Annotated in this window: 44 protein-coding genes and 1 tRNA gene (1 of these 45 only partly in view); 17 read left to right on the top strand and 28 right to left on the bottom strand. The window is 62.1% G+C overall.

The features are described from left to right. From Pan216_RS27075 to Pan216_RS27060, 4 genes are all read right to left on the bottom strand, one after another. Positions 1-719, bottom strand: partial view of an outer membrane protein assembly factor BamB family protein gene (locus Pan216_RS27075; protein WP_145263194.1) — the 5' portion only. The gene continues 4,273 nt to the left of window position 1, outside the view; 719 of the gene's 4,992 nt are visible here — the first part of the coding sequence; the start codon lies at positions 717-719; its stop codon lies off the left edge, out of view. A gap of 897 nt (positions 720-1,616) precedes the next feature. Beyond that, positions 1,617-3,311, bottom strand: coding sequence for a Kelch repeat-containing protein (locus Pan216_RS27070; RefSeq protein ID WP_419193057.1), 1,695 nt, complete (start codon positions 3,309-3,311; stop codon positions 1,617-1,619). A 120-nt stretch (positions 3,312-3,431) separates the two neighbouring features. Further along, positions 3,432-3,641, bottom strand: coding sequence for a hypothetical protein (locus Pan216_RS27065; RefSeq protein WP_145263190.1), 210 nt, complete (start codon positions 3,639-3,641; stop codon positions 3,432-3,434). A gap of 108 nt (positions 3,642-3,749) precedes the next feature. Then, positions 3,750-4,823, bottom strand: a complete 1,074-nt coding sequence (locus Pan216_RS27060; protein ID WP_145264481.1) for a DUF1559 family PulG-like putative transporter — start codon at positions 4,821-4,823, stop codon at positions 3,750-3,752. Between the two features lie 403 nt (positions 4,824-5,226). On the opposite strand from Pan216_RS27060, the gene hemP reads away from it, so the two are divergent. Both hemP and Pan216_RS27050 read left to right on the top strand, forming a co-directional pair. Next, positions 5,227-5,406, top strand: a complete 180-nt coding sequence (gene hemP / locus Pan216_RS28645) for a hemin uptake protein HemP (protein WP_419193056.1) — start codon at positions 5,227-5,229, stop codon at positions 5,404-5,406. 148 nt (positions 5,407-5,554) lie between these two features. Further along, positions 5,555-6,181 (top strand): HAD hydrolase-like protein, encoded by a 627-nt coding sequence (locus Pan216_RS27050; RefSeq protein ID WP_145263188.1) that lies wholly within the window; start codon positions 5,555-5,557, stop codon positions 6,179-6,181. Between the two features lie 71 nt (positions 6,182-6,252). Here Pan216_RS27050 and Pan216_RS27045 read toward each other — a convergent pair whose 3' ends face one another. The 3 genes from Pan216_RS27045 to Pan216_RS27035 form a co-directional block, all read right to left on the bottom strand. Continuing rightward, complete coding sequence (locus Pan216_RS27045) at positions 6,253-7,296, bottom strand: substrate-binding domain-containing protein (RefSeq protein ID WP_145263186.1); 1,044 nt, start codon at positions 7,294-7,296, stop codon at positions 6,253-6,255. Positions 7,297-7,436: 140 nt separating this feature from the next. Further along, complete coding sequence (locus Pan216_RS27040; RefSeq protein ID WP_419193055.1) at positions 7,437-9,230, bottom strand: cation:proton antiporter; 1,794 nt, start codon at positions 9,228-9,230, stop codon at positions 7,437-7,439. Positions 9,231-9,894: 664 nt separating this feature from the next. Beyond that, complete coding sequence (locus Pan216_RS27035; RefSeq protein WP_145263181.1) at positions 9,895-10,845, bottom strand: 5'-nucleotidase, lipoprotein e(P4) family; 951 nt, start codon at positions 10,843-10,845, stop codon at positions 9,895-9,897. Positions 10,846-11,415: 570 nt separating this feature from the next. Here Pan216_RS27035 and Pan216_RS27030 point away from each other — a divergent pair. The 3 genes from Pan216_RS27030 to Pan216_RS27020 all read left to right on the top strand — a co-directional run bounded on the left by Pan216_RS27030 (position 11,416) and on the right by Pan216_RS27020 (position 15,475). Beyond that, positions 11,416-12,408 (top strand): ATP-grasp domain-containing protein, encoded by a 993-nt coding sequence (locus Pan216_RS27030; RefSeq protein ID WP_419193054.1) that lies wholly within the window; start codon positions 11,416-11,418, stop codon positions 12,406-12,408. A gap of 157 nt (positions 12,409-12,565) precedes the next feature. Then, positions 12,566-14,143 (top strand): aldehyde dehydrogenase (NADP(+)), encoded by a 1,578-nt coding sequence (locus Pan216_RS27025; RefSeq protein ID WP_145263177.1) that lies wholly within the window; start codon positions 12,566-12,568, stop codon positions 14,141-14,143. A gap of 168 nt (positions 14,144-14,311) precedes the next feature. Then, complete coding sequence (locus Pan216_RS27020) at positions 14,312-15,475, top strand: hypothetical protein (protein ID WP_145263175.1); 1,164 nt, start codon at positions 14,312-14,314, stop codon at positions 15,473-15,475. A gap of 235 nt (positions 15,476-15,710) precedes the next feature. Here the strand turns inward: Pan216_RS27020 and accD are convergent, their stop codons facing one another. From accD to Pan216_RS26955, 13 genes are all read right to left on the bottom strand, one after another. After that, a complete protein-coding gene (gene accD, locus Pan216_RS27015; protein ID WP_419193053.1) occupies positions 15,711-16,538 on the bottom strand; it encodes an acetyl-CoA carboxylase, carboxyltransferase subunit beta in 828 nt (275 codons plus the stop codon). Positions 16,539-16,572: 34 nt separating this feature from the next. Next, positions 16,573-17,127, bottom strand: a complete 555-nt coding sequence (locus Pan216_RS27010) for a histidine phosphatase family protein (protein ID WP_145263171.1) — start codon at positions 17,125-17,127, stop codon at positions 16,573-16,575. Beyond that, on the bottom strand, positions 17,127-17,846 hold the full coding sequence (gene rpe / locus Pan216_RS27005) for a ribulose-phosphate 3-epimerase (RefSeq protein WP_145263169.1): 720 nt from the start codon (positions 17,844-17,846) through the stop codon (positions 17,127-17,129). Before rpe ends, Pan216_RS27010 begins: the two co-directional genes overlap by 1 nt. Positions 17,847-18,116: 270 nt before the next feature. Then, entirely contained in the window at positions 18,117-19,307 is a 1,191-nt protein-coding gene (locus Pan216_RS27000; RefSeq protein ID WP_145263167.1) for a phosphoglycerate kinase, read from the bottom strand. A 247-nt stretch (positions 19,308-19,554) separates the two neighbouring features. Further along, complete coding sequence (gene gap, locus Pan216_RS26995) at positions 19,555-20,562, bottom strand: type I glyceraldehyde-3-phosphate dehydrogenase (RefSeq protein WP_145263165.1); 1,008 nt, start codon at positions 20,560-20,562, stop codon at positions 19,555-19,557. Positions 20,563-20,977: 415 nt separating this feature from the next. Then, entirely contained in the window at positions 20,978-22,042 is a 1,065-nt protein-coding gene (locus Pan216_RS26990) for a protein-glutamate methylesterase/protein-glutamine glutaminase (RefSeq protein ID WP_419193052.1), read from the bottom strand. 96 nt (positions 22,043-22,138) lie between these two features. Next, positions 22,139-22,504: a response regulator gene (locus Pan216_RS26985; protein WP_145263163.1), complete on the bottom strand. Its 366-nt coding sequence runs from the start codon at positions 22,502-22,504 to the stop codon at positions 22,139-22,141. Positions 22,505-22,598: 94 nt separating this feature from the next. Next, positions 22,599-23,090: a chemotaxis protein CheD gene (locus Pan216_RS26980; protein ID WP_145264470.1), complete on the bottom strand. Its 492-nt coding sequence runs from the start codon at positions 23,088-23,090 to the stop codon at positions 22,599-22,601. A 20-nt stretch (positions 23,091-23,110) separates the two neighbouring features. Then, entirely contained in the window at positions 23,111-23,740 is a 630-nt protein-coding gene (locus tag Pan216_RS26975) for a chemotaxis protein CheC (RefSeq protein ID WP_145263161.1), read from the bottom strand. Between the two features lie 70 nt (positions 23,741-23,810). Continuing rightward, entirely contained in the window at positions 23,811-27,143 is a 3,333-nt protein-coding gene (locus Pan216_RS26970; protein WP_145263159.1) for a chemotaxis protein CheA, read from the bottom strand. 74 nt (positions 27,144-27,217) lie between these two features. Then, a complete protein-coding gene (locus Pan216_RS26965) occupies positions 27,218-28,051 on the bottom strand; it encodes a CheR family methyltransferase (RefSeq protein ID WP_145263157.1) in 834 nt (277 codons plus the stop codon). Positions 28,052-28,211: 160 nt separating this feature from the next. Beyond that, a complete protein-coding gene (locus Pan216_RS26960; protein ID WP_419193051.1) occupies positions 28,212-30,308 on the bottom strand; it encodes a methyl-accepting chemotaxis protein in 2,097 nt (698 codons plus the stop codon). 142 nt (positions 30,309-30,450) lie between these two features. Beyond that, the gene (locus Pan216_RS26955) at positions 30,451-30,948 is read right to left on the bottom strand and encodes a chemotaxis protein CheW (RefSeq protein ID WP_419193050.1); all 498 of its coding nucleotides are present in this window, start codon (positions 30,946-30,948) and stop codon (positions 30,451-30,453) included. A 417-nt stretch (positions 30,949-31,365) separates the two neighbouring features. Here Pan216_RS26955 and Pan216_RS26950 point away from each other — a divergent pair, with 417 nt between their 5' ends. The 3 genes from Pan216_RS26950 to Pan216_RS26940 all read left to right on the top strand — a co-directional run bounded on the left by Pan216_RS26950 (position 31,366) and on the right by Pan216_RS26940 (position 33,122). Continuing rightward, the gene (locus Pan216_RS26950; RefSeq protein ID WP_145263155.1) at positions 31,366-31,725 is read left to right on the top strand and encodes a response regulator; all 360 of its coding nucleotides are present in this window, start codon (positions 31,366-31,368) and stop codon (positions 31,723-31,725) included. A 4-nt stretch (positions 31,726-31,729) separates the two neighbouring features. Beyond that, on the top strand, positions 31,730-32,320 hold the full coding sequence (gene def, locus Pan216_RS26945; RefSeq protein WP_145263153.1) for a peptide deformylase: 591 nt from the start codon (positions 31,730-31,732) through the stop codon (positions 32,318-32,320). Between the two features lie 535 nt (positions 32,321-32,855). Continuing rightward, entirely contained in the window at positions 32,856-33,122 is a 267-nt protein-coding gene (locus tag Pan216_RS26940; RefSeq protein WP_145263151.1) for a hypothetical protein, read from the top strand. Here the strand turns inward: Pan216_RS26940 and Pan216_RS26935 are convergent. The 3 genes from Pan216_RS26935 to Pan216_RS26925 all read right to left on the bottom strand — a co-directional run bounded on the left by Pan216_RS26935 (position 33,109) and on the right by Pan216_RS26925 (position 36,560). Next, positions 33,109-33,843 (bottom strand): phosphorylase family protein, encoded by a 735-nt coding sequence (locus Pan216_RS26935; RefSeq protein WP_419193049.1) that lies wholly within the window; start codon positions 33,841-33,843, stop codon positions 33,109-33,111. The genes Pan216_RS26940 and Pan216_RS26935 overlap by 14 nt on opposite strands. Then, positions 33,840-34,340, bottom strand: a complete 501-nt coding sequence (locus Pan216_RS26930; RefSeq protein ID WP_145263147.1) for a SixA phosphatase family protein — start codon at positions 34,338-34,340, stop codon at positions 33,840-33,842. Before Pan216_RS26930 ends, Pan216_RS26935 begins: the two co-directional genes overlap by 4 nt. A 183-nt stretch (positions 34,341-34,523) precedes the next feature. Then, the gene (locus tag Pan216_RS26925) at positions 34,524-36,560 is read right to left on the bottom strand and encodes a thioredoxin-like domain-containing protein (RefSeq protein WP_145263145.1); all 2,037 of its coding nucleotides are present in this window, start codon (positions 36,558-36,560) and stop codon (positions 34,524-34,526) included. Between the two features lie 342 nt (positions 36,561-36,902). Between Pan216_RS26925 and yidC the strand changes: the two genes are divergently transcribed. Beyond that, positions 36,903-38,819 carry a membrane protein insertase YidC gene (gene yidC / locus Pan216_RS26920; RefSeq protein ID WP_145263143.1) on the top strand — a complete coding sequence of 639 codons (1,917 nt, stop codon included), beginning with the start codon at positions 36,903-36,905 and terminating at the stop codon, positions 38,817-38,819. Between the two features lie 37 nt (positions 38,820-38,856). Further along, positions 38,857-40,188, top strand: a complete 1,332-nt coding sequence (locus Pan216_RS26915) for a tRNA modification GTPase (protein WP_145263141.1) — start codon at positions 38,857-38,859, stop codon at positions 40,186-40,188. 121 nt (positions 40,189-40,309) lie between these two features. Here Pan216_RS26915 and ftsH read toward each other — a convergent pair whose 3' ends face one another. After that, on the bottom strand, positions 40,310-42,454 hold the full coding sequence (gene ftsH, locus Pan216_RS26910; RefSeq protein ID WP_419193048.1) for an ATP-dependent zinc metalloprotease FtsH: 2,145 nt from the start codon (positions 42,452-42,454) through the stop codon (positions 40,310-40,312). Between the two features lie 628 nt (positions 42,455-43,082). On the opposite strand from ftsH, the gene Pan216_RS26905 reads away from it, so the two are divergent. The 5 genes from Pan216_RS26905 to Pan216_RS26885 all read left to right on the top strand — a co-directional run bounded on the left by Pan216_RS26905 (position 43,083) and on the right by Pan216_RS26885 (position 50,346). Next, positions 43,083-43,640 carry an inorganic diphosphatase gene (locus Pan216_RS26905; protein WP_145263139.1) on the top strand — a complete coding sequence of 186 codons (558 nt, stop codon included), beginning with the start codon at positions 43,083-43,085 and terminating at the stop codon, positions 43,638-43,640. 186 nt (positions 43,641-43,826) lie between these two features. Beyond that, positions 43,827-44,714 carry a carboxylating nicotinate-nucleotide diphosphorylase gene (gene nadC, locus Pan216_RS26900; protein ID WP_145263137.1) on the top strand — a complete coding sequence of 296 codons (888 nt, stop codon included), beginning with the start codon at positions 43,827-43,829 and terminating at the stop codon, positions 44,712-44,714. 402 nt (positions 44,715-45,116) lie between these two features. Continuing rightward, a complete protein-coding gene (locus Pan216_RS26895) occupies positions 45,117-47,357 on the top strand; it encodes a PQQ-like beta-propeller repeat protein (RefSeq protein WP_419193047.1) in 2,241 nt (746 codons plus the stop codon). A 42-nt stretch (positions 47,358-47,399) separates the two neighbouring features. After that, positions 47,400-49,115, top strand: a complete 1,716-nt coding sequence (locus Pan216_RS26890; RefSeq protein WP_145263135.1) for an outer membrane protein assembly factor BamB family protein — start codon at positions 47,400-47,402, stop codon at positions 49,113-49,115. A 34-nt stretch (positions 49,116-49,149) separates the two neighbouring features. Continuing rightward, on the top strand, positions 49,150-50,346 hold the full coding sequence (locus tag Pan216_RS26885) for a hypothetical protein (protein ID WP_145263133.1): 1,197 nt from the start codon (positions 49,150-49,152) through the stop codon (positions 50,344-50,346). 14 nt (positions 50,347-50,360) lie between these two features. Here the strand turns inward: Pan216_RS26885 and Pan216_RS26880 are convergent, their stop codons facing one another. Next, positions 50,361-50,660, bottom strand: a complete 300-nt coding sequence (locus tag Pan216_RS26880; protein ID WP_145263131.1) for a DUF3601 domain-containing protein — start codon at positions 50,658-50,660, stop codon at positions 50,361-50,363. Positions 50,661-50,847: 187 nt separating this feature from the next. Between Pan216_RS26880 and Pan216_RS26875 the strand changes: the two genes are divergently transcribed. After that, the gene (locus Pan216_RS26875; RefSeq protein WP_419193046.1) at positions 50,848-52,917 is read left to right on the top strand and encodes an FAD-dependent oxidoreductase; all 2,070 of its coding nucleotides are present in this window, start codon (positions 50,848-50,850) and stop codon (positions 52,915-52,917) included. A gap of 71 nt (positions 52,918-52,988) precedes the next feature. Here the strand turns inward: Pan216_RS26875 and Pan216_RS26870 are convergent. Then, positions 52,989-53,062, bottom strand: a tRNA-Met gene (locus Pan216_RS26870). Between the two features lie 204 nt (positions 53,063-53,266). Between Pan216_RS26870 and Pan216_RS26865 the strand changes: the two genes are divergently transcribed. After that, a complete protein-coding gene (locus Pan216_RS26865; protein ID WP_145263128.1) occupies positions 53,267-54,496 on the top strand; it encodes a PQQ-binding-like beta-propeller repeat protein in 1,230 nt (409 codons plus the stop codon). An 85-nt stretch (positions 54,497-54,581) separates the two neighbouring features. On the opposite strand, the gene Pan216_RS26860 is transcribed toward Pan216_RS26865, so the two are convergent. After that, positions 54,582-55,319, bottom strand: a complete 738-nt coding sequence (locus Pan216_RS26860; protein ID WP_419193045.1) for an aminotransferase class IV — start codon at positions 55,317-55,319, stop codon at positions 54,582-54,584. A 53-nt stretch (positions 55,320-55,372) separates the two neighbouring features. Then, positions 55,373-56,782, bottom strand: a complete 1,410-nt coding sequence (gene pabB / locus Pan216_RS26855) for an aminodeoxychorismate synthase component I (RefSeq protein WP_419193044.1) — start codon at positions 56,780-56,782, stop codon at positions 55,373-55,375. Positions 56,783-57,671 lie beyond the last annotated feature (889 nt).

Genomic DNA, 57,671 nt, shown 5'->3' with positions numbered 1-57,671 from the left:
AACCAGCGACCATCGTCGAGTTCGACGTATGAGTTCTCGGGCTCATCCAAGACACTCTGGAGCAGCGAAAGAGCCGGTCCGCCGCGGTCCTCCTCAATGAGCCGGCGAGCCTCGGCCAGTCGGCGGCGCGTCGCTTGGTCGGTGGCGTGGCTGGTCATCTCCGGAACGGTTGGCTTGGCCGGTGCGGAGAACAACTTCTTGATCAAGCCACCGACGCCTCCCGCCGCTTGGTTCTTTGGCTGAGCGCCCCGCGCGGCTGGAGCCGCGAGAGCAAGCATCAACGTCATCCCCGCGAAACACGCGCCACACCAGATCACTGCCCGCCGCTGCCTCTCTCCTCGCTTCTGCTCCCCCTTGTCCAAGGGGGAGATAGAGGGGGTCTCTTTCTCCTTCACCGACGCGTCGCGACGACCCGAAGCGGGAAACTCCGACCCCGCTGCCGTCTCCCCTTGGACAAAGGGGGACGCAAAGGTCTCCCCTTGGACAAAGGGGGACGCAAAGGTCTCCCCTTGGACAAAGGGGGACGCAAAGGTCTCCCCTTGGACAAAGGGGGACGCAAAGGTCTCCCCTTGGACAAAGGGGGACGCAAAGGGCTCCCCTTGGACAAAGGGGGAGTTGGGAACGAGGCGCATGAGATGAGAAACGGCTCGGCCGAGAGCGTGATGCGCGGCTGCCATCAGTCGCCGGTGACTCGAAGGGCGCATCGCGTTGTGATCCATGGAGGTTTCCTCACGGCAAGCCCGCGAACAAATCGGGGAACGCCCCGCGTCGCGCCAAGCTCCGTTCCAAGAGTCGGCTCGGACGTCGGCTGGTCACCGGCACGTTCTGTCGACGCAGGCCGACTCGCACCGGCGATGGGCATGCGGCTCACTGTCGCTGAGTGAAGGCGCGTACCCTTCAACTTTCCCAACTCCACCGAACGAAGACAAGCCCGTTCCGGGACGCGCCGTCACCAAACGACCCAATTCACGGCCAACAAAAGACGCCCCGTCGACGCGCGAACATTCCGACGCATGCCACCGTCTTCCATTGTAGACCAATCGGGATGTGGGGATTCGGATGCATGTGCCGTCGTTTGTCCGAATTCCTCTTGCCACGGTGGTTCGTTTTCTGGCAGATTGATGCCAACGGGTCGCGCTCACGCGGTGCGACGGGCTAGAGGCCCGTGAAGAGGCCGGAGCTGGTTACCGGTCGAAGCGGGGAGTTCTAGTAGAAAGGAGGTGGTCCAGTGGATTATGACTGTAGCCAGCGGGGTGGTTCCGCCTGACGATTGCCGGCGGGCTGTCAACGGGCAGCCACCATCTCGTGAGGATCACCATCGATCCGAATGAGAATAGGCTCGGTCCTGGTTCGCCAGGGCCGAGCCTTCGCATTTTCTTGACGTGACTCTTCGTGAGACGAGTGTCTCGCACCTCTCCAAGAAGGTTCCGGCCTGGTGTTCCCCCGGAAACCGTCCCCTCAAAACAAACGCGTCTTGCGCCATCTGCCATGGGTGGGATGCCCACGCTCGCGTGGGTATGCAGAAAGAGCTGACGCTCGCGTAGCAACGCGCGAATCCTCGTCACCGGGACATGACCGCACCGCCGGGCCACGTCCCCAGGTTTCCAAGGACTCGACTACTTCGAGGCCGAAACGTCGCCGCCGGGCGTGACTGAGATCACCTCGACGTCGCGAATCTTGCCGATGTCGCGATTGATGCCGCCGAGAAGCATCAACTTGCCGGGACCGGCCGGAACGAGTTGATGCGCCATCCGCGCGGTCGGCTGCCGCTTGACGAGCTCCCACTTGTCGCCCGCCTTGCTCAGTCGGAAGAGTTCGCCCGAACGAACCGAGAGGAACAAGTCGTCGCCCGAGACGGCGGCCGAGGAACTAAAGGCGTTGATCCCCTCGCCGGGAATCGCCGGGCCGGTCGTCCACTCGCCCGACTTGAGGTCGAGAATATTCGCGTCACTGGACAAGCCACGCTCGTCCTGGAGACCGCCAATGACGTAGAGCTTGCCATCTTTCGCGACCGCGGTGAGGGCGCGACGCTTGAAGGGCTGCTTGGCGATCTTCTTCCAGCCCTCGGTCTTGCCGGACAGATCGTACGCCAGGATATCGTCGACCCACTCGTGGTCGCCGTCACCCTTCATCGTCCAGCCGCCGGCGACGTAGATCTTGTCGCCAAGCACCGCGGCGCCGTGGGAGGAACGGGGCTCGGGCAACTCGGGCAGGTCTTCCCATTTGCCAGTCTTCGGATCAAAGCACGCGAAGTCGCTCACCGACCAGAGGTTCGAATCCTCGTCGGCCTTGTTGCGGGCCGACATACCACCGATGCGATAGAGCTTGCCGCTGGCGGCGACGAGTTGCGGACTCTGGAGCTTGCGAGCCGAGGCCAACTCTTCCCACTTCGCCTTGGGGTCGACCTTGAGTCGAAGCAGCTTGTCGGACTGGGTGTCGGAGGAGTAGTCGTGAACCTCGCCGCGATGACCGCCGAAGACATAGACCGCGCCGTCGGCGTAGTCGGCGCCGAAGCTGGTCACGCCGAAGGGCATCGGATCGTAGGGAGAGTCGATCTTGGCCGCCTTGGCGGTCGCCTTGCCCCCGTGACGGTGACCACCGGCGCCGGAGCGGGCACGCCGCGAGAAGGTCATCGTCGCGTACTCGTGGATCGAGTCGTACGCCTTGCCGTCGAAGGTTCCCTTCTTGTCGATGTTGCGACCGACGCGAATGCCGTAGTTACCCGGCTCGGTGACCTTGAGCGCGACCTTGCCTTCGGCGTCGGTCTTGAGCTCCTCCTCGAGATCCTTCGGGCCGTAGAGATGAACCTCGGCGTCGGCGTAGGGCTTGCCGTCGAGCATCACCGTCACCGCGGGGCCGGAGCGGGAGAACGAGGGGACGATGTCGAGGGCCTGCGACTTGGGTGCCTTGACGTCCTTCCAGGCTCGGGGCGATCCCATCATCGCTTTGCTGTAGTAGCGAAGCAGGAAGGGGCCTCCCTGACCCCGATCAAGCACTCCGTAGTCGAGGATGCCGAAGACCGCGACCGGCTTCTCGGCGGTGACGTCGGCGGCGAAGTCCCCCTTCTCCTTGTCGATGGGCATCGCGAGGGGCGACTCCTTGCCATCGGCGGTGACGAGGGTGTACTTCGTCTTGGCGATGCGGTCGGCGAGTTCCGCGTCCCAGTCGCCGTGATGCCCGAAGCCGGCGCGGACGTCGTAGCCGTCCTTGGCGCGATTGGCCTCGATCCAAACAAAGTGCGCCCGAGCCGTGCTCGCGATCGCGAGCAACGAAAGTGTCAGGGCAACGAACGTATACTTCACCTGCTTCATGGTAGATCCCTTCATGATCGCCACTAGTCAACAACATGATATGCTTCGACGGCTTGCCAACCGGCGCCGTTTCCCCATCTCGTCTCGCGAGAGTCGGGACTTTCGTGCGTCGGCCGGAGATTACATCTCGTTTCGTCCCCGCAGGGCCTTCGCCTCGGCCTCGGCCCGCTTGCGTTCGATTTCCTCCTGGCGTTTCATGGCCGCCTTGAACTCCTCACTCGAGGTGTCGCTGACAACCCGCGACTGATTTTGGGAAACGCTCTCTCCACAACCGAAACAAAGACTCAACCCGATGAGTCCCGCGAAAGTCCTTCGAAAGGTAGTAGACACGATCAAAGCTCCAGAAACTTGTTGGGGCGACAAGGCGAGGAAAGACGGTCGGGCACCAGCGTTGGCGGTAGTCCTGGGAGGAACAGTGCTGGTGCCCGACCGGGGGAATCATTCGAGACCGACCTGGACGATCTCGTTGCCGGCGACAGTGGAGAGACCTTGGTAGGTCTCGGGGTCAATGGAGTCGGTGAAACTCCGAACCGCTCCGTCTCCCATCGCGATGTTCACGAAACCGGGGTGCGGGCCGCGGAAGTTGGCCATCTGTTGAGCACCGGTCGTGGCATCAGGAGATCCCTGCCACTCGTAGGCACAGTCGTTGGGAGGATAGAAGTTCCCTCCCTTGTCAACCGTCGTGGCGACGATGCTACCCCAAACAGAAGTCTGGTCCTGCATGTAGGAAGAGCCGGACAACCCAAAAGCCCAAGCCTGGTAGGCGTAGTTGTCGTAGTGCACGGCGTTCCCACTCTCGGCGGCGGTCCGGGGCAAACAGATTCGGCTGGCCCCATAGGCGCCGGCGGGTGCGATGTAGGGGTTGGCGGCATCGCCCCCCACTCCGTCTCCAACCATGAAAGTCTTGCTCAGCCCGTCCGCGACATCGCTGAACTTGGTGGGTTCGTAGAACTTGAACATCCCGATCTTCGACGCGTCGAGATAGTCGGGGTTCAGTGACGGACTAGCTCCGCCCGAAAGGCGATAGTCAACCACACAGGGCAAGACATAGTCCATCGTGCCCCAACTGCTCGCATAGTTGAATCCCGTCGGGGCCCGGTCGCGGCCGGCGGCAGGGTTCACGAAGACCGCGATCTGCTTTCCAAGGGCCGTCGAGTTCGGACCATAGGCCCAACCGGAACTACCCGTCGAGGATCCCACGGAGAAGTTGAACAAGTCGTAGTTCTGCACGCCGTCGAGATAGGGAAGGATCTGCGAGTAGGCGGTGTAGCTGCCGTAGCGATTTCCGTAACCACCGTGGAAGATGGCGGGAAGAACGTTGTGAGTCGCGTTGTAGTTGTGAAGGGCTTGAGCGATCTGGCGGAGATTGCTGGAGGACTGCATTCGCTGGGCGGCGGCGCGGGCTTGCTGCACGGCGGGCAACAAGAGGCCGACCAAGACCCCGATGATGGCAATGACGACGAGAAGTTCCACAAGGGTGAAGGCGTTGCGCCAACGGCGAGTACGAAGCATCGCGAGCTCCTAACAGTGGGCCGATCACATCGAGTGGGCCGATGCGTCGACGAGACGAAGGATTGCGTTAGGGTGCTTGCTGGCGCTCCGTGGGAGTCGCGTGGCTGGCTGCCGTGAATGACAATTGAGTTTGCTGGCTTGAGTCCTTGGAAGCCTTTCGGCGACTCTCGCTGGCAGGCATCCAAGCCTGGTTGTCGGCCGGGCGGGATGGTGCCCGAACCGAAGCCTGAGATTGAGACGTCATCTCAACTGAGTTCCAAGCTAGGCAGGCGGCCATCGAGCTTCAACCCGCTTTGGCGGTTTTTCTTCAATTTTCTTTTCCCGAATCTTTCGGTTGCCCAACTGGACCCTCCGGGCTATCTTCATCCCTGTAGACATTGAGTCTCAATTTCGGAAGAAGCCAGTGACACACTCCAACCAGTTCCCCGAGAGCCATCCCGACAAGCCCGAAAGCGCCCCCGCCGCCCCTCTCGTGCGCTCCGAGGACCTCATGGCACGCGGCCGGGAACTCCTCATTCTCCACGGCAACGACGTCTACCGACTCCGCGTCACCAAACAGAACAAGCTCATCCTCACCAAGTGATTCGCCAAAGAATCCAACTCTTCATCTCCAAACCATCGCCGCCGGCGCGCGAATCCCTTATCTTCTTCCTTTGCGATCCGTAGTGCGCCCGACTCGCCAAGGCGGACGACTTGTCCGCCCATGCCTGTCGCGCCGACTGGAATGTGTGATGAACTACAAGTACGTGCTCTGGGACTTCGACGGCACCCTGGCCGACTCGTTGAACATGATGCTCACCATCTTCAACGACGCCGCCCATCGCCACGGGTTCGCCACCATCGAGGATCCCGAGAAGTTCCGCGACAAGACGATCCACCAGTTCATCAAGGCCTGCGGCATCCCCCTCTGGAAGGTTCCCAAGCTCCTCAGCGAGTCGATCGCCTCCGCCAAGGACCTCATGCCCGACGTCAACATGTTCCCCGGCATCCCCGAAACACTTTCGGCCCTGCGCCTCGCCGGCCGTTCCATGGGCATCGTCACCACCAACGCCGAGGCCAACGTGCGCATCTGCCTGCGCGCCCACGACGTTGAGAGCCACTTCGACCGGGTCATCGACCGGACCGGACTTCTCGGCAAGCCGCGCGCGCTCAAACGAGCCCTCAAGACGCTCGGGGCGCGCCCGGCCGAATCGGTCTATATCGGCGATGAAGTGCGGGATATCGAGGCGGGACGCAAGGTGGGCATCCATGTCGCCGCGGTGACGTGGGGGCTCAACTCGGCCGACGCGCTGCGTTCACGCGCCCCCGATCACCTGCTCGAACATCCCGAAGAGATGCTCGGCTGGCTCAACGCGTGAGCATGTCCCCGGGGGCGAGGCGTCTTCCGTGTGCCCACGCAAGCGTGGGCAACGAATAAACCAACAGGGCGTTAGTCCTTCGTCCCCTTCCCCAGCCACTTTTGCATGTCGGGCGAGTAAAGACGTTTAAAGTCGGGAGCGTCGATGTACTCCTTGCGAAGGAGGTAAGCTCCCGTCAACTCCTTGGGCGGCACGTCCTTGCCCTCGAGATGGTCGATCGCGGCATTGACTCCCTTTTTGCCGATCGACACCGGATCCTGGAGCATGAGTCCCCGGACGCCGCCGTTGCGAAGGGCGATGATCAGGTCGCCATTGAAATCGCTGCCGATGACGGTCACGGTGCCGAGCTTCTCGAGGTTCTGCAGCGAGTAGAGCGTACCCAACGTCGTGCCCAGCGTCGGGCAATACCAGCCCTTGATCTTGTCGCCGAATTTCTCGATCAACTTTTGGGCCGCGATCGTCGTCGTCTCGGTCGTCGCCCCGCCGTAGACGTCCGACGAGAGGATCTCGATGTCGGGGGCTCGCTCCTTGAGTTCGTGGAGGAACGCCTCGACCCGCGCCGAGGTGCTCGAGTCGACCTCGAGCTGCCGCAGGACGATCACGCCTCCCTTACCCTTGAGCGTCTGGGCCATCTCCTTGGCCGCGAGTTGACCGAGTTTCTCGTTGTCGGTCCCGACGTAGGAGACGATTTTGTCCGACGCCAAGGGAGAGTCGATCACCACGACGGGCGTGCCGCCTTCGATCACCTTCTCAATCGGTTCGACCATCTTCTCCCGGTCGGCCGGTGCGATGACGATGGCGTCGACCCCCATCTCGGCGAACCCTTCGAGGATCTTGCGCTGTTCGTCGGGCTTGCCTTCGATGAGTGGCCCCCGCCAGATGACCTCGACATCCTTGTGATCGGCCGCGGCCGCCAGGGCTCCCGTATGGATCGCCTGCCAGTAGTCGTGCATCGTCCCCTTGGGGATGACCGCGATCTTCATTCGGTCGGCGTGTGCGCTCGTCTTGGCGCTGGCCTCCTTCTCCTTGGCCACCTTCTCCGGAGAAGTCCCTTGGTTGCACCCGGCCACCACGAGGAGGATCAGGCTCCAGGCCATCAACCTGCACGTCTGCATCTATCTAGGTCCCACCATTGAAAGACGAAATCTGAAGGGCACCACGCCATCCGGGCCGAAAGACCACCCCCTTCGCATCGGTCCCGACGAGGGATTGCTCTCCGGCTCCCAGGCTCCAGAACGCCATCATACACGGCAAACTACATCGTGGGAGCGAGAGAAATGATCGTGTCCCCCGGCTTGGGCGCCGGCGGTTGATCCGCGACGACGATCGTCATCTGCCCGGTTGGCGAAAAGATGAACAGGGGGATCGCTTTCTGGCCGTGCGTCTGTTGGAACATCGCGTAATCGTAGCGATTGGAAAGCTTCGTCGTCTTGACGACAAAGCCCTGACTCAACCGCTGGGCGAGTCCGCGATTGCTCAGGCTCACGTCGAAGGCCGACCGCCCCCGAAAACGGGTATCGCGCGAGGGGCCTTCGCTCTCTTCCCCTTCCGAAGCAGTTGGGAGCTGGTAGATCTCCGAGCGCCCGAAGACCTCCTCGAAACGCAACGAGGCGAGCGAGTTGACATCATCACTCGGCGTCAACGCCAAGAGCCGACCGATGCCCGTCAATTCCAGCTTGTCGGCGACTCCCTCCTCGGTCACCTCGCCGAGATAGCAACGCAGTCCGTCGAGGCGCGCTCCATTGACGTAGTCGGAGTTGCGATCGATGAACATCACCGGTATGTTCTGGCGGACCAGCGCCTTGCCCAAGTCGCGGGAAAAGTGCTGGGCTCCGACGAAGAGCACGCCCTGAGCCGAGGTCTCGGCGATCTTCAAGACGCGAGCGAGGATCGGCGCCGTCAATCCGTAGAGCGCCACCGTGACGACAATCACCAGGAACGTCACCGGGATCATCTCGTCGGCGCCCTCGATTCCCTTGAAGATGAGCCGAATCGCGAAGATCGAACTGACGCTCGCCGCCACGATGCCACGTGGCGCCATCCACGCGAGAAAGAGTCGCTCGCGCCAGCTCAGGGTCGTTCGAATCGTCGACAACACCACCGAGAGCGGCCGGATCGCGAAGATCAGCACCGCGACGAACCCGAACGCCTCTCCCCAGTGCATCGACGCGATGTGTTGGCGCGTCAGTCCCGCCGAGAGCAGGATGAACAGCGTCGAGATCAGCAGTGTTCGAAGGTTTTCTTTGAACTCGATGATGTGATGGACCGTGATCCACTTTTGATTGGCCAGGATGACGCCCATGACCGTCACCGCCATGAGCCCCCCTTCATCCTGGAAGAGATCGGCGACATTCAGGACCGCCACGACGAGCATCAGCGAGACCGGATTGTGAAGTTCCTCCGGGATCAACTCGTGTTTCAGAACCCAAACCATGATCAACGCGCCGATCACCCCGATGACGACATCGCCGATGATCAGGTAAAAGACGTTCATCACGACGACAAGGGTCGCTTCCTCCAACGCGCCCGAGGAAACCACCTCGTAGACGATGACCGCGAGGATCGCCCCGATCGGGTCGATCAGGATCCCTTCCCATTTGAGGATCGGCGAGACCGGTCCACTCGGCCTGATGTAGCGCAGCATCGGCCCGAGGACCGTCGGTCCCGTCACCACCAGGATCGCTCCCATCAGGGCGGCGACGGTCGGATCGAAGTCGAGAATGAAGTAGGCCGCCAACGCCGACGTGACCCAGGTCACGAGCACGCCGACCGTTAGGAGTTGTAGCAGGACGCGACGTATGTCGGGTAGCTCGCTGAAGCGTAGGCTGAGTCCCCCTTCGAAGAGGATGATACCGACGGCGAGTGAGATGAAGGGAGCGAAGACGTCGCCGAAGAGACCTTTAGGATCGAGCAACCCGGTCGCCGGCCCCGCGATGAATCCGGCCACCAGAAGGAGAAGGATGGAGGGAAGCCGGATCGCCGACGCCAACCACTGGGCGCCGATGCCGAGAATGATCACCGCGCTAAGCTGAACGAGAGGGTCTTCCAATGCCGGTCCTCGAAGTCTACCGGCCCTTGGGCCGGGGCCTTCCCAGAAGCGGTGGCGACAACACCGATGGACGAAGCGAGCCGCCTCGATGAGAAGGGACATCGGGCGCGTCCCTCGGTGCCTCGAGCGGGACGAGATTCCCTCAACGACTCGAGCGCCGTTGGGTCTCATCTTGCGGTGTTCGAGCGAAAGCGGAAAGGGAAATTCCCGCTCCCCGACGAAGGATCGACACTCCCAGGACCATCAATCGCTCCGACCACCCCAATCGGACACCCAAACCGAGCTCCGGATTGCGCAAAAAACGCTCAGCTCACGCGAAGAATGCGGCCCCAACGATAAAAAGAGTTGCCTCTCTTGTTCCCCTTCCTTGACCAAGGGGAAACCTCTCATGTTTCCCCCCTTGTCCAAGGGGAGGTACGGGCCGGAGTCAAGGGTAACAGGTGTTCGGGGACATGGGTAACACGTCCGTCAGGCCCTTGGCGTTCCTAACTGGCTCCCTGGCTCGAGAAGGGGGGCAAACTCTTGGACAACTCAGTCAACGCCGCCGATCGACGGTCAGCTTACTGCTCTGTTCAACTCGAAGTTGGTGTCCGTACAACCCGAATCCATTGGGGCCGGCTCACGAGCAGCCAGTGACACCCTAGGTTTTCGATGGACCAGTGCACTACGGCTGGAGCAACGTGTCGGACTCGCCCCAATCGACCAAGTTCGCCCAGTCGCCGTAGATTGGATTGGGGAAGACGAACCACTCCTCGCCCCAACGCTCGTCGTTCTTGTCGACCAGCTCCAGACGCTTCTCGAGCGCCTTCGGGTCGCCTTCGAGGCCCTTGGCGGAGAACTCCGTCGAAAAGTCGTGCAAGTTGTCGCCAAGGATCGCCAAGATCTGGTACTGCTCGCGGACTTGGGCGCGACGAGCTTCCTTGTCCCGATCCTGGGTTCGCAGAAGGAGCCGTGCTTCCACCCCATCGATGTTGATGCCGAGCTTCCCGAGTGTTTCGATCGTCTCCTGCCGATGGGAGTCGGGACGATTGGAGATGAAGACAATCGTTACATCGAGCTCTTCGACTTCCTTAATGAAGTTCGCCGTACCTGGAATGAGGCGGACTTCGTGCTGATGGTCGCGAAGCCACTTCTCGAAGGTTTCGTCGTCGAAGGCCTGCTTCATCACGACGAGTCGGGCTTGGAACGCGGTGTTGTCGAGCACGGTTTCGTCAAGATCCATGACGACGGCGGGGGGCTTGGTGCCGGTGAGGCGCCCTTGGCTGAAGCGGAGCTTTCTGACGCCTTCGCGAACTTTGTCGATCGCGGCGTTGTAGGTCTGAAGACAGATCGCCCGGTACTCGGCGGAATGCCGCATCCACATTGTCGCGAAGAGCGTACGTTCCTGCGGGTTGTGACGAACCCACTTCGTCGGTACCGGCTTCTTTCGTTGGAGGGTCTTCTCAAGTAGCTGCTCGGCGGCCTCTTGCTCACTTGCCGGCGCCTTCCGCGTCGCGGCCGGCTGGGCCTCGACAACTGGTGGGCTCGCGGAATCACTATGACCAACCTCGACGAGAACGGCGGCAACGATCACTAACCCAACCGGAAAGAGCCAACGCCGAACGGCTCGGAACATCCGTAACTTTCCTTTCTGATGCTAATGCGTATCGCGTGAGAAAGCGGGACGCCGCGAGAGCGGTCCTCGATCGGGTACCGCTCGAAGCGGAGAGAGTCATTAACCTACCGGACCCCTCGAAGAGGACATCGTCGGCGCGGCATGAGCCGGACGGCCCCTGAAGCGAGACGCTCCGCGGATGAACGTGGCCGTTCTAACGCGGCAAGCCATCGAGCGCGATGTCGCCTACACGAGATGGAATGGTTCGGTTCTCCCTACTCTCTTGTCTAGGGATTGTGAACGCGCGACGACAGGGAGTCGGCAAAGAATGGACGGGAATCCATCGTTTCTTCTCATCCATTGATGTCATGAACGACATGACCGCGAACGTCGGTGAGTCGAAAGCGTCTCCCCTGAAACTTGAACGTCAAGCCTCCGGGTTGGCCCCCATTCAATGATACACCGCGGGCCGACTCCCATGCACGTCGACGCCATTCACCGATCGCACCCATCAAGGGCCATGAGGACTTTTCCCTCCCGTCGGCTAATATGCTAGCTCACCGACGGCACTCTTAGGAAATGACCGGTTCCGTGAAGATCCTCCTCTACGAACATCTCTGCGCGACCCTCCCCGCGGACGCCGCCGAGTCCTGCCTCGTCGACGAAGGGTGGGCGATGCTCTCCAGCCTCGCCGACGACTTGGCCGATCTACCCGACGTCGAAGTCCACACCCTTCTCGCCGGAGGCCGAACGCTCCCCTCGACCACCTCCCATCCGCTCACCGGTTCCCTGCTCGACACCCTGGCCAGGGAGGCGACCGGCGCCGACGGCGTGATCCTGATCGCCCCCGAGATGGACGGCGAACTGACGAATCTCGCCCGCGTCGTCGAGGCGACCTCCACCCCGCTGCTCTCTTGCTCCTCCACCGCCACGGAGCTCTTCAGCGACAAACTCCGGACTGCGGAACTCCTGGGTGAGCTAAGTATCCCAACCTTCCTGGCCAACGACCAAGTCGGCACCGGTCGCTACGTCGTTAAGCCACGCGACGGCGTCGGCACCCTCAACACCTTCCTCTGCGACGGACCCGACCTTTCCCGTCTCTTCGCCGAGGTCTTCCCCGATCAGCCCGACGACCAGCTCATCGTTCAACCCTTTTGGCCAGGACGAACCGCGAGCACCGCCCTGGTCGTCGACGCTCGCGGCGCGCCCGCCACCTTGATCGCCGGCGCCCAGCACATGAGCCAGCAACGCGAGGGGATGGCGCAACGGTTCTGCTACCGCGGCGGCTCCATGCCCCTGCCCCCCGAGTTCCAGGACCGCGCCCGCCAACTCGTCGCCCGCGCGTTCGACCTCTTCCCCCCGGTGCGAGGCTATCTCGGCGTCGACCTCATCCTCGGCCCCGACCGCGATGGCTCGCGCGATCGCATCGTCGAGATCAACCCGCGTCTCTCGACCGCCTATCTCGGCTACCGCAAGCTCTACCCCCAGGCCCTCACTCGACGCCTCCTCGGCCAATCGGTCCCGCTCCCCCCCATCTCCGCGATGCCCACGATCCACTACACCAGCACCGGCGTGATCGGCTGAGCGTCCGCTTCCGTTTCAGGCAATAGCCCTGACCCACGGCCGGAATCCTTCTCCCGCCACCACTCCAACCGCGCTCTCCAAGACGCGACCTCGGTCTTCTCCTTAGAATGGGCGCAGAGGCCACCGAACAACCCACGACCCCCAACGGACCGACGCCATGCCGATCTACCCCATTCTCCTTGCCGGCCAATGGAAGCAATCCTCCTCCGAGCATACATTCGAGGCGATCAACCCCAAGACCCGCCAACCGATCCCCGACGGCTACCCCGTCAGCCCGTGGCAGGAGGTCGACCAAGCCCTGGACGCCGCCGCCGACGCCGCCGAGCAACTCCGCAAACTCGCTCCCGAACGGATCGCCGCCTTCCTTGAGCGTTTCGCCGAACGCATCGAAGCGAAAGCCGAGCCGATCTGCGACCTGGCCAACCAGGAGACCGCGCTCCCGGTCGCGCCCCGGCTCATGGACGTCGAACTGCCACGCACCGCCAACCAGCTTCGTCTCGCCGCCGCCGCGTGCCGTGATGGGAGCTGGGCCCTGCCGACGATCGACACCAAAGCGAACATTCGCAGCATCCACGCCTCGATCGGCCCGGTCGCCGTCTTCGGCCCCAACAACTTTCCGCTCGCCTTCAACGGGGTCGCGGGAGGGGACTTCGCCGCCGCCATCGCCGCGGGCAACCCCGTCATCGCCAAGGCCAACTCCTCGCACCCGGGCACCACGAGGCTGCTCGCCGAGGAGGCCTTCGAAGCGCTGAAGGAGACCGACCTCCCGCTGGCCACGGTGCAGCTTCTCTACCGCCTCGACCACGCCGACGGCGCGAAACTCGTCGCCGACCCGCGCCTCGGCGCCACCGGCTACACCGGCTCGCGCAAGGCGGGCGTCATGCTGAAGACCGCCGCCGACGCCGTCGGCAAACCGATCTACCTCGAGATGAGTAGCGTCAACCCGGTCGTCATCCTCCCCGGCGCGATCAAAGATCACCCCCAAGAGATCGCCGAACAGTTCCTCACTTCGTGCCTGATGGGGACGGGGCAGTTCTGCACCAACCCGGGGCTGGTGCTCGTGATCGCCGGTCGCGAGACCGAGACCTTCCTCGTCGATCTGAAGGACCGCTTCTCGGCGGCGCCGGTCGGTACGCTTCTCGGCCCCGCCACCGAATCCTCGCTCATCGCCAGCATCGCCAAACTGAAGGAGACGGGAGCGACGCTCCTTTGCGGCGGCACCGTTGGCGTCGGCGAAGGGTGTTCGGTCGCCAACACGCTCTTGCAATCCAGCGCCCAGCTCTTCCTCGCCCATGCCGAGGCGTTTCAAACCGAGGCCTTCGGCAACGCCTCGCTGGTCGTCGTCGCCCAGGACATCGACGAGCTCGTCGCGGTCGCGCGGCATCTGGAGGGGAATCTCACCGGGACGATCTACAGTCACCCCGACGGAGCCGACGATGGTCTCTATGCCCAGATCGAGCCGGTGCTTCGCCAAAAGGTCGGTCGGCTCCTCAACGACAAGATGCCGACCGGCGTCGCGGTGAGCCCCGCGATGAACCACGGCGGCCCCTTCCCCGCGACTGGCCACCCCGGCTTCACCGCCGTCGGCATCCCCGCCTCGCTCCGGAGATTCTCGGCGCTCTACTGTTACGACAACATCCGCCCCGATCGCCTTCCCCCGATCCTCCAGGACAAGAACCCCTCCACCACCTGGCGCCTTCTCGACACCACTTGGTCCCAAGCAGACGTCGGTTAGGCTCGGCCTCGATTCATCACTCTCTACGTAGGGTGGGCCTGTGGCCCACCACAGATGGACGGGTGGCCCAGATTGATCGTCAATCTGGGTTCGCGAAGCGAACAAGAGACGCCACACTCAACAAACCCGTACGGTGGATCTCGACCCACCATCTTCCTGGAGCAAGTCGTGAGCGAATACCAATACGTGGCCTTCCGCGCGGTGGACGCCCCGCTCAATGATGAGCAACTGACGTTCGCGAACGAGCAGTCCTCGCATGCGGAAGTCTCCCGCTGGTCTCTTGTCGTCGAGTACAATTACAGCGAATTCCATGGTGACGTCGACGGCTTGCTGCGACAAGGTTTCGACGTCTTCCTCCAATACGCCAACTACGGCACCCGAAAGATCAAGCTTCGTCTGCCGCACGGCATGCCCTTCGCTAAACGGGTCTGGTCGACGTACATGGAGGGCCGGACACTCCAGTGGGAACCCGACGCCAAGGGTCACGGCGGAATCCTGACGCTCGATCCATTCCTCGAGGCGGGCGATTTCGACGACGTTTGGGAGTTGCAGGAGTATCTCGATGACGTCGTTCGCGTTCGCAATCGACTATTGCGTGGCGACTTGCGCGCCCTCTACTTGCTTTGGCTTGGTGCCGTCTGTGACGAGGATCATATTCCCGAGGAGACGATCGAGCCGCCCGTGCCCCACGGAATCGCCGAGATCGCGGACGATGGTGGGGAACTCCTATGGTTCTTCGGGGCCGATCCGTTGCTCCTCGTCGCGGCCGGGGAAGACGTTGGTCCCGCTCCGGCGGACGACGCTCAGGACCGTGCCTCGCGCTGGGTCAACGCCCTGGGGGAGCAACCGGCGAAGGATCTCCTCCTAAAACTCTTGACCGGCGACACCGCGAGCGTGAAAGCCGGCGTCCTCGCCGACATTCGCGATGCCCAGGACTCCGGCGGTTGGCCGACGAGCGACAAGCGGCGAAGTCTCGAACAGCTCCTGGAGCGAGCCGAAGAGCTGCGAGCCGAACAGCGTGCGAAGGAGGCGCGCAAGGCCCAAGAGAAGGCCAAACGCAAGGCGGCAAAGGCGGCGCGCCAGCGTGCCGAGCGCATGAAGGAGATGGTCGCGGAGCCCCAAAAGTGGATTCGGGAGGCGAAGCGGCTCGCCAAGGAGAGAGGAACCGACAACTACGAGGCGGCCGCCAACATCCTCGCCGATCTCCGCGACGCGGTCGGCGGCGACAAGGGTGTCTCGATGGCCCACCGCTGCGCCGTCGACTTGGCGAAGCAGTACCCGACCCTCAATCGTCTCAAATCCGCCCTGCGCAAACGCGGTTTGCTGGCTTAGGCTGAAAGGTCATAGGTCGGACCAAAGCGCCGTCAGGCAATGTCCTGACCTGCGGGGGCCGGATTGGGGTCTGTCTCATACGGCAAAATAGGGTTGTGGCCACCACGAATGCCAAGGGTTGGATGGATGGCCCCGATTGCACGACCATCGGGATTGGAGACGCGAACAAGAGACCCCCTCCTTCTCCCCCTTGGACAAAGGGGAGCAACAAGAGGGCAAGGCAAACCTGACAGGACTACTTGCCGCAGTAGTCGAAAATGCGGGAGATCTCGCCACGCATGTCGTGCCGGCTGACGATGCGGTCGACGAAGCCGTGCTCGAGCAGGAATTCGCTAGTCTGGAAACCCTTGGGTAACTCGATACGAACGGTCGCCCAGATCGTGCGAGGCCCCGCGAAACCGATGAGCGCTCGAGGCTCGGCGAGGCAAATATCGCCTAGCGACGCGAAACTGGCGGCGACGCCCCCCATCGTCGGATTGGTAAGCACGGAGATGTAGAGTCCACCGGCCCGGCTCAACCGCCCGAGGGCCGCCGACACCTTGGCCATTTGCATCAGCGAGAGGATACCCTCTTGCATGCGAGCTCCGCCGCCGCTGGCGCTGACGATCACGATCGGAAGACTCAGGTCGATGGCGCGTTCGATCGAACGGACGAGCATCTCGCCAACGACCGATCCCATGCTCCCCATGCTAAATGCGCTGTCGGTGACGCAGACGGCGAGGGGACGTCCTCGGATGAACCCTCGGCCGCAGACGATCGCATCGTTGAGGTCGGTCTTTTTCTGCTCGGCGCGAAGTCGATCCTTGTAGGCTTTGCGGTCGACGAACTCGAGCGGGTCTTTTGGACGGACATCCGTGAACCATTCCTCAAGACTTCCCTGATCCAAGAGCGAGTCGAGGCGTCGGCGGGCGCTGATATAGAAGTGATGTCCACACTGCGGGCAAACGTTCTGCGCTTGCTCGACATCCTTCGTGTAGAGCGTGGCTTTGCAGTCGGGGCAGGACATCCACAGCCCTTCCGGCACACCCCGCTTGGTGCGTCGTTGCCCCGTTCCCATGACCATGACCATTCCTCTGCTGGATGCCGTCATCGACCGCTCACGTGTCGATCGCTTCCCAGGTTTGTCCCTTGCCGTTTTCCATCAAATTCGACACGCCGTCCCGTTTCAAGTAGCAGCGTATCAGTTTGCGCAAGGGGTCGGGAGCGACCAACGCGACTGTGTTGCTTTGACTCTTCTTCAGAACAGGTTTTAGTGATTTCTCGACGCGGTCCATCACGTCGTTGACCATCTCGCCCCCCGGTGGACAGATGTCGCACGGGGACTGTGCCCACTGTTTGTAGACTTTGGGGTGCTTTCGACGAATCTCCTCGACCTGAAGCCCCTGCCAGAGGCCGAAGTCCTGATTCTTCAGGTCTTCCAGGACGCGAATTTTGTTGACGCCGAGCCGCTCGCCGAGATGCTTGGCGCTCTCCTTGGCGGAAACGCCCGCCGCACTGTAGATCGTGATGATCTCGAAACTGCCCAGTTCGTTGGCCGCTTCGGTCAGCTCGGCATGTCCGCGCACGTTCATCGGCAGGTCGAGATTGCCCACCACGCGGTGCTGTTCGTCGAAATCGGTCTGTCCCGATTTGACGAGGATGATGCGACCCATCACTCCATGGCCCCCGGGGAGGAGACGCCTTCGTTGACGAGTTGGGTAAGCTGCTGAAACTCCGCTGCCCGATCCTGCGCACGGTAAAAGGCGGATCCCACCACCATGTGGCGAGCGCCCGCGCGCACCGCGTCCGAAATCGTCGTTCGATTCACGCCGCCGTCAACCTCGATGATCAGTTCTGGTCGGGATCGTTCTCTGACCCATCGCATCCGTTCCAGCGCCCCTTGATCGAAGGATTGACCACCGAAGCCGGGCATGACACTCATGACCAGCGCCAAGTCGATCTGATCCAACCACGGTTCGAGCTGCTCGATAGGAGTTGGCGGATTGACCGCCAGGCCAGCGAGAGCACCGCCGTCGCGAATCGCACGAAGCAACTCCGTGGGATCGGGAACCGCCTCAAGATGAATCGTAATCACATCACACCCAGCCTCAAGGAAGCCGTCAAGGTATTTCCCTGGCTCCTTCATCATGAGGTGGGCTTCGAAAACGAGCTGGCTTTGCGGCCGGAGTGAACGAATGACCATTGGGCCATAGCTGAAATTCGGTACGAAGAACCCATCCATCACGTCCCAGTGGACGATCTCCGCGCCGCAACGCTCGGCGTCGTCGATCTCGCTCTTGAGGAACGAGAAATCGCAGTCGAGCAAGGACGGGCAGATCCTTGGAGACGTATTCCTAAGTCGCTCAAGGAGTTGGGAGCGATTAGGGTGCATGAGCCATCTCCCGTGTTGGAGGGTGAAGAAGGAGTGAACGGTCCGAACTCGCTCCGCCAGATCCTCGAGCGTGGAGGGTCGATGACGCTCCATCCGGCTGTATATTCGACCATTCTCGAGCCGTCGCCCCGCAAACGGCCCACGCCGGACCGATGCCTTTCGACGTCATTCTAGCAACCGGCCCAATCGGGGCATCGGGGAACTTTCGTCGAGGAATCCCCGCATCAACTGCTTGGGAGCGTTGCCGAAGGACAGTCCTCAAATGGGAGACTACGCTTCGTCGATCACTTCGAGAGCGGCGAAGGGCTTGCCTTCGACATACTCGAGAAAGGCGCCGCCACCGGTCGACACGTGGGTCATCTCGGACGCAAGCCCAAAGACTTCAACGGCTTCGGCACTCTCGCCGCCGCCGACGACCGTGACGCCCGCACATTTGGCCATCGCCTCGGCCACGCCTCGAGTTCCCTTCTGGAAGGGCTCGTCCTCGAACTTGCCCAGCGGACCATTCCAGAGAACCGTTGAGGCGCCGGCGATTTCCGATCCATAGCGTTCGATCGTCGCCGGCCCGATATCGACCCCGCACCATCCGTCGGGAATCTCGTCGGTGACGACCTGGGTCGCGGCGCTGGCCTCGGGACGTTCCGCGACGAGATGGTCGATGGGAAGGAGCAACTTGTCGCCGGCGAGCTCGATGAGCTTGTTCGCGAGGTCGAGCTTGTCGGCTTCGACGAGTGACGAGCCGACCGACTCCCCCTTGGCCTTGCGGAAGGTGTAAGTCATCGCGCCGCCGATGAGCAAGCGATCGACTTGCTTGAGAACCGCTTCGATGAATCCCATCTTGTCGGAGACCTTCGCACCGCCCATGACGCCGATCATCGGCCGTTTGGGGCTGCCGAGGAGTTCCTCAAGGACCTCCAACTCGCGAGCGACCAGGAATCCGACGACGCGCGAGCCTTCGGGGAACTGCTTGGGCACCGCGTACATCGAGGCGTCGGTCCGGTGACAGGTGCCGAAGGCGTCGTTGACGTAGATGTCGGCAAGGCCCGCGAGTTCCTTCGCGAAGGCTTCGTCCCCCTTCTTCTCGCCGGGGTGAAAGCGGAGGTTTTCGAGGACCAGGACCTCGCCGGGCTTGAGTTCGGACGCGAGGCGTTGGGACTCGGGCCCGATCACCTCGTCACTCTTGCGGACGGTCTTTCCGTCCAGCAGTTCGCCAAGCCGAGTCGCGACCGCGTCGAGCTTGAACTTCTTATCCGTTTCCGGATCGCCCTTAGGACGTCCAAGGTGGCTCATTAGGACGACGGAGGCTCCCCCGCCGAGCGCGAACTGAATCGTCGGAAGGGCCGAGCGGATTCGTCGATCGTTGGCGACCGACCCGTCGGCGCCGAGGGGGCAGTTGAAGTCGACGCGGATCAGCACTCGCTTGCCGGAGATCGTGACATCGCGCAGTGTCTTCTTAGCCAAGGGATGCTCCCATCTGTCATCGACTGAATTCGAACGGCGAAAGGCAGGCGAGGTGGAGAGTGCCGCGATCCGGTCGAAGGCGGACCGGCGTTCTCTCCAGAGGCCTTGCGAGAAAGTCGGGCGCCATCGCAGAGGATGGGCGCCCGCGGTTGGTTGGCTTCGTTGGTTGGAGCCGTCGCGAGCTTGCTTGCCCGAAGGGGCTCGGCATACCAACGAACCGAGTGACCGAGAAGGGAACTCGGCCTGCTTACTTCGTCTTCGCGAGCAGCGAGAGCACGTCGGCCGAACGGGAGGAGTAGCCCCATTCGTTGTCGTACCAGCCAATGACCTTGGCAAGGGTGCCATCGATGACGGTGGTGAAGCTACCGTCGAAGATGCACGAGTGGGAGTCGCCGACAATGTCGCTCAGGACGATCGGATCCTCGGTGTAGGCGAGGATGCCGCGCAGGGGCCCCTCGGCGGCGGCCTTCATCGCCGCGTTGATTTCCTCCGCGGTGGTCGGCTTGCCGAGGTTGACGGTAAGGTCGGTGACGCTACCGGTCGGGGTCGGAACGCGAAGCGACATGCCGGTCAACTTGCCCTTGAGTTCCGGGATGACCAGGCCGACGGCCTTGGCGGCGCCGGTGGAGGTGGGGATGATGTTCGTGGCCGCGGCGCGGGCGCGACGGGGATCCTTGTGCACCAAGTCAAGGATCCGCTGATCGTTGGTGTAGGAGTGAACGGTGGTCATCAGGCCGTTGACGATCCCGAAGGTGTCGTTGAGGACCTTGGCCATCGGCGCCAGGCAGTTGGTCGTGCAGGACGCGTTACTGACGAGCTTGGTGTCCGCGGTGATGTCGGACTCGTTGACACCCAGGACGACCGTCGCGTCGACGTCACCCTTGGCGGGGGCGCTGAGCATGACTTTCGGCGCACCGCCGGCGAGGTGCTTGCTCATCCCCTCGCGATCGGTGAAGACACCGGTCGACTCGAGGACGACATCGACACCGGCGTCGCCCCACGGAATGTTGGCGGGATCGCGTTCGCTGGTGATCTTGATCTTCTTGCCGTTGACGTCGAGATTGGTTCCATCGACGGAGACGGTGCCCGAGAAGCGGCCGTGCGTACTGTCGTACTTGAGCATCGTGGCCAACATGTCGGGGCTGGTCAGGTCGTTGATGAGGACAACGTCAAAGTCGCTGGGGCGAGCTGCCATCACTCGAAAGACAAGTCGACCGATCCGTCCGAAGCCATTGATACCGACGCGTATCGCCATGATTGAAAACTCCTGCCCGTGGTTGAGCTTGGCTCGCTCTTTTGGCGTGGTGGCCGTGGTCGGGCTCAACGACGACCGTCACCTTCTCTATTTTCAACGAGCTTTGTAGGCCTTCCCTAGGTGATGTCAACGGAGCCGTGGACACCTGCCGGCCTAGGTTCCCAGCGCATCATAGGCGGTTTGGCGGCTGCGGCGATCGAATCCGGGAACTCGTTCGCGAACCGATGGTCCGGAGGTGACGGATCCAGTGATTGGGGAATGGAGGCATCCATGGCCACGAGCCGGCCACCCACGATTAGTCGGCGAACAGCCAGGGCTTCGACGGCGCTTGAGTGCGGCGCAAGAGGCGCCCTAACCCGTTGATGCTGGAGGACAAGCGTTCGGTGATGCTCGTCGTGCCGAGAGGACCGGACGACTAAGGCCGAAGACCCATGATGATCTGCGCGAGCTGGTCGAGGGAAAACTGTTCTTGGACGGCTCCCGCCTTGAACGCGAGCTTGTTCATCCCATAGACCGCCGAGCTGGCCTGGTCCTGCCCGTAGGTCTTGCCCCCCTTGTCGAGAACGGCCTGGCAGCCTTCCACGCCGTCGTGCCCCATGCCCGTCATGATGATGCCAACGACGCGACGCGTTAGCAGTTCCGCGGCGCTGCGAAAGAGAACATCGACCGAGGGGCGATGACCGCTGACCGGGTCGGCGTCGAAGACGCGCAGAAGCGTCTTGCGGGCGAACGTTTTCATCTCCATGTGACGCCCGCCGGGCGCGATGTAGACCTTGTTCGGTTCGAGGGGATCGCCGTCCTCAGCCTCCTTGACCGTGAATGGGCACATCGAGTCGAGGCGTTGGGCGAATGGTCCCGTAAAGGCGGGGGGCATGTGCTGGACGATCGCGATCGGCGGAAAGGGTGGGCGGAGGGCGCCGAGGACATCGTGGAGCGCCGGTGGCCCGCCGGTGGAAATGCCAAGCGTGACGACCAGTTGTTGCGATGCTTGGACCGAACCCGAAGGTGCCGTTGGTCTTGTGGGCGCCGGCGTGCTCGCGACCCGGGCGCGACGGATCGGCTTGGTGCCGGAGACCGCCAAGATCTTGCCGACAAGTTCTTCACGAACCAGTTGGACATCTCGCGCCATGCGAATGGTCGGCTTGGGCATGAAGTCGATCGCACCGGCTTCAAGTGCCTGCAGGGTCGTCTTCGCTCCTTTCGAGGTTAACGAACTAAACATGATGATCGGGACTTGGTGGACGTCGAGCAGCGCGGGAATCGTTTCGACGCCATTCATGCGCGGCATGTCGACGTCGAGGGTCACGACATCCGGCCTGAGTTGTTTGGCCTTTTCGATGGCTTCCACACCGCTTTCGGCGATACCGCAGACATCGATTCTCGGGTCGGACTCGACCATTCCGCTGATGTACCGGCGCATCAGCGCGGAATCGTCGACGACGAGCACTCGGACTTTCAGTTTCGTTGGCGCGACGACCACAGTTGATCCTTCTGAGCGATGAGGAAACTCGATGCGACACCACGAGGGGGGGAAGTCGACGACGGGTGGGCGTCTCTCAAATGTCCGTCGTGGAAGTCACCCGCCGCTCGCCTTGTCCAATAGCCCGAGGATGCGGTCCTTTTCGAACGGTTTGACGATGAAGTCACGGGCTCCCAGTCGTATCGCTTCGACCAGGGTGTCCTTCTGGTCGAGCGCGCTGACCACGACCACCGAGGCCGTCGGCTCGATCTTGAGCATTTCGCCAAGCGCTTCGAGTCCGCCCATGTTGGGCATCACCAGATCAAGCGTGACGAGGTTGGGACGAAGCCGGTCGAAGAGTGCCACCGCTTCGCATCCATCCGAAGCTTCGCCGGCGACGGTCCACCCCGCTTCCTTGGCGACGTCCTTGATGACCATCCTCATAAAGAGGGCATCGTCCACGATGAGTAGATTCTTGCTCATCGTCCGCTACTCCTTCGAGTCCACTAGGGCCATGTCAACTAGGGGCGGGAGGGTGCCGGATGTTCGGTTTGCCCGCTTCTCTTGATCGTATGCACTACAGCGCTTGGGATTCTGTTCCGTGGATCTCGACAAGAACCCTTCCGTCATCGGCGAACAGGGACATCCGCCGGCCCCGCTCGCCTCCCACTTCCTCCGCCAGCAATGGAACGTTCGCTTGCTTGAGATGCTCGCGAACGGCCTCGGCGTTGAGCGTTCCGATCCGGCCGGAGGCGCTTGTCTTGAACATGCTGGCTCCTCCCGCGATCTTCGCTCGGACCAACCGGGGCTTGGCCCCAAGGGAGACCATCGCGGCCATCAGGGCGTCGACGGCGGTGTCCGCGAACTTCCCCGGGAGCGAATGGTCGCCGTTCGACTTGGGCAGGACGATGTGGGCAAGTCCCGCCACCTTGTTGATTCCGTCGTACAACGCCAAACCGATGCACGATCCCAAGATGGTCCTCAGCACTCGAGGAGCGCGGACGACGGCTAGCTCGCCGATCTTCACCGACTCGTAGTCGATCCTCGCCTTGGCTCCCGTGATGGCCATCGTCACTTACCTCTCGCTGTCTACTTGCCCAATGATGTGCCCAACTCCGCCAATGACGGGAGGTCGGGAATGAACATCAAATGGCAGTCGAGTTCCTCTTGATCGCGACGGAACTGGGTCCGAATCGCCAAGATCTGGTCGGAGAGCATTGCCTGTTCGAGAAAGAGCGACTGCAGGAGGCTCGTCGTGTAGTCTTGGACGAACTCCGGAGGAGAGGGGACGATCTTTCCCTCCCCTTCCTGCGGCGGCAAATGAGCGGTCAGCGAATTGAGATAGCTGCAGCCGACAATGTTCGTCGTTTCCTTGACCGCCGAAATCTCCAGCTCCTCCCAGGTGTCGGAGAACTCGATCGGTCGCTGCAACAGTACCTCCGCCAGTCGCCGGCCGGAGACGTCGTCGAAGGCGAGCACGAGGCTTCCTCCGAGTCGGCCCGAGAGCCCCATGACGCACGCCACGAGCATCTCGTGCTCTTCGCCCAGCAGCGTGACGATGTCCGACAGGGGAACCTGGTTGACCTCGTCGACGACGAGGCGGACGCCACCGCGCAGCCACTTCGACATTGACCGCGAAGCGTCCTCGGCTCCCTTCGTGAAGATGATGCGCAGCAGCCGAAGCTGCGCCTCGTCGAGTCGATAGTCACCAATCTTCACGGGAACAACTCCCTTTGGTCTTCTTTCTCGTCACGATTCAACCCCTCCTTCGCCCTTGGTGCCGCATCGATCACGCCGTCAGTCGGCTCGATGCTTGCACGAAACCTTCCATGATCGCACCGACATCGAGGATGAGGGAGACTCGACCGTCACCAAGAATGCTCGCCCCCGCGAGGCCACGAACATTGAAGAAGTTCTCCGCGAGCGACTTGACAACAATGTCCTGCTCGCCGATGAGGTGGTCGACGATCAACCCGATCCGCATCTCTCCACTTAAGAGAATGACGACGGTGAGATCTCGCTTCTCGTTGGCCGTGTCACGGTGCTCGCCATGGCATGCCGGGTGAGGGCCACCTCCCCCCCAGGAGAAAATGTCGTTGAAGGTCGCCAGCGGAATGACGCGACGGCGAACCGTGATCGTTTTGGACCCTTGGACCGTGTGAATGCTGTTCGCGGGGACGCTGACAATCTCCTCGACGACCTCCAGCGGCATGGCGAAGACGTCGCCGAAGACGCGCGTGAGCAGGCTCGGCATGATCGCGAGCGTAAGCGGAAGCCGAATCGTGAAGGTCGTTCCCAAACCGGAAAGCGTCTCGACATCGATCGTGCCGCTGAGCTCGTCGATGCGACTCTTGACGATGTCGGTCCCGACGCCGCGGCCGGAGATGTCGGTCACCTTCTCGGCGGTGCTCAGCCCAGGGTGGAAGATGTAGCCGAGCATCTGCTTGTCGCTGAGCTGGGCCAATTCGGCCTCGCTAGCCAGTCCGTGGGCGAGTACCTTCTCCCGAACCTTGTCGACATTGATGCCCCGCCCGTCGTCGGAGACGGTGATCAGGACGCTGTTGCCCCGATGCGACGCTTCCAGCCGGACCGTCCCACGGGGCGGTTTGCCCGCCGCGATTCGTTCCTCGGGCGTTTCGAGACCATGGTCGACCGCGTTTCGAATCAAGTGAATTAGCGGATCGCCGAGCTCGTCGATCATCCGCTTATCGAGTTCCGTCTTCTCGCCGGCGATCGCGAGCGCCACTTCCTTGCCCGCCCCACGAGCGACATCGCGGACGACGCGTTTGAAGCGAACGAAGAGAGGCTCGACCGGCACCATCCGCGTGTCCATCACACTCTTCTGAATGCCATCGGAGACGCGCGTCAGCTCATGGATGACAGTCTCCATCGAGTTGAACGTTTGCCGTGCGTCGTTGACCTTTGTCAGATCTTCCTCGATCACTCGGTAGTCGTCGAGCAGTCGAGAGACCTCGCTGATCATCGAGTCGAAAGAGGTTATCGGCTCGTCTTGGTCGCGATGTTCCGTGAGGACCTTGCCGAGACATTCCAGGCGTTCGGCGAAACCGCGCGACGCGAAGGAGGAAGCCTTTCGTTGGAAAGCCGGCTGCAAGCCGCTCGCGATCTGGACAAACCGCGCCTTGTTGATGACCAATTCTCCCGCGAGGTTCATCAGGTGGTCGAGTCGGTCGATCTCGACCCGGAGGGTCTCGGAGACCTTGCTCCCTTCTCTCCGGGGAGAGGGCGCCGATCCATTGGTCGTGGTCGCCGCCGCGCCGTTCCGGGTACCGTGATCGCGGGCGCCGGCCGCCGCTTGTCGAGGCGCTGGAGAAGCGACTTCTCGCGGTGGCGGGGGCGTCTTGGCGACGGGAGGACTCGCCTCGATCGGCTCCGACGGGGACGCGGAGAGGACAGGCTCCTCTTGGACACTGCCGGTGGTGATCGGCTCGGAGTGTTCCATTTCCTCTTCGAAGAGACTCGAAAGACTCCCCTCGTCATCGAATTCGAGTAGCTCGACCGACTCGACGCCATCCACCACCAGGGCTTCTCTCAAAGCTTTCTCGGAGGCTTCGGTGCACAGGTCGACGGTGAAGGTTTGGAGTTCGTCGGACTCGCTCAGCGATTCGAGTTTTGGAATCGTGTTGGTGATCGTTCCTTGGGCGGCGAGCTTGATCTGAATCAGCTCCGCCTTGAGATTGGCCAACGGCAGACCCGCTTCGAAATGGACATTCACCCTCGTCGTGGGGGCCTCGTCGCCGGATTCCGCCGACGCGACCTCCGTGTACTCGGATCCGGCGATGCCATCTTGAGGTTCGGTTTCCGACAAGAGCGTCGACTCGTCGGCGGGGGACAGAGCCGGCACGCTCTCCTCCGGCATCTCGGACGCCTCGACGAGTTCTTGCGACTCCCCAGGCGCCGAGTCCAGCGGTGAGTCAGCCGTCGCGTCGACGGTCGCTTCGGCTTCCGGGTCGGGTTGGGTTTTGGCCGCGAGGGCGCGCGATTTCATCTCGGCGATCTCGCGGGCGATCGCCGGCAAGTCGGTCGTCGACTCCGTTTCCGCACGCAACGCTTGATGGTAGTCGCGAAGAGCGTCGACCGCATGGAAGAGCAGGTTCATGCCCGCTTCGTCGATTGATCCCGTCCCGTCGCGCAAGTCGTCGAAGATGTCCTCGAGTTCGTGGGTGACAAGGCCAACATCCTCGAAGCCCATCGCGGTCGCCGATCCCTTGATGCGGTGAGCCATCCGAAAGACTTCGTTGATCGCCTCGCGATCGCCGGGAGAACGTTCGAGTTGGAGCAGGCCTTCGTTGAGGGCGTCGATTTCCTCGTCGGACTCGTCGAGGTAGAGGGAGAGGTAGCGGCTCATGTCGAAGCCGCCGTCTCCATCATTGGAAGTGGAGCTGGTACTGACCTTCGGGGGGACATGGGCGGCAGCGGCCTGGCTCTCCAACTGGTCGTCTTCCTCGCGCGACGCGGGGGAACGATCCGAGGCGAGCGCATCGTCGTCGGGTGCCACGGCCACCTCCTCCGGTTCGTTGCTCTCGGCCAGCTCGACTTCAGCGGGTCGCTCGTCGAGTTCACTTGTTGATTCCGCGTCGGTTCTGAGGGGCACTCGCTCTGCTTCACTCGTTCCAATGGGAACCGCTTCCGGTTCCAGCGCTTCATGAACCGCCTTCTCCAACCACTGGATGAACTGGCGATCCTCGTCGGAGAGTTCGTCGGTCTCATCGGTGAGTTGATCACTCTCGTTGATTCTCACCTTGCCGAGCATGTCTTCCAGCCGGTCGAGTCCTCGAAAGAGGATCTCGAGCAAGGGTTGCGACAGATCGAGTCTTGCGGAGCGGATTGCATCGAGGACGTTCTCGAACGCGTGGGTGAACGAACTGACGTTGACCAGTCCCAGCATCGAGGAGGTTCCCTTGATGCTGTGGGCGGCCCGGAAGACTTCGCCGAAGATCTCGATGTTCGGTTCGAGCGGGATCGACGGTAGCCCCGTTCCGAGAGCTTCCTCGAACTCCAGAAAGCGATCGTTGAGGATGCCGACGAGATGCGTCGACTCGTCAAGAAAGTCGGAGACGAGATCTCCGAACAGTTCGCTATCGAAGTCCTGATTGGACGGCATGACGGAATTGCTTTCCGATGGAGAAACCCACCAGGGACCTTCGTCGACTCGACAGCGGCCTCACCGGCAGCAGGCTACGTCGTGGGTTTCCGATACAGCCACGTCTTTTCCTTCTCGAGGGCGTCCAACATCCGAAAGATCCCTTCGGATGGGCCCACCACAAGGTATCCGCCCGGGGCCAGGGCGCGAAGCAAGTGATCGACGACGCGCTGTTTCGACTCCGTGTCGAAATAGATCAGAACATTCTTGATGAAAATGCAGTCGAAGGGACCTCCCGTCGGCGCGTTGAGCAGGTTGTGATGTCGGAAGGTCACGTAGTTTTTGACGTTCGGCTTGATGTGCCAAAGATTGTTGGCCGCATCGTGCTTGAAGTAGAGCCGACGATGCGTCTCGTCGATCAGATGAACCGCCCGATCGCTGTAGATCCCTTCTCGCCCCTTCGCGAGCGCCGCCTCGCTAAGGTCGGTCGCGGTGATGCCGATCGTCCAACCCGACCACGAACCGGGATGCCGAGCCAGGCAAAGAGCCATCGAGTAGGGTTCTTCTCCCGTGCTTGAGGCGGCGGACCAGATCTTCAGTCGCTTAGGACGTTTTCCCTCACGCGCGGCTCGCGAGATACCCACGAGAAACTCCTCGAGGAACCAGTCGTATTGGTGCTGGTCGCGAAGAAAAAAAGTCTCGTTGGTCGTGATCTCGTTGAGAAAATCGGTCATCTCCTGCCGCCCCTTGACGGAGGTCAGCAGTTTGTAGTAGTCGGAGAAGTCTTCGCAGCCGGTCGCCCGAACGCGTCGTCGCAGTCGATTGCTGACGAGTGTACGCTTGTGGTTGCCGACTCGGATGCCCGAGACGTCGTAGATGTAGGTCTGAAACCGTGTAAATTCGGCTTCGGATAGATCGACCACGCTCACGGTGCAAACGCTCCTCGACGAAAGGTCGGGGGCGAGGCGTCCACCGCCCCGGCCGTCACGACGTCATCCTGACATTCTTTGCCTGACCGGAGACACGCGGCTCCAGTCTAGTTCTCGACATCGGCCACGAGGGCCGTGGTGCCTCCCTTGGTGCGGAAAGCTAGATCGTGAATCGTTGGACGATGTCACGCAGGGTCGCCGCCTGGGCACCGAGCTCTTCGGCGCTGGAGGCGAGTTCCTCGCTCGCGGCCGCGTTGGTTTCGGTGGTTCCGGCCACGTTCTGGATCGCCGAGGAGACCTCTTGCGCCGATGAGGCTTGTTCGTCGGTTGACGCGGCGATCTTCGAGATGCCTTGGGCGGTTTCCTCGACACCCGCGACAATCGCTTTGAGGGCTTCGCCGGCTTGTTGGGAGAGCTGGGCTCCCTCGCTGACGCGCTGAGTCGACTCCTTGATTAGCGTCGTGATCTCCTTGGCCGCCTCGCTGGAGCGTTCGGCGAGTTTGCGCACTTCGTCGGCGACGACGGCAAACCCGAGACCGTGTTCGCCAGCCCGGGCCGCTTCGATGGCGGCGTTCAGAGCCAGCAGGTTCGTCTGGCTGGCGATCTCGCTGATGACTTGGATGATGTCGCTGATCTGTTCGCTCGACTTCTGGATCAGGCCCATCGCTTCGCCGGCCTTTTCGACCGCGACGCCCCCTTCCCGCGCTCTGGTCGTCGTGTCGCGGGCCATCGTGTCGGCTTCGGTGGCGTTTTGGCTGATGTTCTTGATCGACTTGTTGAGTTCCTCGATCGACGCGGTCATTTCCTCGACGGTGGCCGACTGCGTTTGGGCCCCCTCGCTGAGGTTGCCCGAACTCTCCGCGACGACCTTCGAACCCTCGGCGAACTGATTCGCCGATTCGACAATCTGGCCGACGATCTCCTTGAGGTCGGTGAGCATGTGTTTAAACGCGTCACCCAGCCGGCCCATCGGATCGTTGCCCCCGACGGCTACCTCCTGCGTCAAGTCGCCCTGGGCGGCTGCCTCGACGGTGGTCAACATGAGGTTGACCTTTTCTTCAAGCTCCTTCGTCGCGGCCGCTTGCTCTTGTTGCATCCGCGCGGCCTGCTCCTCGGCGCGTTTCTTTTCCGTGATCAGGTCCCAGTTGACCATCGGGCCGAGATAGTTCCCGTCGTCGTCGGTGATCGCCACGACATTGAGGTCGAGAGTCTCGTCGCCCAGCTGAATCTCCGCGTGATGCGGCAGGTTCTTCGGGTCGGAGAGCAAACGGCGTTGACGGGCCGGATCCTCGTGAAAGATATCGATGCTCTTTCCGACGACCTCGTCGACGCGACAGGGCAGCAGGTGTTCAATTTCGCGGAGCGTCCGTACCGACGCCGGGTTCATGTAGGTGACGTTCAAGTCTTTGTCGGCGAGGATCATCCGCACCGCCGCGTTTTCGACCATCTGGTTGACGCGGTTGAGGTTCGCCTCGGCGGCACGTTTTTCGGTGATGACCTCCCACGTCACCATCGGTCCCATGAAGCCGCCCTCGGAGTCGTAGGTGGGCGAGACCAGCAGGTTGAGGATCTCGTTTCCGAGGCGAATGTCGGCCCGGTGCGGCAAGTTCTTCGGGTTCGAGAGGATCTTGCGCTGGTGAGCCGGGTTCTGGTGGAAGAAGTCGACGCTCTTGCCCACGACCTCGTCGGCGCGGCAGGGGAGTTGGTCCTCAATGTTTCGCAGGGTCTCGAGACTTGCCGGGTTCATGTAGACGATGTCGAAGTTGGTGTCGGCCAGGATGATGTTGACCGGGGCGTTCTCGACCAGGGCCCGCTGCTTGGCCACTTCGCGCTCGTTGACCCGTGCCTCGGTCGCGTTCTCCCAGTTGACGACTTGTCCCATGTAGTCGCCATCGGGCCCGATGATCGCCGAGACGGTCAGGTTCAGGATCACATCGCCGATGGTGATGTCGCTCGTGATGGGCAAGTTGCGCGGATTCGATAGAAGCTTGCGGATCTCTTTGTCGCGGGAACCGTGAAAGCGGTCGATCGGGCCACCGACGAGTTGGTCGACACGAAGACCCAACTCGGCGTGAATCGTGTCCTCGATCTCCAGCAGCGTCTCGCGAGCCTTGTCGTTCATGTGGACCAGGTTCTGATCCGCGTCGGAGACGAGCAAGTTCGCGCCGGCGTTGTCGACGATGGAGTTGAGTCGACCGATCTCTTCGTGATAATCGTCCGAGAACTGTTCCTGCTTGACATCGGTTGTCACCGCCATGAGAGGTCTCCCCATATTTCAATGAAACGCGTCATGATCCGCACGATTGCCGATCCTTCGACGAAGAATCCTCCGGGTGGAAGGCCGATGCCCGCGCTTCCGAGGGAGGGAAACGGCGTGCCCAATCCTGGGACGCCTCGAACTACTTCGCGGTCAGTTCCACTTGCTCGAGACTGTCTTGGTCCAGGACCTTCTCGATCTCGAGTAGTATCAGCAGCCGCTGATCGAGCTTAGCCAGCCCGGCGATGTGCTCTCTTCCCATCGAGGTGATCGTCGGCGGCGCCGGATCGATCTGCTCGTGGGAGATGCGAATCACTTCGTTGACGGCGTCGACGATGGTCCCGATCGTCTTGTTGCGAACGTTGACGACGATGATGCGCGTGTCGTCGGTCATCGCGCGGGCCTCGATCCCGAAGCGCTTTCTCAGGTCGATGATCGGGATGACCGATCCTCGGAGGTTGATCAGGCCCTCGATGTAGACGGGAACGTGGGGGATGCGCGTGATCTCCCCGACGAGAATGATCTCCTGGATCTTGGTGATCTCGATCCCGTACTGTTCGTCCCCAAGGTGAAAGCCGACCACCTGACGCGTCGCGCCACCGGTGGTCACTTGATCCGCGATGTCGCTCGGCACCGACACGTTGCGTCACTCCTCGCGTCTGCTAAACGAGCTCTCTTTTTCCCCTCGTCCTCTCGGCGGACCCGCCTGGGCTCCGGGAGGCTCGCACGCCGGACGGGCGTTCGAACGTGATGGGGGAGAGTCGTTTTTCCCTGGTCGTGCATGTTTCAGCCACACTAAATCGAAGCATAGCTGCTTAATTCGGATTGTGAGATCGATTTTGAGAAAAAATGGGTAGATTCAGCGGGAGTGGATCGGCTGGGCCACAATGGCAAGTTCCATCCTTGCAGGATGATGGAAACTTCACTCAAACATCACGAAACTCGCGCCGTTTCCCGCTACATCGATTTGCGTCCCCCAAATCATCACCTAGAGTTGGATCGTCCCGTGGGGCTCTGCGTCGCCGCGTTCCCGTCTGATCAAGCAGGAGACTTCCCGATGAAGTTCGTTCTTGTCGATGATTCGAGTACGATGCGAAAGATACAGCGTCGTACGTTGGAACGTCTTGGTTACACTGAAGTGGAGGAGGCCGAGGACGGCAAGGAAGCGCTCGATGTCGTCGAGCAATTCACGCCGGATGTGATCATCACGGACTGGAATATGCCGAACATGAACGGCTTGGAGTTCGTCAAGGAGGTTCGCACCAAGGATAAGGAAACCCCGATCATCATGGTGACGACCGAGGCGGAGAAGACGAAAGTGATCCAAGCGATCCAGGCGGGCATCAGCGACTACCTGATCAAGCCGTTCACGCCCGACTCCCTGGCAGCGAAGATCCGCAAGGTCACCGGCCAATAAGCCTATGCGAATTGTTCAGTACCCCCATCCCTCGCTCCTGCATCCGGCGGTCCCGGTCACGAGGATCGACAAGGAGCTGCGGCGGCAAATCGGCGAGATGTTCGAGCTGATGTACGACGCCAAGGGGTTGGGGCTGGCCGCGACTCAAGTCGCGCTCCCCTATCAACTCCTCGTCGCCAATGTCGGCGGTGCCGAAACCGTCGGGGACAAGGAGCAAGAGCGCGTCTACATCAATCCCGTCATCACCCGGCGCAAGGGAACCCAAGAGGGTGACGAGGGGTGCCTCAGCTTCCCCGGCCTCTACGCCAAAGTGCGCCGTGCGAAAGAGGTCGTCGTCGAAGCCTACGACCTCAAGGGCCAGAAAGTGCGCATCGAAGCCAAGGGGCTCGAGGCCCGACTTTGGCAGCACGAGATCGACCACCTCGACGGGGTCGTCTTCGTCGAACGCTTCGGCTATCTCGCCCGCCTCGCTCACGAACGCGAAATTGCCTCCTTCGAGAGCGAGTTCCGCAAGGCCCAGTCCCTGGGCGATCTCCCTCCCGACGCCAACCTTAAGAAAGCACTCCGCGACCTTCAGCAAGCGATGAGCGGTTAGTCGATCTTGTCGGATCCCCTGGGCGCGGGTTTCACGCTTGCGAGGGAGTCCGGGGAACGCCTCTCCTTCCACCTGCCTCTCGCACGAACGTGCGCCAACTCTTCATGCGATGAATTCGCCCCACCTCGTCGTGCGCGAAGAGGATCCGCGCCCCATCGTTCAGTCAGTGGTTGTCCCGGCGTAGTATTTGGATTGCATGGGTCGCTTGGCTGGGCTATCGTCGTAGCCTTGATGGCTCGTGAAGTCGAAGAGGGGCGCCGATGCCGATCAGTGTGCAGTGTCTCGAGTGTGGCAAACGCTATCGGATGCCCGAGAAATTCGCCGGTCGCTCGGTCAAGTGCAAGGAGTGCTCGGCGCGCATTCCCGTGCCTGGTGAGGTACTCGACGAAGACGACGAGGACCTGGTCGAACCGACTCCGAAGAAGAGAAAAAGAGTCGAAAGCGGCGCCGCTCCAGCGGTGGAAATGGCGAGGTCAGTTGCATCAACGTCGTGGGAGGGATCTTCTTCGGGTTGGTCGCCTTGGGATTCCTTGGGATGTCTGTCCACGCGTTCTTCGTACGCCATGAGCCGACACCGGGCGTCGTCTTCATCATGGCGGCCATCTTTCCCTCCACGGTTGCCGCCGCATGTCTCCATCCGCCGACGCGACCGATCACGGTCCGAGCGGTCGGCATCTTGTTGGGGCTTGGCAACTCCCTCGCGATCCTCAATCACATCCAGCAGGGAAATCCACCCGGGATGATGATCATCAACGGTCTTTTCCTTATCCTCGGTGTCTTCATCTTCCTCAAGGCGCCCTAGGACGGCGCGAGAGCCGCTCGAGCGTGTGGCGGAGCGACGCCCATAGGGCATCGGAGGCGATCGTCGCGTCCCGTCCGAGCCGCATCAGTCCCATCACCGACGTGGGATTCGAGAGGAGCAGCGTCACGACCTTCCCGGGCCGGACGTCTCCGCTGGAGTCGACCAACCGCATGAAGCGTCGATCGAGCGACGTGTGCGCATCGTCGGAGATCGCCCGGATGACGTAGGGGGTGATCTGGTGCTCGGCGGCGACGCTCGCGACCTCGTAGGTCTCCATGTCGACGGCCTGACACCCGGAGCGTCGAAAGAGATCTTCCTTTTCGGAGGGCGTTTCGGCCAACTCGTCGCGGCTGAGGATCGTTGTCGCGCCGCTCGTGGGTCCAAGGTTCGCGAGTGGGATGGGGGGCTTGCCCTGACGGTGAACCTCGTGCGGTTGAAGGACCGTTCCCATGCGAAGGGTCGGATCGAGTCCCCCGGCGAAGCCGCAAACGAGGAGATGGCTGGGGGCGAACGTGTCGATCGCCCAGGCCGTCGCTCGCATGGCGCGCGCCGGGCCGACGCCCATCCGGACGACAACCACCTCGCGTCTGTCGATTCGTCCCGCGGAATGCCAAAAGGGCGTTCGCTCGACCGATTCCGCTTCGAGCTGACGGGTCACGATCCGTGCTTCGGTGGCGACCGCCGTGAGCACGACAGCCGGCCCGGTGGGTTCGCTGGTCACAGCTCGTTGATGACGGCCGGGATCAAATGCCAGACCAGCATGCCGTTGACCCGATCGATGTCCGCCCACTCGTCGATGTCGAAGTCAATCCGGGTCAATGCACAGGTCGGGACGCGCAGGATGGCTTCCGGGCCGCCGATGACGCGACAGAGGAAGAGCTCCGTCCCTGGGTTATGGCCAATCATGAGCAGGCGATCGGCGTCACCCTGCCGCGCCACCGCGCGATGCAGCGCTTCCGGCTCGGCCTCGTAGATCTCGTCGAGGTAGTCGACCTCGCCCTTGTACTTGCAGCGTTCGAGGAAGAGATCGGCCGTTTCGCGGGTTCGCGCGGAGGTCGAACAGAGAACGTGTTCGGGAGAGCCGTCGACCTTACGGAGCACGCGTCCCATTCGGGGAGCATCGCGACGACCGCGATCGTTGAGTGGGCGGTCGTGATCGCCGCCGGTCGGGGAATAGGGGGACGATTTCGCATGGCGAAGCAGGTAGAGGGTCTTCATCGCGCGGGCCTTTGCTCAGGGCACGGATACGTGTTGGTTCGCATCGGGAGTCGCGAGGGTCGCGGACATCGCCGATTGGTCGTTGGTCGCGGTGCTCGGGACATTCCGGCAGGACGAGGACCGCTGGCCATCAAGATGGGGCCAACGGGCCAATCTGGCAACGCGGAATCGTGCGGATTCGCGTCACTTCGTTTCCGAGGGGAGTTTGATCGTCGTGGTTCCGTTGGCGGCATCGAAGGAGACCGGCACACTCCAGCTCTCGCCGCCGACACGGCAAAGCCCTTCGCTCCCATCCCCGCACGAATAGTAGACGACGTCGACGAGTAGGTCTTTGGCCCCCGCGAGTTTCGCGAGAGGAACCTCGATCCCGAACGCCGCGCTGCCCGTTTCGCCCGAACCTTTGACGAGCGCGTCGCCCTGGTGTCCCTTCGTCCGAACTCGATAGCGGAGCGGAACGAAGGGACTGAGTTTCTGTCCCGCCGGGACGGCGACGGTGCCGTCGATCGTGAGCGTTCCCTCCGGCTTGAGCACCGCGGCGGGAGACGAGACCGGTTTGGCATCACTCGGGAAAGCCAGTTGGTCGGCGGAGGCTGGTGGCTCGAGCCCCGTCAGGGGGAAGGTCGAGACCTTCTTGGTACCAAGGTCGATCACGCGGATCGCGTGGTTGTTGGTATCGGCGACGTAGGCTTTGTCGCCGACGATCGAAAGACCGCCCGGTTCGTTGAAGCGGGCCGGCGCGTCGGAGTCACCCGGCTTGCCGTCGCCCAGATAGGTCAGCGACTCGGTCGATTTCGGATCGATCGTCTTGATCTTATTGTTGTAGGTGTCGGCGACGTAGAGCTTGCCATCCTTGAAGTCGACGCCGAGGGCGTGTTGCAGCCTAGCCTTGCTCCCGGTTCCGTCGACATCGCCGAATTCGAAGAGTCCCTCGCCAATGACGGTGTCGACGAGGTCCTTCTTCAGGTGAATCTTGCGGATCGCGCTGACTTCGCTGTCGGCGACGTAGAGCCAGGTGCCGTCGGTCGCCAAGCCGCTCGGTTGCGCGAACTCGGAAGAGCGGAGCGTCCCGTCGGTGATGTTCTCGCCACCGGTGCCGGCGAAGGGACCGATCGAGCCGGAGTCGAGGTTCATCATCCAGATCTGGTGAGTGCCGGCCATCGCGATGTAGAGCTCGTCCCCGATCAGGAGCAAGTCCCAGGGGCTGGCCAGCTCGACCTCTGGGCCCTTGCCGAGGCTGCGACGAACGCGGCCACGCTTGCCGTTGCCCGAGAGGGTGATGACCTTTTTGCTCTTGAGGTCGACTTCGCGGAGAGCGTGGTTCTTGCGGTCGGCGACATAGAGCTTGTCTCCCTTAAGGGCCATGCCTTGGGGATCATTGAAGCGGGCCTCGGAATAGCCCCCGTCCTTGAGTTCCGGTTTGCCGTCTCCGATCACGTCGAGCACCTTGCCCGTCTTGAGGTCGGCGATGACGAGGCGATGGTGGCTGCTGTCGGCGATGAAAAGTCGATTCCCCTCGGGATCGGGAAGGACCTTGCCCGGGAAACGCAACGGCGTGCTCGCGGCGCGGGTCTCCTCGAGGTTGAAATGGACCGGGGAGCGATCGAGGGTTCCCTTCTGGTCGTGGTAGGCGATCAACTTGTTGATGACCTCGTCGAGCAACTCGTAGTTGCCCTCGCCGGAGAGCATCCCGATGACGTGGCCTTCCGGGTCGATCAGGATGCGCGTCGGCCAGGCCCGAACCCCGAAGCGGCGCCAGATCGCCATATTGGCGTCGTTGACGACGGGGTGCTCGATCTGGTAGCGCATGATCGCTTCACGGATGTTGTTGGATTCCTTCTCGTTGTCGAATTTCGCGGAATGGACGCCGATGACGACAAGCTCGTTGGGGTACTTCTTCTCTAGTTTGTCAAGATCTGGGAGAATGTGGATACAGTTGATGCAGCAGTAGGTCCAGAAGTCGAGGAGAACGACTTTCCCCTTGAGACTCTCCATGGTGATCGGGCCGGAGGTATTGAGCCAGCCGACGCCTCCCTCGAGTTCGGGGGCATCCATCTTCGCGTTGGGAAAGGGGTCCTTGCCGGCGTCCTTGGCTTTGGCGGTCTCACGACCGGCTTTGTTCGGTTGAGCCCCGGCCTGAAAAGCGAGGGCGACGAAGACGACGCAGAGCGCAGCGACGGTGAGGGAAAGGACACTGAGGGTACGGCCCTTGGGAAACAGCATGCTGGTTTCACCCGTGGCAAAAAGGTATGTGATCGCCGGAACGTTCTTGGGGGCATGATGACCCTGATTCGGCGGGAATTCCACATGATTCTACGCGAAAGCGGGCGAAAGGGATCGATCAAAACCAGCACTTGATGCGAGAAGCGATGGGGCGAGATTTTCCGATGGAATCGACAATCCGCCTCGATTTGAGGACCGCGGGGGAAGAGCGCGGAGCCCGCCTCGCCAGATCGGGACGCATTCGTAGACATAAGCGTTTCGCGGAATGAACCAAAGAAAGCCCGGAATCTGGCGAACAAGTCGCCGTTGCGGGGAATTCCTACTCGACGGCGTCATTAATCAATGGATAAGCGTTATCTCTGGTTCTGGGTGGTGATGGTCGTGATCTGGCTCGGATGGAGCCAGCTCATGATGTTCATGTACCCCAATCGGGGCAAGAAACCCGATCTGGCCGCGAAGAACAAGATCGAGGCGAAGGCCGACGCGCCCGCCAAGGGAGAAGAGGCCAAAACTCCCGCCAAGGAGAAGGCTTCCAAGGACGCGAAGCCCGAGGAGGGCGCCGAGAAGAAGGAGCCCGCCGCCGCGGTTGTCGAACAGGCTGCCGTGCCGCTTCGGAAAGATTTGGTGCTCGGCAAGCCAACCGATGATCCCGGCCGAGACGCTCCCGACTGGCTCTATGCCCGGTTGAGCAACCAGGGCGCCGCGGTCACCTTCCTCCAACTCAACCGCTACAAGAACGAAGAACGCGACGGCCCAATGATCCTCCTCACGGAAGAGGATCCCGGAAACGTTCCCTCGTTCGTCCTCGATCTGGTCAACAACGACGGCAATTCGCTGGCCGAACGCAATTGGGAAGTGGTCGAGAGCTCCCCCGAGAAGGTTGTTTTCCGAACCCAAGCGACGCCCGGAAAGCTACAGATCGAAAAACGCTATTCGATCGAGCCCGGCAGCCCGATGATTCGGCTCGAGATCGCTCTCAAGAACGTCAGCGAAGAGCCTCTCGAAGACGTTAGCTATACGCTGACCTCGGGGAACGGCCTGCCGGTCGAAGGCTCGTGGTACACCAACTACTTCCGCCGCATGGTCGTCCTGATGGTCGAAGAGGGAGGCGGGACGCGCTTCTCCGAGAAGACCTCCAAAGAGGTCGCCGGTGGCGACGAGACGCCCTTCGAGACCACGCCGATTCAGTTTAGCGGGATCGTCGATCAGTATTTTGCGTCGTTGATCATTCAGAAGCCAGATCCACAGGAAGAGCGGATCATCGGCAGCGTGCGGCCCGATCTTCTCTATCTGACCAAGGAGACGCAGTTTAGCAACATCGCCGCCGAAATGACCTCCAAGCCGGTCTGGCTCAAGCCCGACAGCGAGGTCGTCCACGAGTTCCTGCTCTACAACGGGCCCAAGGATCCCGAAATCCTCGACGAATTCGCCGACTTCCACCTCCCCGAGATCATCCATTACCCCAATTTCGTCGTTCTTCCGATCGGCACGATCGCCAAGACAATGGTTTGGATCGTCAATTTCTTCTACTCGCTCGTCGGCGACTACGGTCTGGCGATCATCATGCTGACGATCGTGGTGCGTGGTTGCCTCTTCCCGTTGAGCTTCAAAGCGACCGCCAGCATGACGAAAATGGCGGCACTTAAGCCCAAAATCGACGAACTTCGGGAGAAATACGGCACGGATAAGGAGAAAATGCACCGCGAATTGATGGATTTGTACGCCAAGAACAAGGTGAATCCGTTCGGCGGCTGCCTCATCCTCTTCCTGCAGTTCCCGATCTTCATCGGACTGTGGCAGGCGCTCTACAACAGCTTCGCGCTTCGCAACTCGACCTTCCTCTACGGCTGGACGTGGATCGACAACCTCGCCGCGCCCGACCAGCTCTTCCCCTTCGGCTTCAACATGCCGTTTCTGGGTCCGTACTTCAATCTGTTGCCGATCCTCGCGGTGGTGCAGATGGTGATTCAGCAGAAGATGATGACACCCCCGGCGACGACCCCCGAGGCGGAACTTCAGCAGAAGATGATGAAGTGGATGATGGTCGTCATCGGGTTCCTCTTCTACAAGGTGCCGGCCGGACTCTGCATTTACATCATGGCCAGCGGTACCTGGAGTCTCTGCGAGCGGAAACTTCTCCCTCGTCCGCAAGTCGCGCCCACCGCCGATCCGCGGACGTCCGAGTCGGCGGTCAAACGCGACGAGTCGACTTGGAAGACCGCCGCCAAGCCCAAGAAGAAGGCCAAGTCGAAGCGCTAGTCGCGTCGGCTTCGGGCAATGCAGCGCGTGGTGGTCCATGGCACTCGATTGGAACGACACCATCATCGGGCCATCGACCGCCGCGGGCCCCGGTGCTCGGGCGATTCTTCGCCTCTCCGGACCCAGCGTCCCGGAGATCACTTCCTCCCTGGTTGGGACATCCGCCAGCATTCCCTGGCATCGCCGTTGGGTCGGCGACGTCGCCCTGGAGATTCCCGCTTGGCGGCGCTCGGTGGAATTGACGCTCTACTCGTGGCCTGAAGGTGGCTCCTACACGGGGCAGCCATCGGTCGAGCTCCATGTTCCGGCCTCCGCGCCGCTTTGCTCGGCGATCGAAGCTCGCTTTGTCGAGGAGGGCGTCCGCCTGGCTCGGCCAGGGGAGTTCAGCTTGCGAGCCTTTCTCTCGGGACGGCTCGATCTTGCGCAAGCCGAAGGGGTGCTCGGCCTGATCGAGGCGGAGACGGTCGACGAGCTCCGCGAGGCGGTTGACCAGCGAACCGGCGGGCTCAGCAAGCCGGTCCTCAAGCTGCGCAACGATCTGCTCGACTTGCTCGCCGAGCTTGAGGCGGGACTCGACTTCGTCGAGGAGGACATCACCTTTGTCGAGGACGACGTCGTCGAACGGGCGTTCTTCTCGGCCAGGGAGGAGTTGAGCAGACTCCAATCGTCGCTTCAGGAGCGGAGCGCCGATCGTCAGCTTCCGCGTCTCGTCCTGATCGGCCATCCCAATGCGGGCAAGAGCAGTCTCTTCAATGCCCTGGCCGAGTCCGATCGAGCGATCGTCAACGCCCAGGCGGGGACGACGCGCGACTATCTCAGCACCGTGATCTCCCTGGGCGACACCCAGGCGGAACTCATCGACACCGCGGGGATCGAGTCGACCGGCGATCTCTTGGCGTTGGAATCCGCCGAGCAGCGTGAGGGAGTTGCCCGACGCGCCGACGTGCTCCTCCACTGTGTTCCCGTTGGCGAGGGGTTCGACGCCTGCGACGAGAAACACACGCTATTGGTGCTGACCAAGGCCGATCTTTCGGGAGGAGAAGGTGGCGGCTCGAAGGGGATCGTCGTCAGTTCGAAGACGGGCCAAGGGGTCGAGACGCTCCGGTCGGCTCTTCGCGAGCGATTGGCGAGAGTCTCAAGCGAGCATACGTCGGCTGGAACGAGGATGGCCGCCCGTTGTGGCGAGGGGTTGCGGCGAGCGATCACCGCGATCGACGAGGCATCGTTCGCGCAGGAGAGTGGACTCGGGCCGGAGGTGGTCGCGGTGAGCCTGCGCGACGTGATCACCGCGCTCGGCGAGATCGTCGGTCATGTCTACACCAACGATTTGCTTGACCGGATCTTCTCGAAGTTCTGTATCGGAAAGTAAGCCGGGTTCCCGAGTTGGAGCCCGAGTTTCGTTCAACGGCGGAACGTGCATCCCATGTTGCGAAGACGTCGAACGCAATGTCAAACGTTGACGAGGCACTCCGCCATTGTCCGTCGCGAGCCTACTCGGAACTCTCGGAGGTGGCCGGCTCGGTCTCGCCCTCGGGGATTTCGTTGTCGGAGTCCGCTTCCTGCTCGGACTCTTCCTCTTTGGCCTCGGCGGGGAGTTTATAGTCGAACATCGACAGATCGCCGGTGCGAAGGAGTTTTTCGATTTCCTCGGCCGACAGCGTTTCGTACTTGAGAAGCGCCTTGGCGACGAGTTCCGTTTCGTCCTTTTGTTGTTTGAGAGCCTGGGTCGCGTCGGCGTAGCAGGAGTCGATGATCCGTCGCACGGCTTGGTCGATCTTCTCGGCCGTCGCTTCGCTGAATTCGCGGGGCTTGCTTACTTCGCCGCCGAGGAAGACTTGTTGTTCTTTGGCGAGGTAGAGGATGGGGCCGAGTTCGTCGCTCATCCCGTACTCGCAGACCATTTTTCGCGCCATGTCGCTGGCGCGCTCGATGTCGTTGCGGGCGCCGCTGGAAATGTCGTTGAAGTAGATCTCCTCGGCGATCCGGCCGCCGAAGAGGACTTGGATCTCGTCGATCATTTCGGCGCGCGAGATGGTGTAGCGATCCTTCTCGGGCAGAGACATCGTCGAACCGAGGGACATGCCGCGTGGGATGATGGTCACCTTGTGAAGCGGTTGGGCGTTTGGCAAGAGGCGGGTCAGCATCGCGTGGCCGGCCTCGTGGTAGGCGGTCACCTCACGATCGTGCTGATCGAGGACGCGGCTTCGCTTCTCCCGGCCGAAGCAGACCTTGTCCCGAGCTTCCTCGAGATCGTCCTGCTCGATTGACTTCTTGCCCGCCATCGTGGCCATGATCGCGGCCTCGTTGACCAGCGCCGCGAGATCGGCCCCCGAGAACATGGGCGTGCCGCGAGCCACTCTCATCAAGTCGACTTCGTCGCTCATCTTCACGTGACGAGCGTGGACCTTGAGAATCTGATAGCGCCCGGGGAGGTCAGGCAAGTTGATCATGATCTCGCGATCGAATCGACCGGGCCGAAGTAGCGCTGGGTCGAGGACGTCGGGTCGGTTGGTCGACGCGATGACGATGACTTGCTCGTTGGTCTCGAAGCCGTCCATTTCGACGAGGATCGCGTTGAGCGTCTGTTCGCGTTCGTCGTGACCACCGCCCAGTCCGCTGCCGCGCCGGCGTCCGACCGCGTCGACTTCATCGAGAAAGATGATGCAGGGAGTTGTTTCTTTGGCCTGGCGGAACAGGTCGCGCACCCGGCTGGCGCCGACACCGACGAACATCTCGACGAAGTCGGAACCGCAGATGCTGTAGAAGGGAACATCGGCCTCGCCGGCGATCGCTTTGGCGAGGAGTGTCTTGCCCGTGCCCGGAGGACCGGCGAAGAGCAGGCCGCGCGGGATGCGTCCGCCGAGCCCCTGGAACTTCTCGGGGTTCTTGAGGAACTCAATGACTTCGCCGACTTCTTCTTTCGCTTCGTCGATCCCCGCGACATCGGGGAAACGAACGTTGGTGTGCTCCTTTTGGATCAACTTGGGCCGGCTACGACCGAAAGAAAGGACGTTCCCCGGGCCATTTTGGCTTCGCAGCGGCCGGAGGAAGAGGAAGTAGAAGATGCCGACCAGCACCCCAAGCGAGAGCGCGTACCAAACGATCGCGCGCAGCATGGGATTGCCCGGGTCATACTTGAAGTCCTCGATCGTCCCGAGGCGTTCGAGAAACTCGTAGTCGATGGCGTAGGGAGGGACGTAGACGCGGTACCACAGTTCGCGCTTCTCGAGGAAGCCGAGCATGGGGCGATCATCGGGGAGCTTGCTCTTGGCTTTCGCGTCGGTCTTGGTGGAAGCGTCCTCTTTCGAGGCCGCTTCTTTGGGCGTCGCCGCCAGCACCTGGGTCGGTCGGACGTAGAGGGCGTCCTCGCGGAGTTCCCCTTGGTCGAAGCCGAGATAGCGCTTCTCCTTCTCGCTCCAATGAGATTGGAACTTGGTGAAGGAGATGTTGGTGATCGTCCGGCCCTTGTCGGAAGCGAGTCCCACGACAAGGATCGCGAGTAGGCAGAAAACGACGATGACGATCAGTCCACGCGGAATTCGCGGTCCTCGTGCGGTCTCACTCTTGCCCGCTTGGGGGGACTGAGGAGAACGGCTCGAAGGGAGTGGATTTCCGTCGGGCGAATCGTCCGCCATTCCCAGACGCGATCCTTTCCTCTCGGGAATGAACTTGTCGGTCAACAAGACCCCTTTCCGAAGTCAGTAGCCCGTGAAGGACAATGCGCATATTGGAGGAGGTCGGCTTGCGACCTCGGTCCGCTCGGTTCGTCAGCGGAAGACCGGACCCAATTCGAAGCCGAGTCTTGGGCTTCGAGAGGGGACTGCCCCACCTGGGATGGAAACCGGTCGTCGGCGAGACGTGGTTTCCGAGGGAGTCGGGCACTCCGGCACCTCCTCAATGTACAAAAGTATCCACAGTATCGCCAGACGGAGGATCGCGCCAGCGACTCCCCGAGGCGAAGGGGCGGATTCCCTTTGGGGAAGCGAAGGGGGCAGGACCGATCGTGGGCGCGCCGGCGAATGCCCCTCCGCGACGCTGGACTCTTGGGCGATCGTGTCGGATCGGGGGGAGGCTCGCGGCAGCGGGCATCGAGTCGTCTTCGTCTCTTGATGTAGACGCGAAACGGGACAATCGGTCTCGACTCAAATATCCCGAACGCCGAAACTACGCGCGGTGTCCGATTTTTGAGCGATTCCGTATATCGCCTAACAACTCGCCAATGCGACGAGACGAGCCCCATCACGAAGGACGTCAGATTCCGCCATGCATCCCTGGCACGACATCTACATCGACGATGACAGCATCGAGAAGAGCTTCCCCGTTGTCATCGAAGTTCCCATGGGAAGTAAGAACAAGTACGAACTCGACAAGGAGAGCGGTGTTCTCCGGCTCGATCGAGTTCTCTACAGCGCCGTGCACTATCCGGCGAACTACGGCTTCCTGCCGCGGACTTTCTGCGACGACAACGACCCGCTCGACGCGCTCGTCCTCTCCCAAGGGCCGGTGCATCCGCTGACCTTGGTTGACGCCCGAGCGATCGGCGTCATGCGCATGCGGGACGAAAAGGGCATCGACGACAAGATCCTCGCCATCTCCGCCGGCGATCCGGCGTATGAGGAGTTCGTCGATCATCAACAGTTGCCCGATCATACCGGCAAGCAAATCCGACGATTCTTCCAGGACTACAAGATCCTCGAGAACAAGCAGGTCATCATCGATGACTTCCTCGGTCCCGATGAGGCCCTGAAGATCATCCGCGAGGCGCTCGACCTCTACCGCAAGTTGCGTCGTGGGGAGCTCGCCTCGGGCCAGGTCGCGTAAGGCCCTGGCGCGCCGTCAAGACCAGGCTTGCGGGTGCCACTGGCTGCTTGTCAGCCAGTGCTGAAGTGTCGAAGAGCCTTTCCCTCGCGCTAGGCGAGGTGATGGGCAGGGCGCCCGAAACGCTTGGTGGTTGCTCGCTAGCGAGATGGTCCTCGTTCTCAAACCCCCTAGTCGCGAAGTCCCACCATGTTCACCCCCGTGGAAGCAGCCGAAGCCGATCGTCTCGTCGAATGGGGGCTTCAGGAAGATCTCGGTGATGCGGGCGACATCACCAGTCGAGCGGTGATCGACCCGACGACGCGGGGGGAAGCGCGGATCGTCGCGCGGCAGCCCGGAGTGGTCGCGGGGCTGCCAATGCTCGAGGTTCTGCGGCGCCGTCATCCGGAGTTCGGTATCGCGGCGGCCGAGAACGATGGTCCCGTCGAGCGCGGAGATGTGGTGGCGGTTCTGCTCGGGCCGCTGGTCACCCTTCTCGGCCTCGAGCGGCTGATCTTGAATTTTCTCTCCCATCTCGGTGCGATCGCCACGCTGACGTCCCACTACGCCGATGCCGTCGCCGATTCGCGGACGGTGATCTGTGACACCCGCAAGACAACACCGGGATGGCGTTACCTCGAGAAGTACGCGGTCCGCATCGGTGGCGGTACCAATCATCGCATCGGTCTCTTCGATCAAGTCCTGATCAAGGACAATCACCTGGCGTGGTTGGGAGAAGCCGACCCGACGCCCATCAAGACCGCAATCGAACGGGCGCGCAACTCGACGCCGCCCGGAACCGTCGTCGAGATCGAAGTCGACACGCTGGAGCAGTTCGAGCTCGCGATTCGCGAGGCTCCCGACATCATCCTGCTCGACAACATGTCGTCCGAGACGATGGCCAAGGCGGTCGCGCGGCGCGCGGAACTTGGCGCCACGTCGCTGCTGGAGGCTTCGGGAGGACTCGGGCTCGCCCAGATCCCGGAGCTTGCCCAGCTTGGGCTCGATCGGGTCAGCGTCGGGGCCCTGACGCACTCGGCTCCTTCGCTCGACTTGTCGATGGAACTGTCCAAAGGTCGGGCTGAAGCGACTTCTTAGATAGGGGCGAGGGAGAGGCCAGACCCCCGGCATCGGGGGAGATGGGCGACTCCGCGGTCCTGGGGGGCGGTTTGCGCCGTTGTCGGCCGAATTTTGGGGAATGCCGAGCGACGCGTGTGGATGGACGCGGGGAAATTGCAGTATCCGCGCAAGTCCGCCGAACCGGTCGTTCGCCCCTGACCGCTGCTTGGCGCTGTCGTTGGACTGGCGTATGATGGCGAAAGTACAAATGGCAATGATCCCACCCAACGTCGGTCCGGCGTGTTGATCAAGCGGCTAGGAGTCAGGCCGCCCATGAAGTGATGCCGCCCGCGTGTCTTTCCGTGGACCCCTTTGGCACTTGCGGCTTCGTTCGTGACGACAGATTTTCCCCGACACGGCAACTCAACGAAGAGAACATCCATGAAACGGTTTGCTCTTGGCTCTCTCCTAACTGCGTTTGCCCTTCTGGTGATGGGACCGCTAGTCGCCCATGCCGAACGCGAGTCCAACTCCGCGAAGAACGCCGCCGGCGATCCTCGCGATTGGCCCTTCTGGCGTGGCCCCGAACACAACGGCGTTGCCCGCGCGACAGGGCTGCCCGAGGATTGGTCCGATCGCGGCAAGGGCGAGAACATCGTTTGGAAGCGAGAGGATCTCGGGAGCCGCACGACGCCGATCGCGATGAACGGCAAACTCTACCTCATCACCCGTGCCGATGAAGGCGAGCCGACCGAGGGCGAACGTGTTGTCTGCGTCGATGCCGAGACGGGCAAAACGATCTGGGAGCAGAAGTTCAACGTCTTTCTCTCCGACGTTCCCGACACCCGCGTCGGCTGGTCGAACGTCGTTGGCGATCCGTCGACCGGAAACGTCTACGCCCTCGGCGTGGGTGGTCTCTTCCAGTGCTTCGACGGCGAGACCGGCAAGGTGCTCTGGTCGCATTCGATGAGCGAGGAGTACGGCCTTCTGACGACCTACGGCGGCCGGACGAATTTCCCCTTCGTCTTCGATGACGTCGTCATCATCAGCGGCGTGCTCATCAACTGGGGCGACAGCGCCAAGCCGGCCCATCAGTTTATCGCGTTCAACAAGGAGACGGGCGTTCCCGTCTGGTTGAGCAGCACGCGTCCCCTGCCCTACGACACGACCTACAGCTCGCCGATCCTGGCGACGATCAAGGGGCAGCCGGTCATCATCTTCGGAGCGGGCGACGGCGCGGTCTACGCGATGCAGCCTCGCACCGGCAAGATCATCTGGAAGTACCAGCTCTCCCGTCGCGGCGTCAACGCCACCCCCCTCGTCGTCGACGACACCGTCTACATCGGTCACGGCGAGGAGAACATCGACGACAACACGATGGGCGCCATTGTCGCCATCGACGCGACTGGCGAGGGTGACGTCACCAAGACCCACGAAAAGTGGCGTCAGAAAGAAGTGATCGCCGGCAAGACCGCCCCGATCATGGCCGACGGCAAGCTTTGGTTCCTCGAGGACACCGGTGGCATCATCATGGTCGATCCCAAGACGGGCGAGACCCTCTTTCGCAAGAAGCTTGGCACGATGATGCGGGGCAGTCCCATCTACGCCGACGGAAAGATCTACGTCAACGAAGCCAACGGTCGGACCTACATCCTCAAGCCGAAGGAAGATGGGTTCGACATCCTCAGCCGCAACCGGCTGCGGGCCGAGATCAACGGTTCACCGATCGTGGCCTACGGCAAGATGTACCTGCCGACCAGCGCTGGACTCTACGCGATCGGCAACTCGGAAAGCGGAACGCACTCGGCGGCGCCTCCGATCAACACCGAGGCGCCGGTCTCCGAGGATTCCAAGCCCGCCCAGTTCCGCTTGGTGCCGGCCGAGTCGCTGATCAAGCCGGGCGAGAAGGTGGCGTACGACGTCGAAGTCTTCAACTCGCGGGGACAGTCGCTCGGCGATCCGACCGGGAAGGTGACCTACTCCGTCGACGGCCCGGGAACGGTGACCGAAGAGGGTGTCTACGTTGCTCCCAGTGATGCCAAGCACGTCGCGGCGACGGTGACCGCCAAGCTGGGCGACATGGAGAAGACCGCTCGCGTGCGCGTCGTTCCGGAGTTGCCTTGGAACTTCGACTTCTCGGACAACCAGGTGCCGATCTCATGGATCGGGGCTCGCTACCGTCACCAGATTCGGGACGTCGATAGCGAGAAGGTGATGGTCAAGATCACGACGATTCCGAAGGGAACCCGCAGTCAGGCGTGGTTCGGTCCGTCCGATCTTCACGACTACACGATGACCGCCGACGTCAAGGGATCGATCACCGACGACAAGATGCCCGACATCGGCATCACGGCCCAGCGTTATGTCATGGAACTCAAGGGAGCTCATCAGCAGCTTCAGATCCGCTCTTGGCCGACACAGCTTCGGATGGCCGAGACGATTCCCTTCGAGTGGAAGCCCGACACTTGGTACTCGATGAAGCTGCGAGCCGAGAACAAGGGCGACGATGTCCTTCTGCGCGGGAAGGTCTGGGAGCGAGGGACGCCGGAACCCGAGAAGTGGACGATCGAAGCGACCGATCCGTCCCCCAACCGCACCGGTAGCCCCGGACTCTACGGCAACGCCAAGGATGCCGAGATCTTTCTCGACAACATCCGTGTCACACCGAACGAGGCGGGCTGACCCGTCTCGCATGATCCGTCACGTCATCTACGAGGATTCGCAATGAAACGAGGATTGAGTCTCTGGTCGAGCGCGTGTCTGCTCGGGCTGTTCGCGGCCCCGGCCTTCGCGGAGAAGAACGAAGGTCAGCAGTCCTTCGACGTGCTTTCCGACATCAAGAGCCGCATCGAGAAGATGGACGTCAAGCCGACCGACTGGCCGCAATGGGGCGGAACGTCGATCCGCAACAACGTCCGCGAAGGGCAGAACATCCCCACGACGTGGGAGATCGGCGAATTCGATCGCGAAACCAAGGAGTGGAAGCCCGGCAGCGGCAAGAACGTCTCCTGGGTCTCGCGCGTCGGTTCCCAGACCTACGGCAACCCGGTTGTCGCCAATGGCAAGGTCTACGTCGGCACCAACAACGGCGCGGGATACCTCGAACGCTATCCGCACACCGTCGACCTCGGGTGTCTGCTCTGCTTCGACGCGAAGACCGGCAAGTTCCTCTGGCAGCACTCCAGCGCGAAGCTCAAGACCGGCCGTGTCCACGACTGGCCGCTGCAGGGCGTCTGCTGTGCCCCCTACGCCGAGGGAGACAAACTCTGGTTCGTCAGCAGCCGCGGCGAAGTGCTCTGCCTCGATGCCGAGGGCTTCCGCGACGGCGAGAACGATGGCCCCTACAAGGACGAGGAGTATACCGGCGACAACGAAGGGGACGTGATCTGGAAAGTCGACATGATGAAGGACATGGGCATCTCCCAGCACAACATGTGCAGTTGCTCGGTCACCGCCATGGGTGACATCCTCTTCGTGCACACCGCCAACGGCGTCGATGAGACCCACCTGAACATCCCCGCTCCCGATGCTCCCAGCTTCATCGCGCTGAACAAGAACACCGGCGAGGTCCTCTGGACCGACAAGTCGCCGGGCCGCAACATCCTCCACGGCCAATGGTCCTCCCCCGCGGTCGCGGAACTCGGCGGCGTTCCCCAGGCTCTTTTCCCCGGCGGCGACGGCTGGCTTTACAGCTTCCACGCCGATGAGTTCGAGAACGGCAAGCCGAAGCTCCTCTGGAAATTCGACTGCAACCCCAAGGACTCCACCTGGATCCTCGGCGGTCGTGGAACCCGCAACAACCTGATCGCGACACCCGTCGTCTACAACGGCAACGTCTACATCGCCGTCGGTCAGGACCCCGAACATGGCGAGGGGATCGGCCATCTCTGGTGCATCGACCCGACCAAGCGCGGCGACGTTAGCCCGACGATCGCCCTCGACAAGGATGGCAAGCCGATCGACCATCGCCGTATCCAGGCCGTTCTTCCCAAGGAAGGCGACCAGATCAAGCCGAACCCCAACTCGGCGGCGCTCTGGCACTACAGCCAGGCTGATCAGAATGGCGACGAGGAGATCGACTTCGAAGAAGAGATGCATCGCACTTGCGGCACCGTCGCCATCAAGGACGACCTGCTCTTCATCTCCGACTTCAGCGGTCTGGTCCACTGTCTCGACGCGAAGACCGGCAAGCCGCACTGGACCTACGACTTGCTCGCGGCTTCGTGGGGGTCGCCGTTGATCATCAATGACAAGGTCATCATCGGCGACGAGGATGGCGACGTGACGATCTTTGAGCTCTCGCCGGAGATGAAGGTCGTCGACGAGATCAACATGGGCAACTCGGTCTACACGACACCCGTCGTCGCCGACGACACCATGTACATCTCCAACCGGACTCACTTGTATTCGATCAAGGCTCCGGAAGGCGAGAAGAAATAGGTTGAGAGAGCTGCGAAGCGGGAGGAGGGACGGATTGATCGGCCACGCTGCCTGTCGCAAGACCTTCCTCCTTGTGCTCACGCTCGTTCTCGTTGCCAACCGAGCGACGGCCTGCCCCTTCTGCGAGCAGTTGGGGCAGACGCTGTCCGAAACGATCGCCGATGCCGACTTCGCCGCCATTGGCCAACTGAGTGACGCCCGCCAGCACCCCAACGCTTCCGCCGGTCAGCCGACCGCGACCACCCGGCTTCGTCTCGACCATACGCTCAAGGCTCATCCCGTCGCTACGGGAAAGGACGAGCTGCTGCTCTCCCGCTACGTCGCTCGCGCGGCGCGCGAACCGTTCGAGGCGGTGGTCCTCGCCGAGGTCATCGACGATCAGGTCGAGCCGCACCGGGTCATGCCGGCCGAGGAGCGGGTCTATGTCGACTACGTGACGGCCGCAGTGAAGAAGTCCGTCAAACCGGACGCTGAGCGGTTAACGTTCTTCTTCGAACAGTTGGGCTCTCCCGACTCCCGGATCGCGACCGACGCCTACAAGGAGTTTTCGAAGACGCCCTACCTCGCGGTGAAGAGCGCGGCGGCCTCCTACGATCCCCAACAACTTCGCAAGTGGATGGAGAACCCCGAAACGCCCACGTTCCGCCTGGGCCTCTATGGTCTCTTGCTCGGCATTCACGGCCGGCCCGAGGACGCTCCGTTCCTTCGGAAGCTCATTTTCGATCCCAAACACCGACCGCGCGTCGGCCTCGACGGAATCATGGCGGGCTACTCGCTCCTGCTTCCCAAAGAAGGAGTCGACGATTTGCTCGCACTTCTCGCCAATCCAAAGGAGACCTTCAACGCCCACTACTCGGCCTTGGAGGCGATCCGATTCCTGATCGGCGAGTCGACGGACCAAGAGCGGCGTCGGCTCCTCGACGGCGTGTCGCGGGCCCTGGTCTCGGCGGACATCGCGGACCTGGTGATCGACGAACTCCGCAAGAACCAGCAGTGGCAGTTTCTCGACGATGTCCTCGCCCGTTTCGACGATCCCGACTACCAGCGCCCGGTCATTCGGCAGGCGATCCTTCGCTTCGCCCTCCAGGCCCCCGGCGAGAAAGCGGCCTCCTTCGTCAAGACGCAGCGCGACGCCGACCCCCGTCTCGTCGCCGACGTCGAAGAAGGTCTCCGCTTCGAGAAGGTCCTTCTCGAGCAATTCGGCCCGAAGGTCAAGCAGGGTGGCACCTGACCCATCACCAGGATCTACGCTTCCTCGGCGGCATGAGTTTCGAGATCCTCGATGATCTCCTTCTGAGTCTCCTCGCGCTGCTGAAGCCGGATGTGCCATTCCCTCGTTCCATCGACCGAGACGAACAGTGACAGGCCGTCGTCATAGGGCAGGAACGGCGACCCGAGAAAGAGCCACCGTTCATCAACCGGATGACGGTCGCCGTCGAAGTCGACGAACTCCTTGGCAACTCGGTACCGCTTGCCCGAGCGCCGATAGTCATCCGACTGCAATGGGCTGGAATGTGACGTCCAATGGCCGTTTGTCGGGCCCATGCATGCATGGCTCCCCGAGGTGGTCTCGCGACGAGTTGACACCGCTACTATCGGCCCCCCGCATCGCGTGGTTGTCGCTTTGCTCGAACGAGCGACTAGGTCTGGATTGTGCTTTCTCTATCGAGCACAATGGAACTCCGCGAGAGAAATACCTTTCCATGAATGGGCCTGAATGCGAATGACCGACTTGAGATGGGATTGTGCCGCGAAGGCCCTTGTTTGCCTCGTCGCGCTGCTCGCTACGACCGCCAGCGCGGACGAGACTCGCCACGCCGACGTCGTGATCTACGGATCGACGCCGGGAGGTTTCTGTGCCGCGATTGCCGCGGCGCGCGAGGGGGCGTCGGTGATCTTGCTGGAGCCGACCGATCACGTCGGCGGACTCAACACCGGCGGGTTGAGCTTCAGCGACTCCAACCAAACCGTGCGCAGTTCCGTCATGGGGCTCTTCGATGAGTGGCACCGGCGGATCGAGGAGGACTACGCCGCCCGCGGGATCGAGCTGCCGTACAAGGTAAGCGAGAAGAATCACGCGAAGTGGACCTACGAGCCGCACGTGGCGATGCGAGTCACGCGGCAGATGCTCGACGAGGCGAAGGTCACGCTTCTCACCAAACGCTACCTGCGGTCGGTGACCAAGGATGGAACGGCCATCATCTCGCTCGTGACCAGTGACGGGACGTTCACGGGCAAGGTCTTCATCGACGCGAGTTACGAGGGCGACCTCCTGGCGGCGGCGGGGGTGAGCTGGACCATTGGGCGAGAGGGCCGAGACGAGTTCGGCGAATCACTGGCCGGGAAACAGTATCCCAAGAGGACGATGACGATCGACGGCTTCGATGCCCAGGGATCGCCCTTGCCAATGATCACCACGACCGACGCCGGACCGACGGAGTCGGGTGATCGCAACGTCATGACCTATAGCTTTCGACTCTGTTTGACGGCCGATCCGGACAACAAGGTGCCGATGCCCACGCCGGCGAACTACGATCCCGCCCGCTTCGAGGTCGTTCGCCGCTACCTCGAGACGGGACGCAACGTCCGCTTCGATCTCTACCCGCTTCCCGGCGACAAGTTCGATGGCAACAACGCGATCGCCGGCCAGTTCTCGCTCGGCCTGGTGGGCGGGGGGAAGGACTGGTGCGAAGCGGACGAAGCCGGGCGAAAGGCGATTTGGGAAGCCCACAAGCAATACACGCTCGAGTTCTTTCACTTTCTGACGACCGATCCCGCCGTGCCCGAGGAGATCAAGAAGAAGTACATCGACCTCGGTCTCTGCAAGGACGAGTTTGCCGCGTATGGCCACTTCTCCCCGGCTCTCTACGTGCGCGAAGGGCGACGGATGCGGGGGATGTATGTGCTGAGCGAGAACGACATCACCAAGAAACCGACGAAGCCCGATCCGATCGTTGTCTCCTCCTTTCCGATCGACTCGCACGACTGCCAACGCGTGGCGCACAAGGAGGGAGGCGTGGTCAACGAGGGAACTATCTTCCCAGTACGTGTGAAAGGGACGCGGCACGGCTACGCCTACCATGTTCCCTACCGCTCGGTCTTGCCGAAGCCGGAGGAGTGCACGAACTTGCTGGTACCGGTCGCGCTTTCCTGCACGCATGTGGGGATCTCGTCGATTCGCGTGGAGCCGACGTGGATGATCCTGGGACAGAGCGCGGGGATCGCGGCGGCGCTCGCGGCCGAAGAGGAATCGACGGTTCAAGGGCTCTCGTACTCCTTACTTCGGGAGAGGCTTCTGGCCCAGGACCAGGTGCTCGAGCTTCCCGCCAATGTTCCGTCGAAGCCGATCGCGGGGACCATTGACGTGAAGTCGCTGTCGGGAGTCGTCCTTGATGACGCCGACGCGACGCTCGCGGGCAGGTGGGATCGCTCGACCAACTTCCGTCCCCACGTCGGCCAGGGCTACTTGTTCTCGGGCGAGCCAGACGTCCAGCAAAATGGCGATGGGACGGCGTCGGCGACCTTCCGCTTCAAGGCTCCCCGGTCGGGTCGCTATCGGCTGCTCATGGCGTATTCCCCGCACGAGAGCCGGGCGACGAGAGTCCCCGTGGTCGTGACGTCGGGACCCCACCGCAAGGAGCTAACGGTCGATCAGGCCAAGCCGCTTCCCGCCGGCGAGGCGTTCCGACAGGTCGCCACCGTCGAGCTTGACGGCGATGCCGAGACAGCGGTGACGATCTCCAACGCGGAGACGAAGGGGTTCGTGATTCTCGACGCGCTACGATTTGTGTTGGTGAAGTGAGAGGCGGGGTCACGCCGCGCATGAAAAACCCCAGGTCGGCGTCAAAAACGCCGCTCTGGGGGCTCTAAGAGTAGCGGGGAGGAGACTCGAACTCCTGACCTGCGGGTTATGAATCCGCCGCTCTAGCCAGCTGAGCTACCCCGCCATCGACCGCGATTGGGGATCGAGGTCAAACAATCTTTCTATGGTTCGTTCCCATGGGCGACAACGGAGAGGGGAATCCCGACGCGGGGAAACTTGTCGACCACCCTTGCCCGCGACTTGCTCCCCTTGGCTGACTACGGGTAGCATCGAGCGGTTCCGGCGATCGCTCCCGCCCCCTACGCTCCACTAGACACAAGGTTCCGCCATGACGTTCGGGTTGATTCTTCTGCAAACGGCTCTCGTTCTCGCCACTCCGGAGTCGGTCGACTGGCCGCAATTCCGTGGGCCGAACGGCCAGGGGATCTCCTACGCGACCGAGCTACCCCTCGAGTTCTCCGACACCGAGAACGTGACCTGGAAGACGTCGCTGCCTGGGAAAGGCTGGTCCTCGCCGGTCATTGAGGGGGACCGAATCTGGATGACGACCGCGACCGACGAGGGGCGCTCGCTGCGGGCTCTGTGCGTCGATCGCGACTCGGGGAAGCTGCTTCACGATGTCGAGATCTACTCCCGCGAGGAGCCGCTCCCCGCGAACACGAAGAACAGCCACGCCTCGCCGACACCCATCGTGGAGGACGGCCACGTCTACGTCCACTTCGGCTCCGCGGGAACGGCTTGCCTCGATCGGGATGGCAAGATCCTTTGGAAGAAGGACGACCTGGTCATCGACCACAAGGAGGGGCCAGGAAGCTCGCCGGTGCTCCACGAAAACCTGCTGATCCTCAACTTCGACGGCCGGGACGAACAGTACGTCATCGCCCTCGACAAGCAAACCGGGCGAACCGTTTGGAAGACCGAACGGACGGGCGAGTTCCCGGAGAACACCGAGCAGCACAAGGCCTACTCGACCCCGCTGATCGTCGAGATCGACGGCAAGCCGCAGCTTGTCAGTCCCGGGGCCCAGCAAGTGGTGGCGTACGATCCCGCGACGGGCGAGGAGTTGTGGAAGGTCCGCTACAACGGTTTTTCCAACGTCCCCCGGCCGGTCTTCGCGGATGGAATGTTCTTTATCTCCACCGGGTATATGAAGCCGCAGTTGTGGGCGATTCGCGCGGGTGGTTCCGGCAACGTGACCGACTCCCACGTCGCGTGGAAAGTGACCCGCCAGGCCCCGGCCAACCCGTCCCCACTCGTCGTCGGCGACGAGGTCTACATGGTGAGCGACCGGGGGATCGCGACGTGCATGGACGCCAAGACGGGGGAGATTCATTGGCAGAAGCGGCTCGGGGGGAACTACTCCGCCTCGCCGCTGTTCGCGGATGGGCGGATCTACTTCAGCAGCGAGCAAGGGAAAGTGACCGTCATCAAACCGGGGACCGAGTACGAGGTGCTCGTGGTCAACGAACTTCCGGGCCGGCTCATGGCGTCACCCGCGGTGTCGGGGCACTCGCTCTATTTTCGGACCGACCAGGATCTCTACCGGTTCGACAAGTAAGCGTGACTCCTCTCGGCATGCCTACGGCGAAGCATGGGCATCGCACCCAAGAGACCGATCCGCAACGGACTGAGCGACCAGCACGCTAGCCGAGAAGGTGGACTTGCGAGCGCCCCTCGATCTCGGTGTCGTCGAGTCTCGAAACACTCGTGACGCCACGGCCACTGTTGGTGAGGCATATCGACTCGGCCCGCTTGAGTTGGTCCAGAGAGATGGCGCACTCAAGGATGTCGCCGCGCGCCTGCTCGAGAACCATTGCCCGCACTGTTCCCGGCAGAACGCCGCCGCGGATCGAGGGCGTGACCCATTCGCCGTCGATCGACGCGAAGAGGTTCGACGAGGTCGTCTCGAGGACGAGTCCGTCGGTGTCGAGCAACAGGGCCTCGTCGGCGCCGGCGGCCTGGGCCAAGCGATGGGAATGGATTCGCAGTCCGTAGTTGAAGGTCTTGTGCGCGGCGAAGGGATCCGTTCGCGAAACGAGGAAGGGACTTGTCCGCAAGACGATGCTTTCGGGACGTGGCGCCAGTGGGCGGGTGACCATCCAGAGCGAGCCTGGTCGGGAAGGCGATCCCGCCGACAGATTGAGTCGAACAACCACCTCTTCGGATGCGACTCGATCGACGAAGGCTCGGACGGTTTCCGCGTCGGGGACGCGCGCCGGGTCGACGGGCATGCCGAGCGATCGGGCGGAGCGAACGATTCGTTGCCGGTGAGCATCCCAGAGCCAAGGCCAACCGTTTCGAATCCGCGTCGTCTCGAAGAGCCCGTGTCCATAGAGCAGCCCCTCGTCACGAGGGTCGAGGTGGAATGTCGACGCGGGCACGATGTTTCCATCCACCCAGATCAGGGGATCGGCCTCCGCCCGCCCATCGGTCACTACTCCGGCTCTCCCAGCAGCATCTCCCGCATCCGGCGCCCCTTGGCGAGCGTTTCGCGGTACTCCGTCAGTGGGTCGCTATCGGCGACGATGCCGCCGCCGACGTGGTAGTGGACCTGTCCCCCTTCGACGATCATGGTGCGAATGGCGATGTTGAAATCGGCGCGGCCGTGGTTGCTGATGTAGCCGATCGCGCCGGTATAGACGCCCCGACGGCAGCGTTCGAGTTCGTCGATGATCTGCATCGCTCGGATCTTTGGAGCCCCGGTGATCGAGCCTCCCGGAAAGGCCGCGGCGATGAGGTCGACCAAGTCGGCATCGTCGCGAAGCTTGCCGGTGACGGTCGAGACCAAGTGGTGCACGTTGCTGAACGATTCGATCCGCGCATGTTGGTCGACCTTGATCGATCCGAACTGGCAGACGCGACCGAGATCGTTGCGTTCCAGGTCGACGATCATCGCCAGTTCGGCGTGGTCCTTGCGGCTGGTTGTGAGCTCGCGCCGGAGCAACAGGTCGTGAATCGGGTCCCGGCCACGCGGTCGCGTTCCCTTGATGGGGCGCGTCTCGACGTTGCGTTCCTCGACGAGGAGATAGCGTTCGGGGCTGGTGCTGATGACCGCCCAATCGTTGTGCCGTAGCAGGGCGCCGAAGGGTGCCGGGCTCCGCTCGACGGCTCGCTCGAAGAGGTGCTCGACGTGGCCGGTGAACGCCGCGGCGAAACGGTGGGCGAAGTTGGCTTGGAAGATGTCCCCGGCACGGATGTATTCCAGAATGCGCGCCACCGCCGCGCAGTACTCATCGGGAGTGAACTCGCTGGCGGGCGGATGTTGAACCATCGCCCCGCCAGTGTCGGAGTCCTCGACGGGGACTTCGGCGAGTTGGGTGAACGCGTCGAGTCGCCGCTTGCGCGCTTGTTCTCCTTCGCCGAAGGCGTCGGTCGCGATCACGCGAAGTTCCCCGGTGGTCCGATCGTAGATCGCGAAGGTGTCGTGGTAGGCGAGGTAGAGGTCCGGGGAGACGCCGTCGGCGGCGTGGCGTCTGGGGAGCTTTTCGAGTAGTGGGGCGAGGTCATAGCCGAGGTAGCCGATCCATCCGCCTTGGAAGATGAGGTCAGGAGAGCCGGCGGTTCGCGTTTGCCGCAGAAGCACGCGCAGCGCCTCGAGCGCGCCGAGGGACGATTCGGGTCTCGCGCCGGGCCAGGAGTCGGAGAGTCGCCACGAACTGCCCACGCCCTCAAAGACGGCGCGCGGCTTCATCGCGAAGAGACAGTAGCGTCCCAAGTCGCCAAATCCCGGTCCGCTCTTGAGGATCGCGGCATCCGCCTGCCTGGCGACCGAGCGGCTGATCTGCTCGGCGCTGAGCGGAAGGGCGAACCCACGGTCGTCGATCGTCTCGAAACTCTTGCCCAAACCGACACACCCCCGACTCGCACGGCGTCGCCCACGCGCCGCTCTCCCGTTTATCTTAGGCGGAGACCTCCCGCGACGGCCAGCGGGCCGTCCAATCCTTGATCTCCCCTCCCTTGCCAAGTGTCGGCCAGGCCAGCATTTCTTTCGCCTTCGCCAAACAACTGCGGAGTAGGCCAAGGTTCTTGATATTAGATGTGCTAATAGTATGGTCGTCGTCGAGGCCACATCGTGACCTTGATGGCTGATTGATTGACAACCGCGATCCGATGGGTTGACGACTCAGTTCTTCCGCGCTGAGCAATGGCGCTTCCTTCCAAATGTGTCCATTCATTCGCCACGACCGGCAATCGCCGATCGTGCTCGCCACCCCTGCGCGCCTGCGCAGGGACCGCTCGAGGTGTATCGTGCCCGCTCAATTACACGCATCCGTTCAGGTTTCGAGCAGTGGCAAACAACACGCCGATCACGCTCGAAATTCCCTCGAAGGGTTGCGCGTACTTCCATTCGAAGAGCTGTTCCCAAACGAGTTCATCGCTCAATGGACTTCATTCTCCTCCCTGGTCGAGATGCTCGCTGCAAGTCCCGTGGAGTTTCGAGACGGCGATCAAGTTGAACACTTGGCGTCCTCGGCTCAAGAGGCGTGGAAGTCGTTCGTCGTCGAATCGGCGCTTTTCTCGTCATGGCGAGAAATGGTGTCGCGGGCTGGACTCGAGTGGATAGAGCGTCGACTTCTCGGTGAGGAAGCGAGCAAAGCGTCAATCGACGAGTTCCCACCACACGTCATTTCCGAAACGGACTTTGAAGAAGAGGAAGAAAGCTCCTCAAGTGCTGACGAGCTTTCTTCGTCGGATGATGAGATCGAGAAGCCGAGGGAAGCAGCACCTGGCCC

Source organism: Kolteria novifilia (genome assembly GCA_007748055.1).
Lineage (GTDB): Bacteria > Planctomycetota > Planctomycetia > Kolteriales > Kolteriaceae > Kolteria > Kolteria novifilia.
This window is presented reverse-complemented; position numbering and strand designations above follow the sequence as displayed.

Coding starts and splice junctions, on each gene's coding strand:
- Pan216_RS27070 (WP_419193057.1), bottom strand. CDS start 3,311: ATGAAGCAGGTGAAGTATACGTTCGTTGCCCTGACACTTTCGTTGCTC.
- Pan216_RS27060 (WP_145264481.1), bottom strand. CDS start 4,823: ATGCTTCGTACTCGCCGTTGGCGCAACGCCTTCACCCTTGTGGAACTT.
- Pan216_RS27050 (WP_145263188.1), top strand. CDS start 5,555: ATGAACTACAAGTACGTGCTCTGGGACTTCGACGGCACCCTGGCCGAC.
- Pan216_RS27045 (WP_145263186.1), bottom strand. CDS start 7,296: ATGCAGACGTGCAGGTTGATGGCCTGGAGCCTGATCCTCCTCGTGGTG.
- Pan216_RS27035 (WP_145263181.1), bottom strand. CDS start 10,845: ATGTTCCGAGCCGTTCGGCGTTGGCTCTTTCCGGTTGGGTTAGTGATC.
- Pan216_RS27025 (WP_145263177.1), top strand. CDS start 12,566: ATGCCGATCTACCCCATTCTCCTTGCCGGCCAATGGAAGCAATCCTCC.
- accD (WP_419193053.1), bottom strand. CDS start 16,538: ATGGTCATGGGAACGGGGCAACGACGCACCAAGCGGGGTGTGCCGGAA.
- Pan216_RS27010 (WP_145263171.1), bottom strand. CDS start 17,127: ATGGGTCGCATCATCCTCGTCAAATCGGGACAGACCGATTTCGACGAA.
- rpe (WP_145263169.1), bottom strand. CDS start 17,846: ATGCACCCTAATCGCTCCCAACTCCTTGAGCGACTTAGGAATACGTCT.
- gap (WP_145263165.1), bottom strand. CDS start 20,562: ATGGCGATACGCGTCGGTATCAATGGCTTCGGACGGATCGGTCGACTT.
- Pan216_RS26985 (WP_145263163.1), bottom strand. CDS start 22,504: ATGAGCAAGAATCTACTCATCGTGGACGATGCCCTCTTTATGAGGATG.
- Pan216_RS26980 (WP_145264470.1), bottom strand. CDS start 23,090: ATGGCCATCACGGGAGCCAAGGCGAGGATCGACTACGAGTCGGTGAAG.
- Pan216_RS26970 (WP_145263159.1), bottom strand. CDS start 27,143: ATGCCGTCCAATCAGGACTTCGATAGCGAACTGTTCGGAGATCTCGTC.
- Pan216_RS26960 (WP_419193051.1), bottom strand. CDS start 30,308: ATGGCGGTGACAACCGATGTCAAGCAGGAACAGTTCTCGGACGATTAT.
- Pan216_RS26950 (WP_145263155.1), top strand. CDS start 31,366: ATGAAGTTCGTTCTTGTCGATGATTCGAGTACGATGCGAAAGATACAG.
- def (WP_145263153.1), top strand. CDS start 31,730: ATGCGAATTGTTCAGTACCCCCATCCCTCGCTCCTGCATCCGGCGGTC.
- Pan216_RS26940 (WP_145263151.1), top strand. CDS start 32,856: ATGTCTGTCCACGCGTTCTTCGTACGCCATGAGCCGACACCGGGCGTC.
- Pan216_RS26930 (WP_145263147.1), bottom strand. CDS start 34,340: ATGAAGACCCTCTACCTGCTTCGCCATGCGAAATCGTCCCCCTATTCC.
- Pan216_RS26925 (WP_145263145.1), bottom strand. CDS start 36,560: ATGCTGTTTCCCAAGGGCCGTACCCTCAGTGTCCTTTCCCTCACCGTC.
- yidC (WP_145263143.1), top strand. CDS start 36,903: ATGGATAAGCGTTATCTCTGGTTCTGGGTGGTGATGGTCGTGATCTGG.
- Pan216_RS26915 (WP_145263141.1), top strand. CDS start 38,857: ATGGCACTCGATTGGAACGACACCATCATCGGGCCATCGACCGCCGCG.
- ftsH (WP_419193048.1), bottom strand. CDS start 42,454: ATGGCGGACGATTCGCCCGACGGAAATCCACTCCCTTCGAGCCGTTCT.
- Pan216_RS26905 (WP_145263139.1), top strand. CDS start 43,083: ATGCATCCCTGGCACGACATCTACATCGACGATGACAGCATCGAGAAG.
- nadC (WP_145263137.1), top strand. CDS start 43,827: ATGTTCACCCCCGTGGAAGCAGCCGAAGCCGATCGTCTCGTCGAATGG.
- Pan216_RS26895 (WP_419193047.1), top strand. CDS start 45,117: ATGAAACGGTTTGCTCTTGGCTCTCTCCTAACTGCGTTTGCCCTTCTG.
- Pan216_RS26890 (WP_145263135.1), top strand. CDS start 47,400: ATGAAACGAGGATTGAGTCTCTGGTCGAGCGCGTGTCTGCTCGGGCTG.
- Pan216_RS26880 (WP_145263131.1), bottom strand. CDS start 50,660: ATGGGCCCGACAAACGGCCATTGGACGTCACATTCCAGCCCATTGCAG.
- Pan216_RS26865 (WP_145263128.1), top strand. CDS start 53,267: ATGACGTTCGGGTTGATTCTTCTGCAAACGGCTCTCGTTCTCGCCACT.